Source organism: Flaviflexus sp. (genome assembly GCF_052087705.1).
GTDB lineage: Bacteria > Actinomycetota > Actinomycetes > Actinomycetales > Actinomycetaceae > Flaviflexus > Flaviflexus ciconiae.
Genome location: NZ_JBQCYC010000013.1, coordinates 1 through 57,671, shown reverse-complemented (window position 1 = coordinate 57,671; position 57,671 = coordinate 1). Strand labels below are relative to the sequence as shown.

The 57,671-nt window shown below is 60.5% G+C and carries 43 protein-coding genes, 1 pseudogene and 1 riboswitch (1 of these 45 running past the window's edge); of the genes and pseudogenes, 34 read left to right on the top strand and 10 right to left on the bottom strand.

Annotation, left to right across the window (positions count from 1 at the left end; all coding sequences use genetic code 11):
• The 3 genes in view from ACTHUY_RS08105 to ACTHUY_RS08095 are tightly spaced (at most 5 nt apart) and all read left to right on the top strand, a layout consistent with a single transcriptional unit that may run on beyond the window.
• On the top strand, nt 1-293 hold the end of the coding sequence (locus tag ACTHUY_RS08105) for a FecCD family ABC transporter permease (RefSeq protein WP_441675333.1). Its footprint begins 964 nt before the window's first position; only the last 293 of its 1,257 coding nucleotides appear in the window; its start codon lies off the left edge, out of view; it ends in the stop codon at nt 291-293.
• Complete coding sequence (locus ACTHUY_RS08100; RefSeq protein ID WP_441654109.1) at nt 290-1,096, top strand: ABC transporter ATP-binding protein; 807 nt, start codon at nt 290-292, stop codon at nt 1,094-1,096. The genes ACTHUY_RS08105 and ACTHUY_RS08100 overlap by 4 nt, the downstream gene beginning before the upstream one ends.
• A gap of 5 nt (nt 1,097-1,101) precedes the next feature.
• A complete protein-coding gene (locus ACTHUY_RS08095) occupies nt 1,102-2,019 on the top strand; it encodes a siderophore-interacting protein (protein WP_441654108.1) in 918 nt (305 codons plus the stop codon).
• Nucleotides 2,020-2,132: 113 nt separating this feature from the next.
• On the opposite strand, the gene proC is transcribed toward ACTHUY_RS08095, so the two are convergent.
• Nucleotides 2,133-2,954 (bottom strand): pyrroline-5-carboxylate reductase, encoded by an 822-nt coding sequence (gene proC / locus ACTHUY_RS08090; protein ID WP_441678404.1) that lies wholly within the window; start codon nt 2,952-2,954, stop codon nt 2,133-2,135.
• 40 nt (nt 2,955-2,994) lie between these two features.
• Between proC and ACTHUY_RS08085 the strand changes: the two genes are divergently transcribed.
• The 3 genes from ACTHUY_RS08085 to hpaB all read left to right on the top strand — a co-directional run bounded on the left by ACTHUY_RS08085 (nt 2,995) and on the right by hpaB (nt 5,995).
• On the top strand, nt 2,995-3,732 hold the full coding sequence (locus ACTHUY_RS08085; RefSeq protein ID WP_441678403.1) for an SDR family NAD(P)-dependent oxidoreductase: 738 nt from the start codon (nt 2,995-2,997) through the stop codon (nt 3,730-3,732).
• 269 nt (nt 3,733-4,001) lie between these two features.
• Entirely contained in the window at nt 4,002-4,541 is a 540-nt protein-coding gene (locus ACTHUY_RS08080) for a flavin reductase family protein (protein WP_441678402.1), read from the top strand.
• A gap of 8 nt (nt 4,542-4,549) precedes the next feature.
• Nucleotides 4,550-5,995: a 4-hydroxyphenylacetate 3-monooxygenase, oxygenase component gene (gene hpaB / locus ACTHUY_RS08075; protein ID WP_441678401.1), complete on the top strand. Its 1,446-nt coding sequence runs from the start codon at nt 4,550-4,552 to the stop codon at nt 5,993-5,995.
• Nucleotides 5,996-6,255: 260 nt separating this feature from the next.
• Here hpaB and ACTHUY_RS08070 read toward each other — a convergent pair whose 3' ends face one another.
• From ACTHUY_RS08070 to ACTHUY_RS08060, 3 genes are all read right to left on the bottom strand, one after another.
• Complete coding sequence (locus ACTHUY_RS08070; protein ID WP_441678400.1) at nt 6,256-7,440, bottom strand: glycosyltransferase; 1,185 nt, start codon at nt 7,438-7,440, stop codon at nt 6,256-6,258.
• A 236-nt stretch (nt 7,441-7,676) separates the two neighbouring features.
• Nucleotides 7,677-8,591: a cation diffusion facilitator family transporter gene (locus ACTHUY_RS08065; protein ID WP_441678399.1), complete on the bottom strand. Its 915-nt coding sequence runs from the start codon at nt 8,589-8,591 to the stop codon at nt 7,677-7,679.
• 159 nt (nt 8,592-8,750) lie between these two features.
• The gene (locus tag ACTHUY_RS08060) at nt 8,751-9,917 is read right to left on the bottom strand and encodes a hypothetical protein (RefSeq protein ID WP_441678398.1); all 1,167 of its coding nucleotides are present in this window, start codon (nt 9,915-9,917) and stop codon (nt 8,751-8,753) included.
• Nucleotides 9,918-9,987: 70 nt separating this feature from the next.
• A riboswitch (guanidine-III (ykkC-III) riboswitch) is annotated at nt 9,988-10,052 on the top strand.
• A gap of 12 nt (nt 10,053-10,064) precedes the next feature.
• Here ACTHUY_RS08060 and ACTHUY_RS08055 point away from each other — a divergent pair.
• From ACTHUY_RS08055 to ACTHUY_RS08000, 12 genes are all read left to right on the top strand, one after another.
• A complete protein-coding gene (locus ACTHUY_RS08055; protein ID WP_126703783.1) occupies nt 10,065-10,379 on the top strand; it encodes a DMT family transporter in 315 nt (104 codons plus the stop codon).
• 1 nt (nt 10,380) lies between these two features.
• Entirely contained in the window at nt 10,381-10,851 is a 471-nt protein-coding gene (locus tag ACTHUY_RS08050; protein WP_441678397.1) for a DMT family transporter, read from the top strand.
• A 352-nt stretch (nt 10,852-11,203) separates the two neighbouring features.
• Nucleotides 11,204-14,413 carry an isoleucine--tRNA ligase gene (gene ileS, locus ACTHUY_RS08045; RefSeq protein WP_441678396.1) on the top strand — a complete coding sequence of 1,070 codons (3,210 nt, stop codon included), beginning with the start codon at nt 11,204-11,206 and terminating at the stop codon, nt 14,411-14,413.
• The gene (locus ACTHUY_RS08040) at nt 14,410-15,957 is read left to right on the top strand and encodes a bifunctional folylpolyglutamate synthase/dihydrofolate synthase (RefSeq protein WP_441654100.1); all 1,548 of its coding nucleotides are present in this window, start codon (nt 14,410-14,412) and stop codon (nt 15,955-15,957) included. Before ileS ends, ACTHUY_RS08040 begins: the two co-directional genes overlap by 4 nt.
• A complete protein-coding gene (locus tag ACTHUY_RS08035) occupies nt 15,957-16,415 on the top strand; it encodes a DUF4233 domain-containing protein (RefSeq protein WP_441654099.1) in 459 nt (152 codons plus the stop codon). The genes ACTHUY_RS08040 and ACTHUY_RS08035 overlap by 1 nt, the downstream gene beginning before the upstream one ends.
• A gap of 55 nt (nt 16,416-16,470) precedes the next feature.
• On the top strand, nt 16,471-16,881 hold the full coding sequence (gene ndk / locus ACTHUY_RS08030) for a nucleoside-diphosphate kinase (protein ID WP_441678395.1): 411 nt from the start codon (nt 16,471-16,473) through the stop codon (nt 16,879-16,881).
• A gap of 450 nt (nt 16,882-17,331) precedes the next feature.
• A complete protein-coding gene (gene dhaK, locus ACTHUY_RS08025; protein WP_441654097.1) occupies nt 17,332-18,333 on the top strand; it encodes a dihydroxyacetone kinase subunit DhaK in 1,002 nt (333 codons plus the stop codon).
• A gap of 2 nt (nt 18,334-18,335) precedes the next feature.
• Complete coding sequence (dhaL, locus tag ACTHUY_RS08020; protein WP_126703777.1) at nt 18,336-18,965, top strand: dihydroxyacetone kinase subunit DhaL; 630 nt, start codon at nt 18,336-18,338, stop codon at nt 18,963-18,965.
• Nucleotides 18,962-19,654, top strand: a complete 693-nt coding sequence (gene dhaM / locus ACTHUY_RS08015) for a dihydroxyacetone kinase phosphoryl donor subunit DhaM (protein ID WP_228201604.1) — start codon at nt 18,962-18,964, stop codon at nt 19,652-19,654. The genes dhaL and dhaM overlap by 4 nt, the downstream gene beginning before the upstream one ends.
• Nucleotides 19,655-19,894: 240 nt before the next feature.
• Nucleotides 19,895-23,440, top strand: coding sequence for a chromosome segregation protein SMC (gene smc, locus ACTHUY_RS08010; RefSeq protein ID WP_441675328.1), 3,546 nt, complete (start codon nt 19,895-19,897; stop codon nt 23,438-23,440).
• Nucleotides 23,441-23,726: 286 nt separating this feature from the next.
• Nucleotides 23,727-23,966, top strand: a complete 240-nt coding sequence (locus ACTHUY_RS08005) for a hypothetical protein (protein WP_126703775.1) — start codon at nt 23,727-23,729, stop codon at nt 23,964-23,966.
• Nucleotides 23,963-24,577, top strand: a complete 615-nt coding sequence (locus ACTHUY_RS08000; RefSeq protein ID WP_126703774.1) for a nucleoside/nucleotide kinase family protein — start codon at nt 23,963-23,965, stop codon at nt 24,575-24,577. The genes ACTHUY_RS08005 and ACTHUY_RS08000 overlap by 4 nt, the downstream gene beginning before the upstream one ends.
• 20 nt (nt 24,578-24,597) lie before the next feature.
• On the opposite strand, the gene ACTHUY_RS07995 is transcribed toward ACTHUY_RS08000, so the two are convergent.
• The 3 genes from ACTHUY_RS07995 to tdh all read right to left on the bottom strand — a co-directional run bounded on the left by ACTHUY_RS07995 (nt 24,598) and on the right by tdh (nt 27,390).
• Nucleotides 24,598-24,855, bottom strand: a complete 258-nt coding sequence (locus ACTHUY_RS07995) for a FitA-like ribbon-helix-helix domain-containing protein (RefSeq protein WP_441654094.1) — start codon at nt 24,853-24,855, stop codon at nt 24,598-24,600.
• A gap of 265 nt (nt 24,856-25,120) precedes the next feature.
• A complete protein-coding gene (locus ACTHUY_RS07990; protein ID WP_441678393.1) occupies nt 25,121-26,320 on the bottom strand; it encodes a glycine C-acetyltransferase in 1,200 nt (399 codons plus the stop codon).
• Entirely contained in the window at nt 26,317-27,390 is a 1,074-nt protein-coding gene (gene tdh / locus ACTHUY_RS07985) for an L-threonine 3-dehydrogenase (protein ID WP_441654092.1), read from the bottom strand. Before tdh ends, ACTHUY_RS07990 begins: the two co-directional genes overlap by 4 nt.
• A 278-nt stretch (nt 27,391-27,668) precedes the next feature.
• On the opposite strand from tdh, the gene ftsY reads away from it, so the two are divergent.
• The 14 genes from ftsY to ACTHUY_RS07915 all read left to right on the top strand — a co-directional run bounded on the left by ftsY (nt 27,669) and on the right by ACTHUY_RS07915 (nt 40,746).
• Nucleotides 27,669-28,856 carry a signal recognition particle-docking protein FtsY gene (ftsY, locus tag ACTHUY_RS07980; RefSeq protein WP_441654091.1) on the top strand — a complete coding sequence of 396 codons (1,188 nt, stop codon included), beginning with the start codon at nt 27,669-27,671 and terminating at the stop codon, nt 28,854-28,856.
• 358 nt (nt 28,857-29,214) lie between these two features.
• Nucleotides 29,215-30,126 (top strand): ribokinase, encoded by a 912-nt coding sequence (gene rbsK / locus ACTHUY_RS07975; RefSeq protein ID WP_441675326.1) that lies wholly within the window; start codon nt 29,215-29,217, stop codon nt 30,124-30,126.
• Nucleotides 30,127-30,440: 314 nt separating this feature from the next.
• Complete coding sequence (gene ffh, locus ACTHUY_RS07970; RefSeq protein ID WP_441654089.1) at nt 30,441-31,991, top strand: signal recognition particle protein; 1,551 nt, start codon at nt 30,441-30,443, stop codon at nt 31,989-31,991.
• Nucleotides 31,992-32,217: 226 nt separating this feature from the next.
• Nucleotides 32,218-33,312, top strand: a complete 1,095-nt coding sequence (locus tag ACTHUY_RS07965) for an amidohydrolase family protein (RefSeq protein WP_441678392.1) — start codon at nt 32,218-32,220, stop codon at nt 33,310-33,312.
• Nucleotides 33,313-33,480: 168 nt separating this feature from the next.
• Entirely contained in the window at nt 33,481-33,912 is a 432-nt protein-coding gene (gene rpsP / locus ACTHUY_RS07960; protein ID WP_441654087.1) for a 30S ribosomal protein S16, read from the top strand.
• On the top strand, nt 33,912-34,151 hold the full coding sequence (locus ACTHUY_RS07955) for an RNA-binding protein (protein ID WP_054952084.1): 240 nt from the start codon (nt 33,912-33,914) through the stop codon (nt 34,149-34,151). The genes rpsP and ACTHUY_RS07955 overlap by 1 nt, the downstream gene beginning before the upstream one ends.
• 60 nt (nt 34,152-34,211) lie before the next feature.
• Nucleotides 34,212-34,802, top strand: a complete 591-nt coding sequence (gene rimM, locus ACTHUY_RS07950; protein ID WP_126703765.1) for a ribosome maturation factor RimM — start codon at nt 34,212-34,214, stop codon at nt 34,800-34,802.
• Between the two features lie 2 nt (nt 34,803-34,804).
• Nucleotides 34,805-36,202 (top strand): tRNA (guanosine(37)-N1)-methyltransferase TrmD, encoded by a 1,398-nt coding sequence (gene trmD / locus ACTHUY_RS07945; protein ID WP_441675323.1) that lies wholly within the window; start codon nt 34,805-34,807, stop codon nt 36,200-36,202.
• Nucleotides 36,203-36,346: 144 nt separating this feature from the next.
• Complete coding sequence (rplS, locus tag ACTHUY_RS07940) at nt 36,347-36,700, top strand: 50S ribosomal protein L19 (RefSeq protein WP_441675322.1); 354 nt, start codon at nt 36,347-36,349, stop codon at nt 36,698-36,700.
• An 88-nt stretch (nt 36,701-36,788) separates the two neighbouring features.
• The gene (gene lepB, locus ACTHUY_RS07935) at nt 36,789-37,553 is read left to right on the top strand and encodes a signal peptidase I (RefSeq protein ID WP_441654084.1); all 765 of its coding nucleotides are present in this window, start codon (nt 36,789-36,791) and stop codon (nt 37,551-37,553) included.
• A complete protein-coding gene (locus ACTHUY_RS07930; RefSeq protein ID WP_441675321.1) occupies nt 37,550-38,206 on the top strand; it encodes a ribonuclease HII in 657 nt (218 codons plus the stop codon). Before lepB ends, ACTHUY_RS07930 begins: the two co-directional genes overlap by 4 nt.
• A complete protein-coding gene (locus ACTHUY_RS07925) occupies nt 38,199-38,513 on the top strand; it encodes a DUF2469 domain-containing protein (protein ID WP_126703761.1) in 315 nt (104 codons plus the stop codon). Before ACTHUY_RS07930 ends, ACTHUY_RS07925 begins: the two co-directional genes overlap by 8 nt.
• A gap of 227 nt (nt 38,514-38,740) precedes the next feature.
• The gene (gene dprA / locus ACTHUY_RS07920) at nt 38,741-39,820 is read left to right on the top strand and encodes a DNA-processing protein DprA (RefSeq protein WP_441675319.1); all 1,080 of its coding nucleotides are present in this window, start codon (nt 38,741-38,743) and stop codon (nt 39,818-39,820) included.
• Nucleotides 39,817-40,746: a tyrosine recombinase XerC gene (locus ACTHUY_RS07915; protein WP_441654081.1), complete on the top strand. Its 930-nt coding sequence runs from the start codon at nt 39,817-39,819 to the stop codon at nt 40,744-40,746. The genes dprA and ACTHUY_RS07915 overlap by 4 nt, the downstream gene beginning before the upstream one ends.
• A gap of 23 nt (nt 40,747-40,769) precedes the next feature.
• Here the strand turns inward: ACTHUY_RS07915 and ACTHUY_RS07910 are convergent, their stop codons facing one another.
• Nucleotides 40,770-43,370 carry a LuxR C-terminal-related transcriptional regulator gene (locus tag ACTHUY_RS07910; RefSeq protein ID WP_441678390.1) on the bottom strand — a complete coding sequence of 867 codons (2,601 nt, stop codon included), beginning with the start codon at nt 43,368-43,370 and terminating at the stop codon, nt 40,770-40,772.
• Nucleotides 43,371-44,266: 896 nt separating this feature from the next.
• Here ACTHUY_RS07910 and ACTHUY_RS07905 point away from each other — a divergent pair.
• A complete protein-coding gene (locus tag ACTHUY_RS07905) occupies nt 44,267-53,554 on the top strand; it encodes a DUF5979 domain-containing protein (RefSeq protein ID WP_441678388.1) in 9,288 nt (3,095 codons plus the stop codon).
• A gap of 119 nt (nt 53,555-53,673) precedes the next feature.
• On the opposite strand, the gene ACTHUY_RS07900 is transcribed toward ACTHUY_RS07905, so the two are convergent.
• Nucleotides 53,674-53,985: a response regulator transcription factor gene (locus ACTHUY_RS07900; RefSeq protein ID WP_441675315.1), complete on the bottom strand. Its 312-nt coding sequence runs from the start codon at nt 53,983-53,985 to the stop codon at nt 53,674-53,676.
• A 153-nt stretch (nt 53,986-54,138) separates the two neighbouring features.
• On the bottom strand, nt 54,139-55,971 hold the full coding sequence (locus ACTHUY_RS07895; protein ID WP_441675314.1) for a hypothetical protein: 1,833 nt from the start codon (nt 55,969-55,971) through the stop codon (nt 54,139-54,141).
• A gap of 168 nt (nt 55,972-56,139) precedes the next feature.
• Here ACTHUY_RS07895 and ACTHUY_RS07890 point away from each other — a divergent pair.
• Nucleotides 56,140-57,544, top strand: a pseudogene (locus tag ACTHUY_RS07890) (IS30 family transposase).
• Nucleotides 57,545-57,671: the final 127 nt, after the last annotated feature.

Below are 57,671 nucleotides of genomic sequence, written 5' to 3'. Positions count from 1 at the left end.
TTGCACTCATCGTTTCCGCAGTGATTCTCATTGCCGTGGCCACGGCCGCGTGCGGTCCGATTGCGTTTGTCGCTTTCGTGTCCGGCCCGATCGCGGTTCGTCTTGTTGGGCAGGGCGGTTCGCTGTTCTTGCCGTCCGCGGTTGTCGGCGCGCTCGTCGTTCTGATCGCGGATCTTGCCGGACAGTTCCTCTTCGGCACCCGTTACCCCGTAGGTGTTATCACCGGGGCGCTGGGTGCACCGTTCCTTATCTATCTTCTGGCCCGCACCAATCGCGGAGGGAGTTCCCTGTGACAGATCAGCACACGCTTGTCGCACAAGACATTGCACTCGGATATGGGGACCGCCCCGTTATCGAGAACATGACACTGGAGGTCCCTCCCGGGAAAATCACCTCGATCGTCGGGCCCAACGGCTGCGGCAAGTCCACCCTGCTTCGTGCCCTATCCCGGCTACTCAAACCCGAGGGCGGTGATGTTCTGCTCGATGGGAAACCACTCCGGTCTCGGACCCCGAAGCAGCTTGCCAAGGTCCTCGGCTTGCTCCCGCAGTCGCCAATCGCCCCCGAAGGCATTGTTGTCACCGACCTGGTGGGCAGGGGCCGCCACCCGCACCAGGGGATCATGGGGCGCTGGTCGCCCCGCGACTACGAGGTGGTCGCCCAGTCCCTTGCCTCAACGCGAACGGACAATCTGGCTGAACGGGCCGTTGACGAACTGTCCGGTGGCCAGCGCCAACGGGTCTGGATCGCCATGTCTCTCGCCCAAGAAACAGACATCCTTCTCCTTGACGAACCAACAACCTTCCTGGACCTGGCCAACCAGCTTGAGATCCTCGACCTGCTCACCGATCTGAACGCATCCAAGGAAACAACGATTGTCATGGTCCTGCACGACATTAACCTGGCCGCCCGATATTCGGACTATCTGGTTGCCATGAAAGACGGGGCAATCATGCATCAGGGTACCCCCGATGAGGTTGTCACTCCTGAGACCATGCTCGAGGTGTTCGGGATCCGCTGCCAGGTGCACCCCGATCCCGTGTCCGACAGTCCGTTAGTCATGCCGATTGGCCGTCACCACACCAACGAAAGGTAGGGACCATGGCAACATTTGGCCCCGTCCGCGTCCGCGTCGACGAAATCGTCGACCTCTCCCCAAACTTCCGGAGGATTGTGTTTACCGGCCCGGACCTGGATCTGGATACCGACGACCATTTCTACGATCAGCGGATCAAGCTGATCTTCCCATCAGCATCGGGTCAGCTTCCTGAGCTCGTTGAAACCGACGAGTGGTACCGGGCTTGGCTCGACATCCCCGAAGACAGTCGGGGGATCATGCGCACCTACTCCGTTAGGTCCGCCACCCGAGTAGACGACCAAGTACGCCTGGCAATTGACTTCGTCATGCACGAAGAAAACGGAAAGAGCGGCCCCGCGGCCACCTGGGCAAAATACGCCACGATCGGTTCCGAAATCATTCTCATTGCACCCATGCAAGGTGCCGCCTCCGGCGGCATTGAATTCAATCGCGGTGAAGCGCAGAAAGTGGTTCTCCTCGGAGACGAGACAGCTGCGCCTGCGATAGCGCGAATCCTCGAAGACCTCGCAAAAGAAGGCGCAGAAGTTCCCTGCACCGCCTACATCGAGATCCCCACCGAATACGATCGACTAGAGATCACGTCTGCCCCGCACCACGAAGTCACGTGGCTCCCGCGCTCCGGGGCCGAGCAGGGATCGCGTCTAGCACCCGCTTTGGGATGGCATGTTGAAGATCCGGTCTCCGCAGTTTCTGCGGAAAGCCCAGACGCACCACTGCTGTGGGAAACCCCGAACTATTCATCCGCAGGCGAGGACCTTGCCACCGATGAAAAACCAACCGACGGCACCTACTACTGGATCGCAGGTGAAAGTGGAGTCGTCAAGGAACTTCGCCGCTACCTCGTTCGAGACAGGGGAGTGGACCGCAGCCAGGTTGCCTTCATGGGCTACTGGCGAATCGGCGTTGCCATGAAAGGCTAAAAGCAAGAACTGAGGCTCCAGAATCAAACGAAGGTCCAATGTCCGACATTCTGTGGGCCCCGCTGTGCGGGGCGTGCAGTCTAGGGTCGGACGATCCTGTTATTCGGGACGACCTATTCGCCGCGCTGGATGGCGATGTCCCGATCAATGGAGGCCTGGACGCCGCGTACCACGGAGGCCGAGAACCCAGCATCTTCCATGGCAATAACACCAGCGATCGTTGTGCCGCCCGGTGAGCTCACCGTGTCACGGAGATTAGCGGGTGTGAGCCCCTCGCCCACCTTCTCAAGAACCATTTGGGCTGAGCCCAAGACGGCCTGGGCCGCGATGCGGACAGCCTGATGCTTCGGGATTCCATTGGCGACAGCGCCACGCGCCAGGGCCTCGATATATCCGAAGGTGTAGGACGGTGAACAACCCGCGATAGCGGAGAATGCCGGGAATTCCTTCTCAGCAATACGAGCTACTTCGCCAATCGAATCGAACATGGCAAAAACCGAGTCAAGCTGCTCCTCGGTTGCCGCCTCGTTCCCGCAGATCCCGCTCATACCAGCACCGATCTGGGAGTTAACGTTCGGCATCACACGTACGACGGCCTGCCCATCGGGAAGATGAGACTCCAGGAACCCGAGTGACGTGCCGGCGGCAACCGACACCACAAGAATCGAAGTCTCCGCAAGATCGGCGTACAGCGGTTCAAGAACACCGGGAATCATGTTTGGCTTGACCGCGAGAACCAGCGTTCCGTCGTAGCCGATCATGGAAACCAGTTCCTCATTTGACTGCGCAAAGTCCACGCCCGTGGCGTGCGCCAGCTTCTCGGCGTTGCGTGGGTCCCGAGACGAAACGACAATGTCGCTCGGGTCGTAGTCGTTTGCGACGAGCCCCGCCACAATCGCGCGTGCCATGTTGCCAGATCCAAGGAAACCAATCATGGAACTAGCCTAACCGAGGAGGAAGGGGGAGACTGGTGGCATGAGCAAACGAGTTCTTGTCACTGGAGCATCTACTGGAATCGGCGCAGCAACAGTCCGCCGTGCGAGGAGCGCAGGATGGGAGGTGCTGGCAACGGCACGCCGCGAAGAACGCCTCAAGGCACTCGCGGAAGAAACCGGTTGCGAATGGATCACCGCCGACCTCACGGTCGACGAAGACGTCGCGAAGCTTGCCGAACGTGCCCGCGAGTTTGGGATTGACGCCCTCGTCAACAACGCGGGCGGCGCTCGTGGCGTCGACAAGGTTGAAGACGGAAAGATCGAAGACTGGCAGGCCATGTACGACATGAATGTGCTGGGCACCCTGCGGATTACGCAGGCGATCCTCCCGATCTTCCGTGAACGCGGCAAGGGATCCTTCGTGTTCCTCACCTCGACCGCAGCACACGACACCTACCCGGGTGGTGGCGGCTACACCGCTGCGAAGCACGCGGAGCGGATGCTTCCGAACACGATGCGGCTCGAGCTGGTTGGTGAACCGATCCGCCTCATCGAGATCGGCCCCGGCATGGTCAAGACCGAAGAGTTCTCCCTCAACCGTCTCGGCTCCGAAGAAAAGGCGGAAGAAGTCTACGAGGGCGTCGACGAGCCACTGCTTGGCGAGGATATTGCCGAGGCCATCATGTGGACCCTCGAACTGCCCGACCACGTCAATATTGACTCGATGCTGATCCGCCCTGTCGCGCAAGCATCAAACACTGTCGTCGCACGCAAGTAGTTCGCCCATAGCACGCAGGCCTTGCTCCGGGGGACCGGGGCAAGGCACTGTCATATATACACATATAGGACAAATTCCTCACAGCAGACACGTGCGCCAGCTACACGGCTGATTCGTGGAACTGGCACGTTTCGGACACGTGGCTGACGTGGCTATGCAGGTCTGGACTGTCCCGGTATTTGAACCGAGCGTGTTTGGACTGTGCGTATGAGGACGGTGTGCGTTTTGAATGTGCGTAATGACTGTGGGGGATGAGATGAAGGGGAGCGATGGATAGGTACATCGAGCAGCTTGAGAAGCGGAGTGAGCCGCGGCCGCTACCCGCGACTACCGACCTACAAAGGCTCCGGACTGCGTTCTCGCGGTTCCCGACCGGCGTGTGCGTGGTGACGTTCGAAGCGGAGGGTGTGCGGCGGGGAATTACCGTGAACTCCTACACCTCGGTCTCGTTTGATCCTGCTCTTCTACTGGTCTCCATCCAGCGGACAACTTCTTCACATGATCTTTTGTTGAACCGCCCCTTTGCGGTGAATGTCCTCGGATCATCCCAAGAGGCAGTGGCGATGAGCTTCGCTGGTCGGCCTAATGATGCTCCGCAATGGCTGGACGGGGAAATAGCGCCTCGTCTTGATGGATCGATTGCCTGGTTCGAGTGCACACCATGGGCGGATTATGACGGGGGCGACCACACGCTTGTCCTTGGGGAAATACAGTCCTTTGGTTCACGCCGGGGCGATCCGCTTGGCTTTAACGGCTCTCGCTTTACCGAAATCTCAGAGACGGTGCTCGGCCGCGAGCACCTCATGTAAGGAAACCTATGCCAGCCCGCAACGGCGCCTCCTATATTGACAGCCTCAAGCAGATGAACCCGTCCGTCTATCTGGACGGGAAGGTCGATTCCGTCATTGACCACCCAGCGTTTGCCGGAGTGATCCGCTCCTACACTGACCTGTATGACATGCAGGAAGGGGAGAAACAGGACATCCTCACGTTTGAGGAAAACGGCTCCCGCTACGCCACGTCCTTCCTTGTGCCCAAATCTGCCGATGATCTGGTCCGGCGTAGAAGCGCGGCGAGGGAGTGGGCCGAATACTCGGGCGGCATGCTTGGTCGGACCGGGGACTACCTGAACGCCGCTCTGACGGCGCTCGGCCAGGCACGGGACTGGTTTGCGGAAGCCGATGAACAGTTCGCCATCAACATCGAGAACTATGTGCGGTGGGCGAAGGAATCCGATGTTCTCCTCACCGCGACCGTTGGCTCACCCCAAACAAACCGGGCAGTCTCTGCCGCCGAGCAGGGTGGGGGAGAGACGACTCTGCGGGTTGTCGCCCAAGACGACAGCGGGATCACGGTCTCCGGTGCCCGCATGGTGGCGACCAACGCCCCGATTGCCAACGAGATTCTGGTGATGCCGCAGACGGTCCTGCGTACCGGGGTTGATGACAAGCCCTACTCCTTTGCCTTTGCCGTTCCCTCGGATATTGAAGGACTACGGCTGTTGGCCCGTCGCCCGCTCGCATACGGGAATAGCGAGTTTGATGAACCGCTTGCTTCGCGGTTCGAAGAGATCGACGCAATCTGCGTGTTCGACAATGTGCTCGTTCCCTGGGACAGGGTGTTCCTTCTGGGCCACCCCGCCAAGTCCAACGCTATGCTCACCGACACCGGGGCCACTGCCCTTATGGCTCACCAGTCGGTGACGAGAACAACCGTGAAAACCGAGTTCTTTGCCGGCCTGCTGGTGGAGATGGCGGAGGCAATCGGGATCGACCGGTACGGCCACATTCAGGACGACATTGCTCAGGCGATCATGGCGGCCACGATGGGCAGATCAGCACTCCGCGCTGCCGAGGTCGACGGCAAGATCAACGAGTACGGCTTCTTCCAACCAGACATGGCACCGCTTGCGGCCATCCGCACGTGGTTCCCCCGCTATTTCCAGACCCTGCCGGAAACGATTCGGAAGTTCGTTGCCTCCGGTCTTACCGCCCTACCGTACGAATCAGACATGTCGGGGGAGATTGCAGGCGATGCGAGCCGTTACCTCCAGTCGAAAACACTGCCGGGGCGCGACCGCGTCCACCTGTTCAACATGGGCTTCGATGCAGCGGTCTCATCGTTCGCAGGCCGCCAGGGACTTTACGAATACTATTTCCATGGAGACCCACTTCGTATGGCATCCGCTTACCTTGCCTCCACCGACACGAGCGACTACCGGGACCTCGTCGAAAGGATGCTGAAGCGAACACGAGAGTTCTGACTCTCAGCGGTACTGGAGATCTTAAGAGCTGAGTGCGTAGTCGCTATAGCAAAGGTGAATGTCAAGCAGGAACAACGTGGCGTCTTGAGCGCACGAAATTCTGGCCTTCTGGATTCTCCAGCAGTCGTGCGAATCCCATCGTGTGAATCCCGTCGTCTAAATCGGCGTTGAGTTGAGAATGGTTTGTGAGCTTTGAAGGCTCGGTACGTTTGTGGCCACCCGTTTTGGGTGGCCACAAAGCTCTAGATAGTTGTTTTGGGTTAGCTGACGCGGGTGGCTCCGACGGGTGCGTCGACGCCCGCGGGGAGGGTGCTGCCGCGGCGGATATGGGAGCGTAGGGCCGCCTTGGCATAGTTGTCGACCACGGTCATGGTTGCCGCGCGCCACGACTTGCCTCGGGCTGAGGAGAGGGCTCCTGCCGTGAGCTCCGCGCGAAGGTCGGGACGGGACAGAATCTGGGTGATCCGGTCCGCGAACATGGTCGTATCGGCCGGGTTGACGAGGAAACCGTTAATGCCGTCCTGAACAATGTCGGGAATGCCACCGGCGTTGGCACCAACAACGGGGGTGCCGGAGGCCATGGCCTCGAAGGCGACATTGCCGAGCGTGTCGGTCAGCGACGGGAAGGCAAACACATCGGAAGAAGCAAAAGCCGCGGCGAGATCCTCGCCGTGTAGGTAACCCGTGAAGACCGTCTTCGTTCCTGCGAAAGCCTTCTTCAGTTCTTCTTCGAAGGGACCGGAGCCAACAAAGGCGAGACGGGCGTTCGGGATCCTGTCGAGAACGGGGCGTAGCGACAGGAGGTTCTTTTCGGCAGAGAGCCTGCCGACATAAAGAATGAGGGGATCCGACGGATTGCCGGCGGTCAGTCTCTCTCGCATAGCATCGGACTGCTTGGAGGGACGGTACCGTTCCGTGTCGACAGCCTTGGGCCACAGGCTTACTCGTTCAATGCCGAGTGCGCGGGCCTCATCGACCATCGGGACGGAAGGGCACAGGTTAACGTCGGCACGATTGTGGAGCCTGCGGATCCAGAACTCCGACGGCTTACGCAGGACGGGAAGGCCAAAGTCTTCCGTGTACTGGGGGAGAGCCGTGTGATAAGAGGCGAGCAAGGGCAGGTTCATGGTGCGAGCCAGGCGAATGCCCCAGGCTGCGGACGCAATCGGGTTGACCGCGTGAATGATGTCGGGGTTGAACCTGGCGACATGGGAGGTCACAGCGAAACTGGGGATCCCCACGCGCACCTCGGGATACCAGGGCTTAAACGGAGCAGACGGGAGCCGATATACGGGAATCCCGTCGTGCTGCCTAGGGCCAGGGCCGGGGGCAATGACGGCGACATCATGGCCAAGTTCGGAGAGTTCTCTAACTGTATGGGTCAGGCGAGTAACGATGCCGTCGACCTTCGGGGCAAATACCTCGGTAAACATTGCTATACGCACAATTTCAACGTATGTAACGGAGGTTGCCGACAGCCCACAGTTATGGGGGTGTCCCATTGCCGGATGGTTAAGAAACGGTGACAAGGTCACCGAAAGCGGCGTAATACCGTCACTGTTCCCAACCGCTTAACGGCATGTTTACCAGCGGACCTGAGGTGCACCAGAAAAGCAGACGCGGACGATCAAAAAGCTGGACGTAAGTGGAGCGGGCTCAAACGGATGTCTGTGTGGCTGGCTCAGTCGTGGGTGTGGAATTCGTGGTCGGTGTGGCCGACTGGTTCGAGCTGGAAAGTGGTGTGCTCGATGCTAACCGGGAAGTGTTCTTTCACGCAGGCTTGCAGTGCGTCAAGGATCTGGGGCGCGTGATTGTCGTGGAAACAGGAATCGTCGAGAACAACGTGTGCCGACAGGGTGGGGAACCCGGATGAGATCTCGGAGGCGTGCAGATCGTGAACCGCGATAACGTGGGGGAGTTCCAGCATGTGCTGGCGTACTTCTTCAAGGTCCAGCCCTGCCGGGGTTGATTCCAGAAGGATCGCTCCCGATTCCTTCAGGATGATGATTGCCCGGGGCAGGATGAGAAGGGCGATGATCATGCCTGCGATGGCATCTGCCCGCACCCACCCGGTGGTGGCGATGATGATGGCGGAGATGATGACGGCGACCGAACCGAGAGCGTCATTGATGACCTCAAGGAAAGCGGCCCTCATGTTGATGTTTGATTTCCGACCGCCCGAGAGCACGGCAAGGGAAATGAGGTTACCGGCAAGGCCAACAATGCCGAAGATCAGCAGGCCGGTCCCGTGGACCTCGGATGGTTCGATAAGACGCCGGATGCCCTCGACGATGGCGAACATTCCGACAATGAACAGGACAGAAGCCTGGAAGCCTGCGGCAAGAACCTCTGCCCTTCGCATTCCCCAGGTTCTGCGATTGTCCGGAGGACGCAACGTGAGCTGCGTGGCGATCAGCGCCATGAACAGTCCGACCGTGTCAGTCAGCATGTGCCCAGCATCCGTGAGCAACGAGAGGCTCCCGGTCCACAAGGCACCAATAACCTCGGCGACAAGAATTGTGGCGGTTACACCAAAAGCAACAAGCAGGCGATTGCGGTTCGTTGTCGCAGTCGCATGGGAATGATCATGGGACAAAGGGGCCTCCTTACTGTCCGCATAGTACCAGCCTCTGACAGGTGAGCGCTGTGACCTGCTCGTCAGTGCGCGGGTGGCAGAAACCGTTGAACGGGCGGTCTTTCTCGGCCTGCTCCGGGCATCGGTTTGACGTCCCACGAGCTGATAAGAGCCTTGGACTTAGATTTTCCTCTGCCACAGGCCAACGGCCGTGTGCGGGCGGAACCCCATCTGCTCATTAATGCCCCATATCCATTCGTTCTCCCCGGCGTTCCAGGTCTGAATGAAGGTACGTTCGGGAGCCTGCTCGCGGAGGCGCTCCAGGTTGTCAATTTTGATGAGGTAGCCGAGGCGATTGCCGCGGTGCTCTTTGAGGACAAGGGTGTCTTCTTGGATAACGGAGTGCTTGCCGGGCTCAAAGTCCAGCTGGGTGTATCCGGCTAGGTGACCGGTGGGAATGTGCTGGGCCGCGGTGATGATGGAGGTGGTGCCGAGGGTCGCCATCATCTCCTCGCTCTTGATGAGCCGTTCCACGCTGTAGTTCGCTTCGGCCTCAACGATTCCCGCCATCGGCATATCCATCTCGAACGCCGTCATCATTTCCACCATGTCTTCCCGGTACTCTTGCGGAGTTCCACCAGTCCAGGAGAGCAGGCGGTAGTCACCAGATTTGGCAATTGCTGCCTCCCTCAAGGGCGCGAGGACCGTTTCGTCCGCAGGCAGGCTGAGTCTGCTGCAGATTTCCGTCTGGGTGAGTTCGAAACCGGCGGAGATGAGGAAGTCCGAGATAGTGGTGGATGCAAGTGACACATCGGAGCTTGGGGCCCTGTGGTCGGTGCCGAACTTGTGGTCCACGTAGGAGGAGATCTTTGACCGTTTCTCCGTACGAAAAATATTCTGTGCTGTCTCCCAGAGATGTGCGAGTGCGTCTTCGTGTCCCGGCAGGGCGTGGAGGAAGACGTACGCGGAGTCCAGGTTTTCTTTCAGGGGAATGCTAAGTTCGGCGGCTCCAATGACGGTGCCGGGCCAGGGTTGCTCGGGCGTGATCGAGACCGGCTGATCGGAATCCTTATCCCACCGGGCAACCCCATCGGCCGAGCCGGCAAGGAGGGGGAGCCCGTAGTTAGATTCCATTCGCTGCCCGAGGCCTGAGTCGATAGCGAGCAAACAAATGCTGCGCCTCGAGAACTGGTTCCGATATCGAAGGGTTCGGATTTCGGTGGTGGAGACCGATTCTGTGTCGCCCTCCACTAGCAAAGCTGACTGTTCCAGGACGCGGGTGAACTCCTTGATGGCCCGCGACGGCGCCGGCGAGGAAGAGAGTGCTATTTGGGCGATTGTGATCACTAGCAAATTGTGTCACCCGGTGACTGTGTCACCATAGATTGAAGGAAATTCGGTGGTCTTTTAGAGTGTTGACGGCGCCAAAACCGGGCGCGCGGACGAGGGAGCAGTACCCGCACACGACAAGACTGACTCAATGGAGTTGATGTCATGTCCTGGCTTGTCCTTATCCTTTCGGGAGCTTTCGAAGCAGTCTGGGCCGGTGCCCTCGATGCTTCAGATAACTTTAAGAAGCTCAAACCCTCCCTCCTTTTTCTCGTCACGGCCCCCATCAGCGTCATCGGCCTCGCGTGGGCAATGATTGACCTGCCCACGGGAACTGCCTATGCCGTGTGGGTTGGTATCGGTGCCTCGCTCACTGTTATCTATTCCATGTATCGCGGAATCGAGAAGGCGACGCTCGCACGGGTTGGTCTGCTTGTTCTGCTTATTGGCTGCGTTGCCGGACTGAAGGCGGTGAGCTGACATGGCGTGGACAATTCTTCTAATCTCCGCAGTTTTTGAAGCCATCTGGGCAACCGCGCTTGGAGAATCCAACGGTTTTACTGAACCGGTCCCAACAATCATTTTCGCGGTCGCGATGACGATCTCCATGCTTGGCCTTGCCCGGGCAATGAAAGTGATCCCGCTCGGCACCGCCTACGCGGTGTGGACCGGAACGGGTGCTGCCCTCACCGTGGCCTACGCACTCATCACCGGAACCGAGCAGGCAAGCTTCCTCAAGAGCCTGTTCCTCATTGGCATCATCGCCGCCATCGTCGGACTCAAGCTCCTGCCGGCAGATGGCTCGGGGGCCCCCAAGGCCTCAGCGGAAGACAGTGGTTCGTCAAGTACCAGTAGTTCAGCACGTACCGGTGTCACGTCTGCTACCAACGGCGATAATTTGTCCGATGGTGAAGGCAATACTCCCGAGCAGGGCATGCCGGAGAGCCGTTAATAGTTGCAGCGCCCTGCAGAGTTCAGGGCGCCCAACCGTTTCCCGCCGCCATTCCCCTCGTCCACCGATGTCACGTCTTCGTTTTGTGAGAGGTCGTGGAATAGGAATGTGGTGATTTGCGTTCCGATAGATGTAAGCTACTGATTGCTATGACCCGGCCCCGGGAGGGGATATCACCGGCGAGCATCCGGAAGAACGGCAAGAGTTTTTGCTCTGCTTAGTAGAACCGGACGGTTGGGCCCGTCATCGTCTCCTAATGAAGCGGCCGCATGCGGCAAGCGGGGTGGTACCGCGGGAGGATCAAAACCGATTCGCTCGTCCCGGCGCAGGTCAACGAGGAGATGCTGTCCAGATGGCTGACAAGTCCGTACGCTACCCGCTCCACCGCGATGGTGAGGTCGTGGTGTCCCCCAATTTCCCCAAGCTCGAAGAGAGCATTCTCGACTACTGGAAGCAGGACGGCACATTCCAGGCTTCCATTGATAACCGTGACCCGGGGGAGAACGGCTCCAACGAGTTCGTGTTCTATGACGGACCTCCTTTTGCGAACGGCCTGCCCCACTACGGTCACCTGCTGACCGGCTACATCAAGGACCTTGTAGGTAGGTTCCAAACCCAGATCGGTAGGCGCGTTGAACGTCGCTTCGGTTGGGACACTCACGGCCTTCCCGCCGAGCTCGAGGCACAGCGCCTCCTCGGAATCGAAACGAAAGACCAGATTGAGGACATGGGTATTGACAAGTTCAATGCCGAATGTCGTTCCTCTGTTCTGAAGTACACGACGGAATGGGAAGAGTACGTTTCTCGCCAGGCCCGCTGGGTCGACTTCGAAAACGACTACAAGACCCTCGAAACCCCGTACGTCGAGTCCGTGATCTGGGCTTTCAAGAAGCTGTATGACAAGGGACTCGCCTATGAGGGCTACCGCGTGCTGCCCTACTGCTGGAATGACGAGACGCCGCTGTCGAACCACGAACTGAAAATGGATGACGACGTCTACAAGGACCGTCAGGACCAGACCGTCACCGTCGGTGTTCGCCTCGAAACCGGCGAACTGGCACTGATCTGGACCACGACCCCGTGGACCCTGCCCTCAAACCTCGCGATCGCTGTCCACCCGGACGTCAACTACTCGGTTGTCGCACCCGTCACCGGCGATCTAGCCGGCGAGAAGGTTATTCTTGCTGCCGACCTCGTGTCTGCCTACGAGAAGGAACTTGGCGAGGACGCCGAGGTTGTTGACACGATCGTGGGTCGCGATCTCGCAGGCCGTAAGTACGCCCCGATCTTCACCTACTTCCAGGGACGCGACGACTCCGTTGCGCCCGGCCCGAATGCTTTCCAGATCATCACCGGTGACTACGTCACCACCGAGGATGGCACGGGCCTCGTGCACATCGCTCCCGCCTTCGGTGAGGACGACATGGCTGTAGCCGGCGCGGTTGGCATCCAGACCGTTGTCCCGGTCGACGCTGGTGGGGTGTTCACCTCCGAGGTGAGCGACTACGAGGGCATGCAGGTGTTCGAGGCGAACATGCCGATCATCCGCGACCTGCGCGACGGTACGGGTCCCATGGCCGGACGCGGTAACGACCGCCCGGTCCTGGTCCGCCAGGCCTCTTACGTGCACTCCTACCCGCACTGCTGGCGCTGCCGCGAACCCCTTATCTACAAGGCGGTTACCTCCTGGTTTGTTCGGGTTACGGACTTCCGTGACCGCATGGTCGAGTTGAACGAGGACATCACGTGGGTCCCCGAGCACATCAAGCACGGCCAGTTCGGTAACTGGCTGGCTGGCGCTCGCGACTGGTCGATTTCCCGCAACCGCTACTGGGGTAGCCCCATCCCCGTCTGGGTGTCGGACAACCCCGAGTACCCGCGCACCGACGTGTACGGGTCACTGGCTGAGCTGGAGGCGGACTTCGGTCGGTTGCCGATGAACGAGAAGGGTGAAGTGGATCTCCACCGCCCCTACATCGATGACCTGACGCGGCCGAACCCGGACGACCCGACCGGCAATTCAACCATGAAGCGTATCCCGGATGTTCTTGACGTCTGGTTCGACTCGGGTTCGATGCCGTTCGCTCAGGTCCACTACCCATTCGAGAACGAGGAATGGTTTGAGAACCACTACCCGGGTGACTTCATTGTCGAGTACATCGGTCAGACCCGCGGCTGGTTCTACACCCTTCACGTGCTCGCCACCGCACTGTTCGACAAGCCGTCCTTCCGCACCTCCGTTTCCCACGGCATCGTCCTCGGTAACGACGGTCAGAAGATGAGTAAGTCGCTCCGCAACTACCCGGACGTCTACGAAATGTTCGACGAGGTCGGCGCGGACGCGATGCGCTGGTACCTCATGGCCTCCCCAATCGTCCGTGGCGGCAACCTCATCGTCACCGAGCAGGGCCTGCGCGACACGGTCCGTCAGGTGCTCCTGCCCCTGTGGAACACGTATTACTTCTTCTCCCTCTACGCCGGCACCTGCAATCAGGGTGCGGGCTACGAAGCGAAGCTCGTCGAAGATCCCACGAACCTGGATGTCATGGACCGCTACCTGCTGGCCTCCACCAAGAAGCTTGCCGAAGGCGTCCGTGCCGACCTCGAATCCTACGAGATCGCGAACGCTACCGAGCGGGTCCGCCAGTTCCTTGACCTGCTGACCAACTGGTACGTCCGCACCTCCCGCGACCGCTTCTGGAACGAAGAGGAAGGTGCTTTCGACAGCCTCTACACGGCCCTCGAAACCCTTTCCAAGGTCATTGCGCCTCTCGCACCGCTCGTTGCGGAAGAAGTCTGGCGCGGACTCACCGGAGGCCGCTCCGTGCACCTGACCGACTGGCCGACCCCGCCCGCGGCCTGGGACAACGACGAACTCGTCGAGGTCATGAACGAAGTCCGGGCCGTGGTCTCCGCCGCCCACTCGCTCCGCAAGGCCGAGAAGCTTCGCGTGCGCCAGCCGCTGCGAGGCCTCGAATGCGTCACCAACCTGGACCTGTCGCCGTTCGCCAATTTGATCGCCCACGAGGTCAACGTCAAGAACGTGACCTTCACGAATGCGGCCGAATCCGGCCTTGAAGTGAACGAAACCCTTGCCGTGCAGCCGCGTGAGCTCCCCGGTGATCTCCGTAAGCTCACCTCGGCACTGTTCAAGGCAGCGAAGTCCGGTGCTTGGCACAAGGACGGCGAGAACGTCGTCATGGAACTGGACGAGCCCGTGACCTTGGAGCCCGGCCAGTTCACCCTGACGACGGTGGTCAACGCGAAGGATGGCGACGTGGCAACCGTGCTTGACTCCGGATCCTTCGTTGTTCTCGACACCGAACTCGATGAGGAACTGCTGGCCGAGGGCTATGCTCGCGACCTAATCCGTCAGATCCAGGACACCCGCAAGGCCAGCGACCTCCATGTCGCCGACCGCATCAAACTCACCCTCATTGTCCCGGCCGCGGACATCGCTGCCGTCGAGGCAAATCTCGAGCTGATCAAGGCCGAGACGCTTGCCCTCGAGGTCGATCTCACCGAGGGTGAGCTGTCAATTACTACGGAGAAGATTGCGTGACAACACCCAATCCTGAGGACCGCGAGGACCTGGGACTGACCGACAGCAAGGCGATCGAAGCCGAGAAGCAGGCCCAGAAGGAATACGAGGAGGCGGTCCAGCAGATCGCGGCCTCGGGCCTCCTCGGCGACTCCGACATTATTGCCGAAGTCATTGCAGAGCCCGACCCGACGCTCGAGCTTGCGCAGGAGAGTGGCATGGAGGAGCGGATGGCGGAAATTGCCGTCGAGCTTCTTGCCCGTGCCCCCGAACACGACGTGCAGCCCTCGACCCAGCGGGTTGTCGACTGCCTCGACATTCTCGGTAACCCCCAAAACTCCTACCGGTCGATCCACATCACCGGAACGAACGGCAAAACCTCGACATCCCGGATGATCGCAGCCCTGCTCGCGGAGAAGGGCCTGCGGGTGGGCCGCTACACGTCGCCCCACATGCACACCATGAGGGAGCGAGTGACGATCGATGGGGAGATCCTGTCCCGGCAGGACTGGGTCGATGCGTGGGACCAAATCCAGCCCGCCATCACCCTCGTTGACCGGGCCTCGGCCGCCGCAGGCGGCCCTCCCATGTCCACCTTCGAGGTGTACACGGTTCTTGCCTACGCCGCCTTCGCCGACGCACCGGTTGACGTGGCCGTTGTTGAGGTCGGCATGGGAGGCAGGTGGGATGCGACGAACGTGATCGATGCCGATGTCGCAGTACTGACGACAATTGATGTCGACCACTCGAAGTTCCTTGGCCCCACGCGCGAAGAGGCAGCTCAGGAAAAGGTTGGAATCATCAAGGACGGTGCCACCGTGATCTCCGCAATCCAGCACCCCGACGTGCTACCAATCCTCGCGGAAGCCGTCACCTCTCATCGCGCGCACCTGGAGATCGAAGCGAAGGACCTACTCCTGCTGGACCGCACCCCGGGTGTCGGTGGTCAGATGATCTCCATTCAAACCCCGGCGGCCACCTACCAGGAGATCCCCTTCAACCTGCTGGGCCGCCACCAGGCCCGCAACGGCCTTCTTGCAATCGCCGCGGTTGAGGCGTTCTTCGGGGGAGGGGCCCTCGACGGCACCGTCCTCGAGCACGCCCTCATGGCGGCCTCCTCGCCGGGCCGGCTCGAGGTGGTCCGCAACTCCCCGACGGTCGTCGTGGATGGTGGGCACAACCCATCAGGCGTGGAAGCCGCAGCCGGCGCCATGAAGGAAACGTTCCACGGCCCGATCGTTGGCGTGTTTGCTGCTATGGCGGACAAGGAGGTCGAGCAGATGCTCGGAGTCCTGGAACCCGTGCTTGACGCCATCGTTGTCACCAACCTGTCGAACCCGCGTGCACTTCCCATCGAGGATGCTCGCGAAATCGCCGAAGATGTCTTCGGGGAAGAACGGGTGCGCGAGGAATACGACCTGCTGGAAGCGGTCGACATGGCAGCCTCGCTTGCCGAATCGCTCAACAAGGAAGAGATGACAGCACCTGCGGTCCTCACCATCGGCTCCATTGAGCTGGCTTCCCGGGTCAGAGAGCTGTTTGGAAAGGCGGCCAGGAGCATTTAATGGCACGTAATCCGCTGACGGCACCGATCCCCAAAGGGTCGGCCCTCGCTCAGTTCACGCTCACGATGCTGATTCTTGAGATCTTCGTCGTACTGTTTGGCGGCGTCGCTGCCATTGGCCTGCGCCTCGCCAGCCCCGGTGTCATCTGGACCGTGACCGGCGTCGGCATGGCCTTCTGCCTGATCGCAGCCATCGCTATCAGGAAATCCCCGAACGTCGGCCTCGTGCTCGGCTCTATCGCCCAGGCCGTCGTTCTCGCGATGGGGATCTGGATGCCGGTCTCGCTCGTAGTGGGGATTACCTTCCTGGCATTGTGGGTTGCCTCGATCTACTGGGGTTCCAAGCTCGACCGCGAACGCGAGATCCGCCGTGTCGAACAAGCGCAGTGGGAAGCAGAGCAGGAAGCGAACGCCCACGAAGGAACACAAACCGAAGCGGAAGATGGCTCGAATTCCTAACGCCCCCTGGGGCTTAGGTCACGGGTTTTCTTCAGTCGAGAGATAGAATTCACGCATGGAACAGACTCTTCTTCTTATCAAGCCAGACGGTGTCAAACGTCATCTCACCGGCGAGGTGCTCGCCCGCGTTGAGCGTAAGGGCTACGTCATGACCGATCTGAAAATGGTCACGGCCACCGAGGAGCTCCTCAGCGAGCACTACGCCGAGCATCGGGAGAAGTCGTTCTTCCCCGACCTCACGACCTACATGACGTCCGGCCCGATCGTCGCGGTTATCGTCGAAGGCGCCCGCGTCATCGAAGGTATTCGCTCCTTGTCCGGCTCTACCGAACCGACGCTCGCCGCACCGGGCACCATCCGTGGCGACCTGGGCCGCGACTGGGGCACCGGTCAGATCGAAAACATCGTCCACTCCTCAGACTCGCCCGAGTCGGCCGCACGCGAGATCGGTCTCTGGTTCAACTAAGGAGAATGGGCCGGTTCAGCTAAGTACGGACCTGACCTCCCCGTGTAAACCCGCATCCTCCATTCCTCCGTCCCTGCTGTGGGGGCTTCCGAATATTCGGAAGCCCCCGTTCCTATGGCCAATCCTCTCCCTCGCTCTCCCTCGCGCTCCCTCACTACTTCAGTCCCTCTCTCACTCTCTCTATTTCGCCTCCTCTTTCTCGCACCGCCCTATGGGCTGCATGCAACGTGCCTGGACTAGCTACCCGGGCCGCTCGCCTTGACGTGTCGGGGAGCGAGAGGTGACTCGTGCCGGTTGAGGGCCCGGACATGCGGATTCACCCGAAACTCTCAAGAAGTTGTCACACGCTGGTTCGCGCTCGGTGAAGGCCGTCTCTGGTTCAGTCGCTCTGACCGCCTCCGGGGCGTATAGTGTGGGGTGGAACACCATGATCTGGCCAAAGGAGTCCCAGTGAAAAAGCTCATCAATGATCCACATAATGTCGTCATCGAATCAGTCCGCGGCTTCGCCCTTGCACACGCCGAGCAGGTCACGGTCCAAGAGGACCCGATGTTTGTTGCCCGCGCACAGGAGAAGGAGTCCGGCAAGGTCGCTCTTGTCTCCGGTGGCGGCTCGGGCCACGAGCCGCTCCACGCTGGCTTTGTCGGTCACGGCATGCTTGACGCTGCCGTTCCCGGCGCCGTCTTTACCTCGCCCACCCCGGATCCGATCCTGGCTGCAACGCAGGCCGTTGACCGCGGGGCTGGCGTCCTCCACATCGTCAAGAACTACACGGGCGACGTTCTCAACTTCGAGACCGCGGCAGAGCTTGCCGAGGCTGAAGACATCAAGGTGGCTTCCGTTGTCGTCAACGACGACGTAGCTGTCGAGGACTCCCTGTACACCGCCGGACGCCGTGGCGTTGCTGGCACCATGCTTGTTGAGAAGATCGCGGGCGCTGCGGCCGAGCGCGGTGACGACCTCGAGGGCGTCACGGCCGTTGCTCAGCGCGTCATCGACAACGTGCGTTCCATGGGCGTGGCACTCACGGCCTGCACGGTTCCGCACGCGGGCAAGCCTTCCTTTGACCTGGATGACGACGAAGTAGAGATCGGCATCGGCATCCACGGTGAGCCGGGACGGCACCGGATCCCCATGGCAACCGCCGATGAGATCACCGACCAGCTTCTCGACCCGGTCGTCAAGGATCTGTCCTTGGCCGGTGGCGAGAAGGTTATCGTCCTCGTCAACGGCATGGGCGGAACCCCGCTGTCCGAGCTCTACATCATGTATGCCCGCGTTGCGAAGCGCCTGGGTGAACTGAACGTTGAGGTGGCTGGTAGCCTCGTTGGCTCCTACATCACCAGCTTGGAGATGCAGGGAGCATCGGTCACGCTGCTCAAGGCAGACGATGAGATGATCGAACTGTTTGAAGCCCCCGTTAACACGGTGGCCTACCGAAAGGGAATGTAAGCATGACACTTGGTAAGGATTGGGCAATCGCCTGGATCGAGGGATGCGTCAAGACCGTGTCCGAGCACAGAGAAGAGCTGATCGAGCTTGACCGTGCCATCGGAGACGGCGACCACGGTGAAAACCTCGACCGCGGCTTCACGGCCGTTAAGTCGAAGCTGTCCAGTGCCGATGTGTCGAACTCCGGAGACGTTCTCAAGCTTGTTGCCACGACACTCATGTCGACCGTGGGCGGCGCCTCCGGTCCGCTTCTGGGAACGGCCTTCCTTCGAGCATCGAAGGAAGTAACCGCCGATAACCTTGGACCCCGCGACGTTGTTGCGATGCTGGAAGCTGGCCTTGCCGGCATCCAGGCTCGCGGCAAGGCGGACGAGGGGGAGAAGACCATGGTTGACGCCTGGGCCCCCGCCGTACGCGCAGCCGAGAAGGCCGCCAAGGACGGACTCGCCCCCGAGGCTGTTCTCCGTGCCGCAGCGGATGCTGCTCAGGCCGGTGCCGTCGCAACGGGACCCCTGAAGGCCACGAAGGGACGTGCCTCCTACCTGGGTGAGCGTTCCATCGGTCACCGCGACCCGGGAGCCACCTCGAGCGCCTACCTGCTGGAAGAGGCTGCTAAGGCGGCAGAGAAGTGAGCATCGGCGTCGGTCTCGTCCTCGTCTCCCATTCCGACTCCCTCGCCAAGGGGCTTGCTGAATTAGCGAGCCAAATGGCAGAGGATGTGGAAATTGTCCCGGCTGGAGGCTTGGATGATGGAAGCATCGGAACGTCGTACGAGAAGATCGAGGCCGCGATCACCGGTCTGAGGAAGAAGGGCCTCGCGGTCCTTGCCCTGACCGACCTGGGATCGGCGACGATGACGGTGGAAGCCGTCCTTGAGGCCCTCGAGGACCGCGAAATCGTCTTCGAGGACGCACCGTTCGTTGAAGGAACGATCGCCGCAGCGGTGGCAGCCCAGCAGGGCTCCGAGCTGTGGGATGTTGCGGGAGCCGCAACATCCGCAGCTATCCTCTACGCGGAAAAGCTCGACACGACCCCGATGTCGGACTCCGGTAGCGAGGACGCCGAAGGCGTCTTCAAGCGGGACGCCGTTGTTGCTGACGAGGCAGGGCTTCATGCTCGGCCCGCCGCACAGATCGCGGCTCTTGCCGGCGAGTACGACGGTGAGATCCTGATCAACGACGCGGAAGCAGATTCGATCATGTCGATCATGGCTCTCGGGATTAAGAAGGGCGAGACCGTCACCGTCTCCACCCAGGACCCCAAGTGCTGGGCCGGCGTTGACCGGATCGCTGAAGCAATCGCCGAAGGACTCGACAAGTAATCGAGAACTTCACGAAACCGGCAGGCTAATAGCCATAACCAAGAGACACGAAGAGGTGGAGGGTCGAGGAAGCTCGGCCCTCCACCTCTTTAGTGCGTTATTTCCGCATGGTCAGGAAGGATCCTCAAGGCCGATCTGGTCCGGCTTGGTCCAGCCTGACTCCCTCGTTGGGCTTCTTCCTGTCCGATGACACTGCTCTACCTGCACAATCATTGCTGTTTCGTGTCCTAAACTGATTCAGTGCATCTCAAACAGCTGACGCTCCGCGGTTTCAAGTCCTTTGCGACCGCGACAACGCTGACCTTCGAACCGGGAATCAACTGCGTGGTTGGCCCTAACGGCTCAGGTAAGTCAAACGTTGTTGATGCTCTGTCGTGGGTTATGGGAGAGCAGGGAGCGAAAACCTTGCGCGGTGGCTCCATGGCCGACGTGATCTTTGCGGGAACCGCTGACCGACCGGCGCTTGGTCGTGCCGAAGTGTCGCTCACGATCGACAACTCGGATGGTGCGTTGCCGATCTCCTATACGGAAGTCACAATCTCCCGCACCCTGTTCCGTTCGGGTGGCTCCGAGTATGCGATCAACGGATCCCCGGTTCGTCTTCTCGATATCCAGGAACTGCTCTCCGACACCGGCATGGGACGGGAGATGCACGTCATTGTGGGCCAGGGCAGGCTTGACTCGGTCCTGCAAGCAACACCCGAGGAACGGCGCTCCTTTATCGAAGAGGCTGCCGGTGTTCTCAAACACCGCAGGCGCAAAGAGAAAGCCATTAGGAAGATGGAGTCAATGGAGGCAAACCTCCACCGACTCTCCGACCTCACTGCCGAGCTCCGCAGGCAACTCGGCCCCCTCGCCAGGCAGGCGAAAGCCGCGCGTAGCGCACAGGTGATCCAAGCCGATCTGCGCGACGCTCAGGCACGCCTCCTCGCCGACGATATTGCTCAGGTGCAGGCGCGCCTCAGCGCCGCCGAGGAAGACGAGACACGGCTCAAAGCGCGTCGGGATGAGCTCGTTGGCAAGCGCAATGCGGTCCGTGAAGAAGTGGGACTCCTCGAAGAGGAGCGATCCCGCGCCAACCCCGTGATCGCCGATCTCACGGAATCCTGGCAGCGTCTCTCAACCCAGGCAGAGCGCTTCAGCTCGCTGGTGAACCTCGCCGGTGAGCGCGCACGCTCACTGTCCACCCACCAGGAAACCCAGCGCAGGGAATCACCCGAAGAGCTCCGTTCCCGGGCGGCCACCGTGCGTGCCGAAGAAACCGAACTCCAACACCGTCGCGACGAAGCAGAGCGCTTGCTCAATAGCTCGATCGAGGCACGTGAGAAGGCGGAAGCCAGCGAGAAGGAACTCGACCGCGAAATCTCGTCCCTAACGAGAGCTATTGCCGACCGAAGAGAAGATGCGGCACGACTATCGGGGCGCATTGTTACGGCGACGAGCCGGGTCCAGTCGCTTGAGGAAGAACGGGAACGCGTTGAAGCGTCCCGCACCTCCGCCCAGGATCGCCACGAGGATGCTCGGGCAAAGGTCGCCACGGCAGAAGAATCGATCGTTGCACACGACGGGGGCGGCGACGAGCTGTCGAAGCAACACGAAGCGCTCGCGGAGAAACTCGCTGAAGCAAAGGCCGCTCTCAACGAAGCGCGCAACAGGCAGTCGGATGCTCGGGGACGCAGGGACGTTTCCCAGACCCGCGCGGAAACCCTTGCCCTGTCCCTCGAACCGGAGGACGGCTCTGCCGATGTCCTGGAGAACGTCGTCGGTGTAACCGGCTGGTTGCGCGTTCTGCTAGAAGTTGAGGACGGCTGGGAAGCCGCCTCGGAAACCGCTCTCGGAGACGTTGCTGGTGCACTCACTGCCGAGAGCGTTGACTCCGCCGTTGCCGCGATCCGCTACGTTCGCGAAGGCGACGGCGGCCGCGTCGTTCTCGTTGTTGAAGGCGAACACTCGGAGGCTGACGTTGCCAAGCAGGAGCGTGCGCGCGTTGCACTGAAGAGCGTTGGTGAGTCGGCGGAGGATGCGATTTTGGCAACCGATGCCATGCGCGGGTGGGACGGCCTCGAAGCCGCCTTAGCAGGAACGATTCTTGCCGCCGATCTGACGTTGGCACGCAGGCTCGTGGAAGAAGGCGCCCCGCGCGTTGTCACCCGCGATGGTGATTCGGTAGGACCGGACTCCGCCCGCGGCGGCTCCGTTTCGGAAGCCTCGATCCTTGCGAGACAGGCTGCCGCACGTGCCGCTCAATCCGAGTCCGATCGGGCAGCAACGGACCTTGTTGCGGCTGGCGAGGACGTTGAGAAAGCTCAGGAACACCTCGATGAGATCGAAGGTAGATACGCGGAAGCGGCCTCCGAACTCCACACTCGTGACGCTCAGCTTGCCGCCGCCACGGCAGAGCTTGGTGTGCTCCGACAGTCCCTGACTGCCGCACGCGGCGAGGTTGAAAGGAACACGGCGCGACTGGAGAAGATCGCCACTGAGCTGGCCGAGCGCAAGGATGAACTGGCACGCCTCGAATCGGACCGGGAGGCCCGCGACGTGGCGCCCGAAGATCTCGAGGGCAGGCTTTCTGCGGCGCAGGCCAGCAAAGAATCTCTGCATGAGAAGACCGTGGCTACTCGTTCCGAGGAGACGGAGGCGAGGCTTGCCCTGCGAGTAGCGCAGGAGCGCGCCACGGTTATTGCTGGCAAGGCCGATGCTTTAGAGCGTCACGCTCGTGCGGAAGAAGCACGGCTTATCGAGGAGCAGCGCAGGCTTGCCCGCCGAGCGCACCATGCGAAGATTGCCCAGCAGGTTGCGGAACTCGCCGGATCAACCCTTGAGAAGGTTGAGATTGCGCGGGATACTGCGGCACGGCTACGTAAGGAAGCTGAGTCCGGTCGCGCCGATCGAGACATTGCTCTGGCTCAGGCCCGGAAACGACTCGATGCAGTCCAGGAGAGCCTGACTGAGGTTGACGATGCTGCCAACCGGCGGGATATTGCCCGCGCCGAGCAACGCATCATTCTGGAACAGCTCGAGGAGAAGGCACGCGCCGAACTGGCCATGGACGGGGGAGACCTCGTGGGCGAATTCGGTCCTCTCGTCGATGTTCCCGGTGAAGACGGTCCCACGCCTTACGTTCGCGAGGAACAGCAGAAACGTTACGAGCAGGCCCAGCGGAAGCTGGCCCGCCTTGGCAAAATTAACCCGCTTGCCCTCGAAGAGCACGCAGCCCTCGAGGAGCGCCACACCTACCTGTCGAATCAGCTCGATGATCTGCGCAAATCAAAGGCCGATCTCGTTCAGATCGTCAATGACATCGACGAGAAGGTCCAGGCCGTTCTGAGCGACGCGTACCGGGATGTGCAAGACGCGTTCGTTCACGTCTTCTCGACACTCTTTCCGGGTGGCGACGGCAAGCTCGTTCTCACGGGAGATGATCCGCTAACGGCAGGTATCGAGATTGAGGCCCGGCCACCCGGCAAGCGAGTCAAGCGGCTCTCGTTGCTGTCCGGTGGCGAACGGTCCCTGACGGCGCTCGCGTTCCTTGTCGCGATCTTCAAGGCGCGTCCCTCGCCCTTCTACGTCCTCGACGAAGTCGAGGCCGCACTGGATGACGTGAACCTCGGACGAATGCTGACGATGTTCAAGGAACTACAGAACTCCTCCCAGCTCATCGTCATCACCCACCAGAAGAGGACGATGGAGATCGCGGATACGATCTACGGCGTCGCCATGCGAGATCAGGGCGTCTCCACCGTCATCTCCCAGCGCCTCAAGGACATCCGGCCGACCGAATAGCGGGAGTGCATGGGCTGATTGACTAGCGGGTGGGAACGATTCATAGCCAACGAAAAACTGTGCGGGTTGACCGGGCGAGTGGGACCGGACCGTAGAGTTGCAACCGCATCCGCAACCGCGCCGGTATGCCAGGCCAAGGAACGTAGCCCGTTCCTGTCCTATTTGGAACGGGTATCGATAGTGTTGACCTAGGACGGCGTTGTCCAGTGAATCCGGACGTTACAGTTTGATCACGTGGCCGTGTCTCAACGTGCAAAGCCATGACCAGCGAGGACATAATAGAGGCGTGTCGTTCGGAATGATTCTTGCCATCCTTGGCCTTGTTGCTGTCCTCGTCGCTGTCGCCATGCTCGTGCGACGAGATCCCGATGCTGCTCAGACGTGGGACGAGACCCGCGGCCTCGTGCAGGGTTCCTACAGCGCGCTCAGAAACCGCGAGCTTGGGAATTACGCGGATGATATTGATGATGTTTCCCTCGGAGAGTTCTTCTCTTCCGGCACTGAAAAGAACCCCGGCCGCTCATGACGCGCTTCCGGCTTCCACCGGAGCTACTTGATCGCGCCCGTGGGTTCCGAACCCGAACAATTCTTGGCATTGCGGGAGCACCCGGTGCCGGGAAATCAACTCTCGCAGCAGCGGTGAAAGAAGCGCTCGGTGACAGGTGCGCAGTTGTCGGCATGGATGGTTTCCACTATACGAACGAAGAGCTGGAGCGACTCGGGCGGCGCGACCGTAAAGGTGCCCCCGACACGTTCGATGCATACGGCTACATTGCACTTCTTAACCGACTCCGCACCGAGCAACGGGATATCTACGCGCCCGCCTATCAGAGAGGCATTGGTTACTCGATATCCGGAGCAGTCCGGATACCAGCCTCCGTTAACCTCGTCATCACCGAAGGCAACTATCTGCTCCTTGATGAGGAGCCCTGGTCCGGAGTCAAAAACCTTCTCGACGAGTCCTGGTACGTGGACCTCGATGGCCCGACCCGCATCGCGCGCCTAATCGAACGGCACGTGGAATCCGGGAAGACACGAGAGAAAGCTGAAGCGTGGACCCTCGGCCCCGACCAGGCCAACGCCGAACTTATCGCTTCATCACAAGCACATGCGGACAAAATCATTACGCTGACCTGAGCAACCCGATCGATAGCTCTCTACGACGTTGGTTGTGCGGGGGCTGGCTGGTCAAAGTGGGCACAGCATGCAAGACTATCGCGCACCGGAATCGGCAGGCCGTCAATTCCAGCGGCACCTGTGGTAGCCAGAAGTAGTGCCATCCCGAAGTTTCGTTGCACGGCTGTCGTGAGAATGTCGCGAACCTCCGCTTCCACGGAGTGCCCGTGCTTCCTTGCCTGGACTTCGAGCTGACGCAGAACGCACCCACCGAGCCCGCGCACGATAACCGGCTCCATGGCGGAGCACCTCCTCCATGGCGGAGCACCTCCTCAACTTCTCAAGAGTCGAACCCCTCAATAACCGCAAGCGGAAGGCAACGGGCTATGCCAGGGCACGATCGACTTTCCGATCAAGAGCGAGCGGGGCACCGCAAGAAGACTCTTGCCATGCCCCGCAGACACGACCGACCCTGCTCGAACCCTAAGTCCTGGGAAACCGCGTTGTGGACATTTTGCAGGAACGGTGAATTGTTGACTCGGTTAGGTGGTTGTCGTTGATGGGTTACTTGCTGTCTTCTGCCTGGATTCGGTCCCGGGATGCGACGAAGGCGTCGACGCACGCATCGATGTCTGCCTCGGTGTGGGCCGCGGATAGTTGAACGCGGATCCTTGCTTCCCCTCGGGGAACAACCGGGAATGAGAAGGCGGTGACGTAGACCCCGAGCTTCAGCATGTCGTCGGCGATCTTCGAGGCAAGCAGCGCCCCGTCTTCTCCGGGGAACATGACGGCAATGATCGGGTGCGAGCCAGGCAGGAGGTCGAAGCCGTCGTGGGCCATGCGGGATCGGAAATGATCCGAGTTCTTTGTGAGCTGCTCCCGCAGATCATCACCTTCCTTCGCGAGGCGTAGAGCGACGCGGGCTCCGGCCACGAGGGACGGAGCAACGGCGTTGGAGAACAGGTAGGGGCGGCCGCGTTGCTTGAGCAGGTCGATGACTTCCTGAGGGCCCGCGACGTAACCGCCGGAAGCACCACCCAGGGCCTTGCCGAGGGTACCGGTGAGGATATCGACACGGTCCGCAACACCGGCTCGCGCGTGAGTTCCTGCGCCCTTTGGTCCGATAAAGCCGGTGGCATGCGAGTCGTCGACCGCCACGGCTGCTCCGTACTTTTCGGCGAGATCGCAGATCTCTTCGAGCGGAGCGAAGTAGCCGTCCATGGAGAACACGCCATCGGTGATGATGAGGATGCGCCGGGAACCCTGAGCATCCTTGAGTGCCTCTTCGAGCTGAGCCATGTCCCGGTTGGCGTAACGGAACCGCTTCGCCTTGGAGAGCCGAACACCATCGATGATCGAGGCATGATTGAGAGAGTCGGAGATGACTGCGTCATCGGCGGTCAGGAGGACCTCGAAGAGGGCCCCATTGGCGTCGAAGCAGGAGGGGAAGAGAATTGCGTCCTCGGTTCCCACATATTCCGCAATTTCCTTCTCGAGGTTGCGGTGCTCTTCGTGGGTGCCGCAGATAAAGCGCACAGAGGCTGCACCGAAGCCAGCATGATCAAGGCCATCGTGAGCGGCCTGAAGGATCTCTGGGTGGTTGGCAAGTCCCAGGTAGTTGTTTGCGCAGAAGTTCAGGGCAGGTCCCTGAGAGGTTGTGATGTGGGGGCCCTGCGCGGAGGTGAGGAGCCGCTCCCGTTTGGTGAGGCCTGCGGATTCGATGTCTGCCAGCTCGGTGGCGAGCTGGTCGGTGAACGTCATCATGAGTTTCTCCAATCGATGAGGACCTTGCCGGCGGTACCGGAAGAAGCAGCCTCGAAGGCCTTCTCCCAGTCATCGGCATGGAAGCGGTGGGTAATAAGAGTGCGGAGGGCCTCCCGTAGCGGCTTCGAGGACAGGAGGATGGTGGTGGCCGTGTACCAGGTGTCATACATTTCCCGGCCGTATACGCCCTTGATGGTGATCATGCGGGAAATGACGCGATTCCAATCGATCGCATAGGGAGCGGAAGGTAGGCCGAGCATGGCGATCTGACCGCCGTGCGTCACGTTGTCGATGATCGAAGCCATGGCACGCGGATTCCCCGACATCTCGAACGCGACGTCGAAGCCCTCCTTCATGCCAAGTCGCTCCTGGACCACTTCGAGGGACTGCCTCGCTGTGTTGACGAGGCAAACCTCGCCGTAACCATCGAAGGCCTTCTTGGCAAGATCGAGGCGTTCGTCGGAAATATCCGTCAGAACAACGTGGCGGGCACCGGAGTGCCGCGCGATCAGGGCCGACATGATCCCGATAGGACCGGCGCCGGTGATGACAACGTCCTCGCCGGTGAGCGGATACTGGAATGCCGTGTGTACGGCATTGCCGAAGGGATCGAAGATCGCTCCGAGCTCCGGATCGATCTCGGCGGGCTGGACCCACACGTTGTCGGCAGGGACCGTCACGTACGTGGCAAAGACACCGTTGCGATCCACCCCGATTGAGGAGGTGCGGATGCACATGTGGTGGCGGCCTGCCCGGCAGTTGCGGCACCTACCGCACACGACGTGCCCCTCAACGGAGACGCGGTTGCCGACCTGCAGTTCGTCCTTGCGGTCGCCCTGCGCCACGCCGTCGCCAATCTCAACGATCTCTCCAAAGAACTCGTGGCCGATGGTTTGTCCGTGGGAGACATGCTTCTGCGCAAAGTCATCCCACGAAAGAATGTGCAGATCTGTTCCGCAGAGCCCTGCGTACATGACCTTGATTTTGACCTCGCCCGGGCCTGCGTATGGCTCTGCGACATCGTGGAGTTCCAACCCTGGTCCCCGGTGTGGTTTCACCAGTGCTTTCACACCGTCCTCCTTCTATTGCGGTAGCAATACACTAGCGTGATATGGCGCCGGGGACCGGCCGAACGTCGAAGGAACGAATCGCAGAACTACCTCGGCTGGAGCTTCTCCAGCGTTCAATGAGAGCCAATGCCCACGGCCTCGACGGCATGTGGGGAAGACGGGTTCGTGCTTCCGCGATGTTCTTTTTGTGCCGTTGACGAGGGAAAAGAGCGGGGCTGGACTGTGAAGATTGCCCTTGCAAGGTGTACTCGCGCTAGAAGATAGGGGAAACTGGGAGCATGCCAGAAACGCTCTATATTGTTATCGCTGTTGTGGTCGTCCTTGCCGCGATCATCGGCCTCTATGCTGGGTCGAAGAAGCGCAAGTCTGACCGGTTCCGTCTGGACGAATCCACCACCCCCGTTATTACCGATGAGGAGGCGAGGGCCCAGGACGAGGCCGACGCCGCGGTCGGAACGCTCGATCCCGATGTCATCGAGGATGACGTATCGGTTGATGAGGCTCCGTCCGTTCCCACACTCGAACGCCCCGAATCCGTTCCTTCCCGCCTCCAGCGGCTCCGTGCCCGTCTTGCTCGCTCGGGCAGCATGGGCAAGGCCCTTCTTTCCATTCTTTCCCGTGGTGACCTTTCCGAGGACGACTGGGACGAGATCGAGGAAACCCTCCTGGCTGCCGACGTTGGCCTCGAGGCCAGCGACGAGCTCATGGAGAACCTCCGGACCGAGACCAAGGTGCGCGGCACCACCGATCCCGAGGTTGTCCGCGAGATCCTCCGTGAACAGCTCCTCGCCCTCGTGAATCCGGACATGGACCGCACGCTCGACACCGTCCCCGGTGTGGGTGACGACGGTGCGCACCACCCCGCCACCGTTCTCGTTGTCGGAGTTAACGGCACCGGCAAGACCACCACTATTGGCAAGCTTGCCCGCGTTCTCGTTGCAGAAGACAAGACCGTTGTCCTCGGTGCGGCAGACACGTTCCGCGCCGCCGCGGCCGATCAGCTAGCCACCTGGGGCGAGCGCGTGGGTGTCGACGTTGTTCGCTCCGACGTGGAGGGAGCCGATCCGGCTTCCGTCGCTTTTGAAGCCGTTGCCGAGGGCCGCCGCCAGGAAGTTGACGTCGCTGTTATTGACACGGCGGGCCGCCTCCAAAACAAGGCCGGCCTCATGGACGAGCTTGGCAAGATCAAGCGCGTCATGGAGAAGCAGGCGCCGGTCCGCGAGGTCCTCCTCATTATCGACGCTACGACCGGTCAGAACGCCATGTCCCAGGCCAAGGTGTTCTCCGAAGTCGTTGGCATCACCGGTATCGTCCTCACCAAGCTGGACGGCACCGCCAAGGGCGGAATCGTCATCAACGTGCAGCGCACCCTCGGTGTCCCCGTGAAGTTCGTGGGACTCGGCGAGGGAGCAGACGACCTTGCACCGTTCGATCCCGAAGGCTTCGTCGAGGCGCTCCTCTCGTAAGCATTCCGCTCGATTCACTCTTTGGTTGATGCCCTCCCCGGAGGGCATCAACTCTCTTACGGAACAGTTATCGCCCAGCGGGAGTTCGCCTCCCGCGTTGAGGGAATGCTGCCGACTGGTGCCCGAATCGAAGCTTGTTGCGAGGCAAAGCTGGTGACCGTTACCTCCTGTAGGAAGTTCTCCCTCCTGCCATCGAGCAAACAGCGGTGTTCGCGGCGTACACTCCGAGTATCGGGACAGCGGGATATCGACCCGACCGGGCACGGATGGTTACCCGCCTTCCTCATCGCTTCCCGCAGCTGGCTTTTATATTTCCCTTCAACCTCGCGTCGCTGTCGACGCGGCAGAAAGGTCCGTCATGGATATCGCAGTTGTCGGTTCGAACAACGTTGACCTCATTACCTACATTGACCGCATGCCGAAGGAGGGGGAGACAATCGAAGCCCCCGACTTCGAGATGGGATGCGGAGGCAAGGGCGCGAACCAGGCCGTCGCCGCCTCTCGCCTTGGGGCCACCGTCCGCATGGTCACCCGGGTAGGCAACGACATCTTCGCGGCAAACACCGTGAAGAACTTCGACGACAACGGGATCGACACCGAATGGGTTCTCGAAACCACGGGCAGCTCGGGGGTTGCCCCGATCTTTGTCGATAGGGAATCAAACAACTCGATCATCATCGTTAAGGGCGCGAACGGTCTTTTGTCGCCCAAGGATGTGGCGGATGCTGGAGATGCGATTGCGGAGTGCAAGCTCCTCGTCCTTCAGCTGGAGATCCCGCTCGAGACCGTTTATGCCGCTATCGACCTTGCTGTCGAGCGAGGTGTCCCCGTCCTTCTCAACCCGGCGCCTGCCGATACTCGTCTGGATCCCAAGTACGTCGCCAAGTGCACATACTTCGTTCCGAATGAAACGGAGCTCTCGCTTCTTGCCGGTAAGGATCTTGAGACCATCGAGGAGATCACCGAGGCCGGTAAGAAGATCCTCGCCGAATCCAAGCTCGAGAACATCATCGTGACGCTCGGCTCCCGCGGTAGCCTCTGGCTGACCGAGACCGACGAGGTCCTCATCGACTCAACGGTGGTCGAAGCAGTTGACTCCACGGGTGCTGGAGATGCGTTTATCGGTTGCTTCGCCACCCGAATCGTCAAGGGCGACAGCGTTCCGGATGCGCTGACGACAGCATCCCGCTACGCCGCTAACTCCGTCACGAAGAGGGGAACCCAGTACTCGTACGCAACCGCCGAAGAGTTTGAAAACTGGGCTCCGTAAGTCCAGGAAGTTGCGCCTTCTCGTAGGGTGAAAACCACACTAATTATTGGCGTTCAGCGGTACCGGCGGGGCGGTGCTCGGTTATTTCCGGCATTGCCCCGCCGGTTCACTTGTTCGGCGCAAGTCGAGACTGGTTCGCCTCGCCCGGGTGTGCGCCATGCTTGTTGGGGCAGGATCTCGTGGATGCTTCCTCAAGTCGCTAAGATGGTTGGGAACATTCGGGCGGCCCTGAGGCACTGTTCACGGGCTTGCCGGGTAGTAGTAGCGGACGAGAAACGGCTACCCTTAAACGAAGTCAAAGGAATAGGACGACTGTGTTTGCATCACTTTCTGATCGGATAACCGGCTCTTTTAAGCAGCTGCGCGGCAAGGGCCGTCTCTCCGAGGCGGACGTCGACGGGACGATCCGCGAGATTCGCCGTGCCCTTCTTGAAGCCGACGTGGCCCTGCCGGTCGTCCGCCAATTCACCGCGTCCGTCCGAGAGAAGTCTGTTTCTGCGCTGTCCTCGCAGGCCCTTAACCCGGCCCAGCAGGTCATTAAGATCGTCAACGACGAACTCGTTGAGGTCCTTGGCGGCGACACTCGTGAACTGAACTTTGCTTCGCACCCGCCAACAGTCATCATGCTGGCCGGCCTTCAGGGTGCCGGTAAGACCACGCTCGCTGGAAAGCTTGGCCTGTGGCTACGCGAGCAGGACAACAAGGTCCTCCTTGTAGCCTCCGACCTGCAGCGCCCCAACGCCGTCAACCAGCTCCAGATCGTGGGCGAGCGAGCAGGCGTGGACGTGTGGGCTCCCGAGCCGGGCAACGGTGTCGGTGACCCCGTTCAAGTGGCACGCTCAGGTGTTGAGCACGGTCGCCAAAACCACTACAACGTTGTCATCGTCGACACGGCCGGTCGCCTCGGTGTCGACGAGGAGATGATGGAGCAGGCGCGGAACATCCGGGATGCTGTCAACCCGAACGAGACCCTGTTTGTTCTGGACGCGATGATTGGTCAGGACGCAGTCCAGACCTCGATTGCCTTCCGCGACGGTGTTGGCTTCACCGGCGTTGTCCTGTCCAAGCTTGATGGCGATGCTCGCGGCGGCGCGGCACTCTCGGTCCGTGGCGTGACCGGTGTTCCGGTTCTCTTTGCCTCCACCGGTGAAAAGCTTGAAGATTTTGAGCGGTTCCATGCTGACCGCATGGCTTCCCGAATCCTCGACATGGGTGACGTTCTCACGCTGATCGAGCAGGCCCAGAAGGCCTACGACGAGAAGGAAGCCGAAGATCTTGCGGAGAAGATGGCGGAGGGAACGTTCACGCTGAACGACTTCCTGGCCCAGCTTCAGCAGGTCCGGAAGATGGGCTCCATGAAGAAAATGCTGGGCATGATGCCCGGCATGGGGCAGTTCCGTGACCAGCTCGAGAACTTCGACGAGCGCGAGATTGACCGCGTTGAGGCCATCATTCGTTCGATGACCCCGCAGGAGCGTCGCGACCCCAAGATCCTGAACGGCTCCCGCCGTCTCCGCATCGCCAAGGGCTCCGGAAGCACCGTCCAAGAGGTGAACTCCCTCATGGACCGGTTCGAGAAGGCCAAGACGATGATGCAGCACATGTCGAAAACGGGCGGCGGAGCCCCCGGCATGGGGTCGCTGCCCGGCATGGGCAAGCGTGCGAAGGCCCGTCAGCCAGCCGCCTCCAAGAAGAGGAAGTCGGCCAACAAGAAGGGCCGCTCCGGTAACCCCGCAAAGCGCGCACAGCAGGAGCGGGAGGCAGCTCAGAAGCGTGCCAACCAGCCCAAGGGATCCGCGTTCGGCGTCTCCAACCAGGGGGACGATACGCCGGACCTGAACGAGCTCGCCAAGTTCCTCCGATAGGGACGTGCCTGCGGTCGTTCCAGCGTAGGCACCTAGGACAGTCTGCTCCGGAGGCAGAAGGTGTACAACGTGTCGATCCGAGGCAGGTTGGACGTCCTAACGCCCGGGCCGCGGGTAGGGATTCCCAGCCGACAGGCCACTTAGCCTCAGAGCTGAGATAGTGACACTGCGTCGACAGAGCATTGGAAAACTGACCACACATCGCGACAGCGTAAAGGAGTAGGCCATGATCCACCTGACTGGAACGATCGTCCACGGGGGTGGAATAGCGCCCGAAGCCTGGATCGTCGATGGTGCGATCACTTACGTGAAGCCCGAGGGAGCGAAGACAGCAACCACAGTTCGTGGGTTCGCCATGCCGGGGTTGCTTGACGTGCACTGCCATATCGGCCTCGGCGCGGATATTCTCGTCGACCGTGAAACTGCTCTGCAACAGGCCGCTGATGTGGTGGCCAGCGGCGTCACTCATGTTCGCGACCTCGGCACCCCCGGCGACATGTCGTGGATCGATTTGGAACCCGGCGTTCCCAGGATCATCCACTGCGGGCGCCACATAGCTCGCCCGATGAGGTACCTGCGGGGGATTGCCCGCGAGATCGAACCCGCTGAGCTCCCGGGCGTTGTCGTTGACGAAGCCGCCAAGGCCGACGGCTGGGTAAAGCTCGTTGGTGACTGGATTGACCGATCCAAGGGCGCAGACTCGGACCTGGAGCCGCTCTGGCCGCGAGAGATCCTCATGGACGCGGTGCAGGCCGCCCACGAGGCCGGTGCCAAGGTTGCGGTCCACACCTTTGCGACGGAGACGATCGATGATCTGCTCGAGGCAGGAGTCGACGACATCGAGCACGGCACGGGCATGTCACCCGATCAGATGATCGAGGTCGCAAAGCGCGGCATTCTCGTAACCCCAACGGCCAATCAGGTTGAGACCTTCATCGATATTGCCAATCAGGCTGGCGCGAAGTATCCCGTGTACGGCAAGCGCATGAGACACATGTACGAGAACCGCAAGGAGCACATGGCTGCCATGGCGGACGCTGGTATTTCGTTGCTCATGGGCTCCGATGCTGGAAGCACGCTCTCCTACGGCACGCTACCAAGCGAGATCATCGCGTGTATTGATGCCGGCATTTCCGCGGACATCGCCATTGCCGCTGCCTCCTGGGAGGGGCGAGCACGACTTGGCCTTGCTGCCCTGGAAGAAGGAAGCCTGGCCGACGTGGTTGTTTATGCCGATGATCCACGGTCGAACCCCGAGCTTCTGAACTCCCCGCATGCCGTCGTGCTTGGCGGCCGGCTCGTGAGTGATGCCACGGAGTGAATGTCTCGTTACCGCTTGGGTTGATCGGCTGATTCTGGCAGAATTAGACGGCGTACCCGGCTTGACTTGGACCCTCTCACCAGGAATAGCCGTGTTCCGGAGACCGGGAGTCCGGGTCCCCACCTGACATCCGCGATCCATAACTCAGAACCAGGAGTGACCACACAAGTGGCAGTTAAGATTCGTTTGAAGCGCATGGGTAAGATCCATGCGCCGTTTTACCGTGTAGTTGTCGTCGACAGTCGCAAGAAGCGCGACGGTCGAGTCATCGAGGAGATCGGCAAGTACGATCCTCTTCAGGAGCCCTCGCTTATCGAGATCGACTCCGAGCGTGCACAGTACTGGCTTTCGGTCGGCGCTCAGCCGTCCGACGCGGTCCGCCGTCAGCTCCATATCACCGGTGACTGGGCGAAGTTCCGTGGCAAGGGCAACGCCGAAGGCGTTCTCGAGGTCAAGACCGTGACCGAGGAAAAGAAGGCTGAAGAGCGCAAGGCCGCTATCGCCGCCGTTCAGAACGACGCCGAGAAGCAGCGTGCCGCCAAGGCCGAGGCCAAGGTTGCCGCTGACGCCGAGGCAGAAGCACCGGCCGAGGACGCCTAATGCTGGCGGATGTTCTCGAGCACCTCGTGCGCGGCATTGTCGATAATCCCGATGATGTTCGCGTCGACTCGAAGCGCGGCAGGCGCGGGGAGACCCTCGAGGTCCGAGTCAATCCTGACGATCTCGGACGCGTCATTGGACGCTCCGGTCGGACAGCACGGGCACTGCGTTCCGTCATGTCGGCGCTCGTTGCTCGCGGCTCTGTCCGCGTAGACGTCGTCGAGACTGACCAGGCCTAATACATCTCAGGGTGCCGGCACGATTCTTATCGTGTCGGCACCTTCTTGTACTCTGGGAAAGTGCAGTTACGCGTAGCAGTTATCGGTCAGCCCCACGGCCTTAAGGGTGAAGTGCGGCTTGACGTCCGGACCGACCGTCCGGAAATTCGCCTGGCAGTCGGTTCGATTCTGGAAACGGACCCGCCCGAGGCGGGTCCCCTCACGGTGGCGAAGAACCGCACCTACAAGGACTCGTACTTCGTTCTCTTTGACGAGATCAAAGACCGCACCGCCGCCGAATCTATCCGCGGTGTCGAGCTCGTTGTGGAGACCGACGAAGAGGAAGAAACCGGTGAGGACGAATGGTACCGTCACGAACTCGTCGGCCTTGAAGCCCTCGACCCGGACGGGTACACGCTTGGCGTGGTGAAGGAACTTGAGATCATGCCGGGCCAGGACCTCCTCGTCGTGGAAGAGCCCGACGGTCTCATAACCCGCGTCCCGTTTGTTAAAGAAATCGTTACCGAGATCGACATTGAGGACAACTGCGTTATTATCGACGCGCCTCCCGGCCTGTTCTCCGAAGAGGAAATGGTGATCTCCGAGGAGACGGTCTCGGGTTCTTCGAAAAGCGATGATTCTCAGGATCATGCTTCTGAGGAAACGAAGTAACCATGCGCTTCGACATCTTCTCCGTCTTCCCCTCCTATCTCAACTCCCTGCGGCTTTCACTTGTCGGTAAGGCAACCGAAGGGGGCTCTATCGACATTCAGGTTCACGACCTGAGGGACTGGACCGAGGACCGACATCGTACCGTTGATGACACCCCCGTTGGCGGGGGTGCTGGCATGGTCATGCGTGCCGATATCTGGGGCAAGGCCCTCGACACTGCTTTCGACGCGGACCTGGGAACCGACTCCCCGCGCAGAGTGCTCGCTATCCCAACGCCTGCCGGATATCCGCTGACGCAGGAAATCTGCGTGGACCTCGCGGAGCGCTGCGATCAGATCGTTATTGCCTGTGGGCGCTACGAAGGCATCGACGCGCGGGTGGCTTCCCACTACGAGAAACTGGAGGGAGTCGAGGTCTTCGAATTCAGCCTCGGAGACTACGTCCTTAACGGGGGAGAGGTAGCCGCCCTCGCCCTTGTCGAGGCCGTTGCTCGTCTCGTTCCGGGAGTTATTGGGAATCCCGAATCTCTCGTCGAAGAATCGCACGGCAGCGCAGGGCTTCTCGAATACCCGAGCTACACGAGGCCGCTCGACTGGCGGGGCGAATCGGTTCCCGCGATCCTCACCTCCGGCGACCACGGACGGGTCGCCAGGTGGCAGAGGGACGAAGCACTCCGCAAGACCGCACTGCGGCGCCCCGACATGATTGCCGCTCTCGAAGCTGCCGACCTTGACAGGCGGGACCGCGCCGCACTGGGCCAGCACGGCTGGTACTGGCCGAAAAAGGCCGAAATTGGCATGCATCCGTTCAAGCCGGTTGCGGAGATCCCAACCAACACGGACGCGGCTGGTGACTACAGCGAACTCGCGGCACGAACATTCCCGGACGCTTGCCCAAAGGGCATGTCGGATGCCGATATTCAGGCCTTTATCGCCAAGAATCTCTCGGTTGAGGCGTTCCAGAACTACATTTCATCCGAAGGGTGGGTCCTCGTTGGTGTACGGGACCACGATGGTTGCCTCATCGCCTATTCGCTGTGCCTCGTACCGGAGGGGGATGGTGCGGCGGGAGCCGATGAAGGTGCTCCGGTCGATGCTGAGCTGGCGGACGGTCCTCGTATCGGTCCTCTTGTGGAAATGTCGAAGTTCTATCTCGATCGGCCCTGGCGGGGGTCGGGTCTTGCCGGGTTGCTGATGACGGCGACACTGCAGGAATTAGCATCGGCAACCCGGTCGTGGGAGAGGCCCTACGTGTGGCTGGGAACAAACAGGGGAAACAGCCGGGCGCAGGCGCTTTACACGAAGCTCGGATTTGAGCCGGTGGGAAGCCGCTCTTTCCTTGTGGGTGAGCAGAATAACGAGGATATTGTTATGGCCCGAACTCTCGATGTGACATACTAGAACGCGCTGATCACTCGCTGACACAGTGCGCAAATCCTGCCGCAGGGGGAAGCGCATCGGCGAGAAACCACTAATCTTCGGCAGTTCCGCTGCCCTGAACATCGACTGTGACCTGCGCGCACGGACGGGAATAGAAGAAACACCATGCATAACCTCGACATTGTCGACAACAAGTCGCTTAAGTCCGACCTTCCGGAGTTCCGCGCCGGCGATACCGTCCGCGTGAACGTCAACATCATCGAAGGTAACCGCTCCCGTATTCAGGCCTTCCAGGGTGTTGTCCTGGCACGCCAGGGCACCGGCCTGCGCCAGACCTTCACGGTCCGCAAGATGTCGTTCGGTGTGGGTGTTGAGAGGACCTTCCCCCTCCACGCGCCGACCGTTGACTCAGTTGAAGTCATCACCCGCGGCCGCGTTCGCCGCGCCAAGCTCTACTACCTGCGTGATCGCCACGGCAAGGCTGCCAAGATCCGTGAGAAGCGTAACCACGCTAACTAGAAGACGTTATGCGGCCCGCCGGGACTATCCGGCGGGCCGCCTTCATATGTGCCCTATGATGACAGAGTGAAGATAGGCAGGAGGACGAATGGCTGAGGATCATGGTCGCGATGACGAAATGCCACCCAGCTACGTCCCCAAACCAGCAGGTGAGGGCTCTGCGCAGGAAGCGCAGTCAAAGAAATCCGGCTGGAAGTCATACTTGGCGGAGATGGTGGCGGTTATCGCTTTCGCCCTTGTCATCTCGATTCTCATCAAGACGTTCTTCTTCCAGGCGTTCTACATCCCGTCCTCCTCAATGACGAACACCCTCGAAATCGGGGATCGAATCATTGTCAATAAGCTGGCGAACTCCGCCGACGAAATCCACCGGGGCGACGTCATCGTCTTTGTCGATCCGGGCGGCTGGCTCGACAGCGAAGACGACCCCGATCGTTCCGAATTCATGGACACGCTCTACACCATCGGTGAAACGATCGGCCTCCTGCCGAAGGATTCGGGCCAGCACCTCGTCAAACGAGTGATCGGCGTGGGCGGCGATGAAGTTGCCTGCTGTAGCAGCGGCGGGTTGCTTACCGTCAACGGTGAACCGATCGAAGAACCCTATATTAAGACCGGAACGATTCCGTCCGGTATGGAGTTCCGCGTCATCGTCCCGTACGGACACGTCTGGGTCATGGGAGACAACCGTTCGAACTCGGAAGACTCCCGCGCACACATGGGAGCGCCCGGCGGCGGCTTCGTCCCTGTCGACAACATCGAGGGGCGCGTCGCCCTCATCATGTATCCGCTCAGCAGATTCGGCGGTCTCGGCGACTACTCCAGCGTGTTCCAGGACGTTCCCGAGCCATGAAACTAGCAACACCGGACCTGGAACAGCAGGTCCTGGCGGAGCTGACTGAACAACTCGGTAGGCCCGCCATTATCGTCGGCATGGACGAAGTTGGCAGGGGAGCCCTCGCGGGCCCCGTCGCTGTCGGTGCCGTCGCCATCACCACCTCGACACCCGAAGCGCCAGTAGGCCTCGCAGATTCAAAAGTACTGCGCCCCGCCGTGCGGGAAGCCTACGTCGAGACAATCACGAACTGGGCCCCCGGAGCAGTGGGCTACGGAAGCGTCGACACGATCAACCGGGCAGGGATCATGGCAGGCCTGCGCGAAGCTGGCATGTCGGCCCTTGCCCAGCTACCTGTCGTGCCCGACCTGGTCCTTCTCGACGGCGTTGCCGACTGGCTGACAGGCAATGACCTGTTTACCGGCTTCGACACCCCGAAAGTCCGTACCGTCGTCAAAGGCGATCTCAACTGCACCGTCATTGCCGCAGCATCGATCCTTGCCAAAGTGGCCCGCGACGAGCTCATGGTCGGGCTCGACGGCGCCGACGGCTATAGTTGGAAGTCGAACAAGGGCTATGCCTCGCCAGCCCACATCGACGCGCTTTCTCGGCTCGGGCCACACGTCCACCACCGTACGGCTTGGCAGCTTCCAGGAGTAACACATGAGTGAATTGGAGAACTTCGAAGGCGACATGGAGCTCGCGCTGTACCGCGAGTACCGCGACGTCCTCAGTCTGTTCCGCTTCGTCGTTGAGACCGAGCGGAGATTCTATCTTGCCAACGACGTTGACGTGAAGATCCGCTCGGCGAACAACGGCGAGGTGTTCTTTGACGTCGCTCTCACCGACGCGTGGGTGTGGGACATTTACCGCACCACCCGCTTCATCCGCTCCGTCCGCATCGTCACCTTCAAGGACGTCAACGTCGAAGAGCTCAACAAGTCAGACATCACAAAGGACCTCGGGCTCGACAAGTAGCCCTGGCGAAGCGGTATCCGAGGTTGGTGTCGTGAACCCCGGGGCCTAACTGCAAGCCCATTTCCGCCCGCGTCAGCTAACTCCCTCGTAGCCACTCTTGCTATCAGCCCCGGCCCGTCCACAAGGACGGGCCGGTCGCATTGTTCCGCCAAGGAGTTTCTGCACGAGAACGCCCATTCGCCCGCTCGCGAAGATAAGGACGGATAGAAAGGGCGACAATGCAGACAATGACAGGAGAGCGGACCGCACGGGCGGTCTGGAGCCACCTGGTAGAACCCGGCGACCCCGTGGGTCATCTCGACGGCGGTGCCCAAGAAGCACTCGAGCTACTCCGCAGTGGCGGTCTGGACGGTGACCTTGCTACGCACGCTGCGCGGTGGAAACTGCGCCTGGAGGGCCTGGATGAAGATGTTCTCGCCGGCCGATTCGATAGGGATCTACGGTTCCTCATTCCGGACGATGAAGACTGGCCGAAGAGCCTGGCGGATCTGGGTACTCTGCAGCCGATCGGGCTGTGGATGAGAGGGGGAGCCTCGATCCTCTCGTGGCCGTCGGTCTCAATCGTCGGGGCGCGAGCTGCAACGTCCTATGGTCAGTCCGCGGCGAGTGAGATGGCGGGGGATTTGGCAGCAACTCACGTCCTGGTTTCCGGAGGCGCCTTCGGCATCGATGCGGCCGTTCACCGGGCCACCCTGGCCCGGCACGGTCGGACAGTTGTTGTGCTCGCAGGAGGCATCGATCGGGTCTATCCTGCCGCCCACAGGGAGCTCGTCGAAGCGATCGTCGTCTCCGGTGGAGCGGTCGTGTCTGAGATGCCCCCGGGGGCTACTCCTGCTCGGCACCGGTTCTTGTCCCGCAACCGGCTCATTGCCGCGCTCGGTCAGGCCACGGTCGTGGTGGAAGCGGGCGTACGTTCGGGTGCCCTATCAACCGCTCGCCACGCGGCCGAGATCGGCCGTGATGTCGCCGCGGTACCGGGACCCATTACCTCAGCGGCAAGCGCTGGCACGAATCAGTTGCTGCGGGACTTCGGGATCTGCGTCACCGGCGCACAGGATGTCAGGGAGCTCCTCGGTACCATCGGGCCCGATACCCTTCCTCGCGTGGTGGAGACAGCGTACGACAGGCTGGGGGAACGGGACCGGCGGGTCTGGAATGCTCTGACGCCCCGCGTGGTTGGGTCACTCACCGGTATTGCCAGAGAAGCGGGACTGTCAGCTCACGAGACTGCGACATCCCTGTCTTTCCTCCAATCGATTGGTCTGGCACGATCCATTGCCGACCGGTGGATTAGGGTTGCGGTATGAGTTCGCTCGCCGTTTCTTCCCTCATTGACGCCTACGGGCGTGAGCTTTCCGTGCGCCGGGGACTGTCTGATCACACCGTCTCCGGGTACCTGTCGGACGCCCGGAATCTGCTCGGATACCTGTCGGCTCTTGTCGGCGCCAGGAGTGATGACCTGACCGTCGCTGATCTTGGGCTGGAGAACCTTGAGCTGGAAGACCTGCGGTCGTGGCTCGGAACCCAGCAGCGTGCGGGATCGTCCAGGTCGAGTCTTGCGCGGCGTGCCGCTGCCATTAAGTCCTTCACCGCATGGCTTGCCGAGCAGGGTGTGACGGAGAAGGATGCCGGTGCCCGGCTTTCTTCCCCGTCACCGGATTCACGCCTCCCGCACGTGCTGTCGGTCGGTGATGCGGGGAAACTCCTCGACTACGCCAAGGATGTGGCCGAGGGCGGCAACAAGTCGAAAATCCGCAACTGGGCGGCCTGCGAACTGCTCTACTCATCCGCCTTGCGAGTGAGTGAACTGACGGGGCTCAACACGACCGATATCGAAGGCGATACCGTCCGAGTATTCGGTAAGGGCGGCGTTGAACGAATCGTGCCCCTCGGCGCGCCAGCGCAGGAGGCACTCGATGCCTACCGCGAGGTTCGTCCATCCTTTCTCGTGAAGCCAACGGACGCACTCTTCCTCGGGGACCGGGGAGGCAGGCTCGACCCGCGGACGCTACGCGGAATCCTCCACAGGCTTAGCGGCCTGGCGGGTATTGCCGATACTGCACCGCACGACCTGCGCCACTCGGCGGCCACCCACATGCTGGATGGTGGGTCGGACCTGCGGACAGTTCAAGAGTTCCTCGGGCACTCGTCCTTGGGAACGACCCAACGCTACACTCACGTATCGCCAGAAAGGCTTCGGAGCGCTTTCGGTCAGGCACACCCGCGCGCATAGCACCACGACCCGAATCGGTTGCTCTACTGGAGCCCCACGCGGACGGCATCGCGCCGTCTCTTCACCCCGAGCTTGCGGTAGATCGACCTCTGGTGAGATCGGACGGTGGCGGGGGAGATGAAGAGGGACTCCGCGATCTCCTCGGCGCTCATCGGCGTTGCCAGGTACTGGAGAATCTCCGTTTCGCGGCGGGAGAGGTCGCGATTCGGTTCGAGGGTTGAGACCACATGAGAAGGACTCGTTGCCAGCCGTTCGGTTAGGAAATGCTCGTGGGGTGTACCCCGGTCGATGTGGGCGAGGATGAGCGCCCGCGATGATTCATCGAGGCCGACGAATGGCGAAGCAATTGATTCTGGTACAGCTAGGGTGAGGCAGCTGTCTAGCAGATTGTGGGCGAGGGTCTGGTCTCCCTTGTCCCATGCGATGACAGCATGGGTGAACTGGATGCTTGACGCGGTGTAATTGGTGAGCTGGTTCTTGTCGATCTTCGAAATCAATTTGAGGGCCCTATTGGGGTAGCCAAGCCTGCGCCACATTTCTGCCGCCATCGATAACACGGTTGTGATCCCGTCGTGCGAACCGATCCGCTCAAGAGCCTGAACGGCAGCGGGCCTCTTGCCGCGGGCCCACAGTATGCCGGCGTGGGCAATTGCCTTGTAGGCGGGCCAGGGGAGTCCGTGCTCAACGGTGTCGGGTATCTTATCAAGCATGACGAGTGCTTCGTCGAGGAGGTCGTGTCGGGCGATCGTTGCCGTGGCCGCGAAATAGAGGCGCCCCATCCCACTTCGCCACGTTGCCTTCTGCCGGCTCGAATCGAGAACCCTGGCGTCCCTGATTAACCGGTCGATATCCCCCTGCCAATAGGAGACAAACATGGACGACCAATAGACGACGCTTCCGTCGATTGGATCGAAAATTGTGGGACTATCTGCCGATTCGCGATCAAGGATCTGGCGTGCGGCATGGAATTTACCGGCAAATGCGAGAGCGAGGGCATTCATTGCGGCCGCCCTGTGCGCGAGTCTCGGAAGACCCACTTCTCGAGCACCCGTTGTCGCCGCGGTTAGAAGCTCGATGGCGCGACGGGGGTTGGTGCGCAAGCGGATCATCGTGGAGCCGACCATGTACATGTAGTGCAGGTGTTGGCTCGTCGAGAGGGCCGCCTTCGCGAGGATCTTTTCGGCCTCGGCCACAGTCTCCGTGAGTTTGGCGTGTCCTGAAAGGATTTGGAGATTCGTAAAAATCATTGTCGTGGAGGACTGCTCGAGTTCGTCACCGGACAGTCGTTCCAAGGCAGCATCGGCATGGGTTCTGAGCAACTCGGATGTGATCGTGTCCCCAGCAATGTCGCGGCACACGGAGCGGATATACATAATTGAGGCATCGTGTTGCCTACTGCTCGGCAGTTGCAGGCAACGCTCCTCCAGTCGGTCCGTGTGCCCGTGCATGACGAGCGGCATCCACACTTCGTTGATCATTGCCACCGCGAAGTCGTCGTCGCCGGTTTGGAGCGCATGGAAAATAGCTTCCGCCGGATATGGGTCGGCCATCCATCCCGCCGCTCGACGGTGAACGGCTTGTACCCGAGCTGGGTCGGTGCGCTCGGCGATCTCACGGCAGCTAAGCGCGAAGGTGGAATGCCAGCGGTACACGGTTCCGCCACCGTTGTATTGGAAGCTGTCGAGGAACAGGCCGCCCCTGCGGCACTCTTCGAGGTAGGAGGCAGCGAGGTGGCTGCCTGTCATCTCGCTGGCAAGGCTCTCATTGACTCGGTCGGCGATAACCGCATCGAGGATAAATTCGCGAAGCTCCGGACGGATCTTCTCCAGAATCTCCGCTTCAATGTAGTCGGTGAGGACGCTTGGGGGAGTGTGCTCTTTCAGATTGACCGGCGGATGTTCAACGGCTCCTATTTGAAGCAGTAGCCGGACCGCCACCGGCCATCCACCCGTCTCCTCCCACAGGCGCAGAGCGGCATCGGCACCTGCGTCGCTACTCAGGGCGACAAGCTCTTTCACTTCGTTTTGCGTGAATGGGAACGCGACGTTTGCGAGCCGGATAGCCTCCCCTTTGGCAAGGGGGTTTGCCATCCACTTCGACAGGCGACCTGTGCCGCTGAGAATGAAGCGGATACGACCGCCACTGTAACGAGCCAGCGGAACCACAATATTGTTGAGGGCGTCCTGACTGGAAGCCTGTGCTTCGTCGATGATGACAGCGGTTGTGCCGGCGGTAGGGATCGCGTCCAAGAGTGACTCGAGAACCGGCTGTAGTGACTCCGCGCCGTCCTGAACATCGAGCACCAGTCTGCTGAGATCGTCAGACTCCGGAAACGTGCGCTGCAGTGCCGCTAAAAGGTAGGCGAAAAGTTGCGTTGTTGTCTTGCCATCTTGGCCGAGGGTTACCCAAACGGTGGGCTCCTCGCGCTCCTTTGCCCACAGGCTGAGGGCGGTGGTCTTTCCGAAACCGGACGGTGCTTCAATGACGCTGATCGGATACTCACGTACCGACGAGGTAATGATCTCAAATAGTTCGTGGCGGAGAATCTCTCGTCCGCTGACCTCCGGTGCTGTGACAAAGAATCGCGCAACGGCCGGTAGTGGATGCAGAGAATCGCCTGGCATATCCACATTGTAACAAGATGGAAAAACTCGTTTCTTAATTTCTCATGAAAAGAAGCGGTTTGATACCCATCTGGGTCGAGGGAATCTCGGTGCGATGATGTGCGATAGACGTGCACATGTATTGATGTAATGAAGCCATTATCGAAGCTGATGGCACTCGGCTAAGGCCGTCTTACCCGGCTACCGAAGCGCCGACGACAATGATTACTCGCCCTCTCATCATTTTTTGAACGACTCATCAAATGGGGAGATATTGCTGAAAAAGTAATCATAACTTTATGAATGGAGCGCGGGTTCTCCGACTTTCATTGAAGCGCACAAGCTTTCGGTGGACGATCAGATCGGTATATCGCCCGAGCCCGTGACGGTCTTGGGCGATCCGTTATGAGAACTGCGAGTAATTCATGAGTGTTGACACGCGGCCGCCGGCGCATTCAGCGACGGTGCCTCAGCAATCGACCCTATCTTTACACCAATCCCGGTATCCGTCGATCAATGGCGATCGACGGATACTACCTCAAGGTCTGGAGTCGTTTGACCTGACCTGTTGCGCTCAGATTTCACGCGGAATCGCGCTTTGAGGCAATGGAAAATGGACCCAGTAGCAGCTTTGTGGAACCCGTTACTGGGTGAGCTATGCCCTGCCATAGCCACTCTTACGCGCGACTTTGACAGTGGAGCTTCAACGTTCTTACCAGCACTTCAAAAAAGGAGACACCCGATGAAACCACAACTGGAAAAGGGGGAATGACGTGAAACGTCCCCATCCGTTGAATGACGACAACACCCGCTCTCGTCAGCCAAACTGGCTGACGAGAGCCTGTCATTCTGTACTGGCCACGCTGAGCTCGGCAGGTAGCAGGGGTTTGGCTAAGAGTCGTGCGAGTGTGACTCGTATGCGCAAGCGCGCGTACAGCGCCCTGGCCATGATCGTTGCTGCCGTCATGCTGTTCCCCGCGGCTGCCACGGGCGAACCCGCCTCGCCGATGCAGGAGCAGTTCCCGGAATATTTGACCGTTCGAAAGTCGGTCAATAAGGAAGAGCTCCAGCCGGGTGATTCGTTTACCTACAGCATCTACCTGGAATGCCAGGAAACGACGTGTCTCAATGCTGAGCTAGTTGATGATTTCCCGGCGGAGCTGGCGGGATGGCCGATCGATAACGTCAGTATCAGCCCGGCCGCCGCAGAAGTGCCGCGCGAGGTGACGTGGTTCGAGGGCGATACGGCTCTCACCGACCAGCCGGCAGAGCTCGGCGCCGATACCTCCCTGTTCCTTGACGTCCGCAATCAGACGCCGGACGGTGAAGGAATGGAGCCGGGGCAGACCCTCCACCTCCAGGTGACACTGCAGGTGCCGCAGGATCTACCCGGTGGCACCGACATCACCGCCGTCAACCATGTCTCTTCCTCCGCTGATAACTCGGCGCCGGATGCTGACGAGGCCACCGTTACTGTGAATGTTCCCGGCACGATCAATGCAGGGATCACAAAGAACTGGGACCCTTCCTCGCAGTACTTCGAGGAGGGAGCTGAGTCCGCGGTTACCCTTGCCGCGACAAACTCATCGAATATTCCGGTGAGCAGTCTTGTTGTTCAGGACCCGGCAACGGCGGTCGACGGCGCGGACACCCTGGATGCAAACAACCCGTTCAGCATCGTTGACCTCGCTTCGCTCGACGGTGTTTCACTTCCGGCAGGTGCCGACACCGTTCAGGTGGACACCTACGTTCTTCAGGCGGACGGAACCTATGCATGGGTGCCGGGCACAGCTGACGAGACTGCGGCCCTGCCCGCAGGTGTTGACGCAGCCGATGTTGCTGGTCTCCGCTTCACGTTTGCCAGCGAGATCGAGGCTGGCGCCTCGACCGCGATTGATATGACGGTAGGCCAGCGGGCCACGGACCGCAATGATGGTAGCGACCTGTCGGTTGCTCGCCAGGATGTCACGAACATTGCCTCGGCCACGGCTATTGAGCCCGAGTATGAGCCGGTGACCGTGACGGACAATGCCCCGTTCGCGATCACCCCGGCTCCCATCGAGGCCCTTGCGGCGAAGGACATCCAGCAGGATCGGATCGGTGCCGGCCAGTCCGCATCGGCGACCCTCACCGGTGTGAACCAGTCAGGTGTTCCGGTGGCCGAGCTTGTTATATCGGACCGGGACTTCTTCACCGACACGATCACTTTTGATGGTTTCACCGCGGCGCCGACATGGCCTGCCGGTGCGACCGACGCCGCTGTCGTCTACCACCCGCTTGATGGTGGAGATCCGATCACCACCGCCTTTACTAATGGGGCGACCCCGGCTGATCCCGGGGTTGCCATTTCCGGGTTCGATATCGTCTTCACCGGAACAATTGCGGTGGGTGCGAGTGCGGATGCTGCCTTCGATATCGCAACGACCGAGGACGCGGCAGGCGCTGCCCCGAACTCGGTCACGCTCAATAATGATGTGTCCGTCGAGGTTACTGCCCCGAACGGTCTGTCTGATTCGGATACTGACCGCGATTCGGTTGTTGTTATTGCACCGGGTATTGATGTCACCCTGACAAAGGACGTGCGCCCAAACCGTGACGTCTACCCGGGTGAGACCGTCGTTGCCAGCCTCGTGGCGCAGTCGGTGACGTCGTCTGACTGGGTCACCAACAAGCATCTCATTATTGAGGATGTCTGGAATGACTCGGCGTCGAACTTCTGGAACGGCTTTGAGCTTTCGTCGATGCCGTCAACCGAGGTTCCGGCCAACGTTGAGCTGAGCTTCTCCGTTCAGGTAGGGGATACGTGGCATGAGGTCAGTGTCTTCCCCGCGGAGACCTCGGCCCGCTTCGTCAGCCTCAACGCATCCGAGCTTGATGCTGCCCTCGCTTCGCTCACGCCGGCCGTTCCCGCTGAGGACGTGACCGGTGTGCGCTTTGAGTACTCGAGCGATGACGGCCTTCCCGCCACGTTCAATGCTCGTCCCTACGTGGGTTTCACCGCCCTTGAACAGACCCGCCTCGGTGAAGACCTCCCGGACGTAGCTACGGAGTACGAGAACGCAGCGGTTGCCTCAGGAAACGGTGAGACTGGCAATGGAACGCCGGTCATTGACGAGGACTTCGATGTCGATACTGGTGCGGTTGTCCCGTCTCCCAGCGGTCCTGGACCGATTGATATTGTGAAGAGCTGGACTGAGGCGAATGTCATTGCGCAGTCAGGTCAGGAACGGTCGACCACTCTGACGTGGAGTATCACGGCCGGGTACGAGAATGCGACGATCACGGATCCGTCGGATCCAACGATCAACATCGAGGAGAGCGTCTACGATTCCTTTGACCTGAAGCGCATTGACCCGATCAACGCTTCGAATACTCCGTACTCGAATGGCTGGTTCCTCAAGTACGACACGATCGAGTCGGTGCGACTCTATGATGGCTCCACCTGGGTTGATGTCGCTGCTCCGAGCGGTGGCTGGATCCAGAATGGCCGATTCGTTGGCTACGAGCTAACGGCTGCTGAACGCGAGTCGACCGTCGGCTTCCAGATTGTTCTCGGCGAGAACACGGACGCACGCACGAATGCCACCGACCCGTACGCGCCCGAGCCGGGGACCGGTGTCTCCGAAGGCTCAGGACGTGCCTTTACCCTCGACTGGGAAATCAGGAACAAGACCCGTAGCGCGGGCATTTGGGTTGAGCAGGGTGGAACCTACAACACTGCGAACACCGGCGAAGTTCTCAACACTGTTGAACTCGAGGCCGATCCGATCGGTGATACGCCTCCGGTACGGGACACCGATGCTGATGAAATTCAGATCATCAACGGCTCCCCGAACGTCCGCGTGGACAAGTCGGTGTCGATCGTTAACGGTGAGGATCAGATTTACGTCCCCGCACCCGGTGCCGATCCGAGCCTGTTCCAGGAGATCAACTGGACGGTGAAGGCATCGAGCATGTCTGCATCGAAGGCCTCCTACCTGTCGATTGTTGATCCGCCGCAATGCGATGACATGGGTAGCAACACCGACTGCCAGGTTGAAGCCACGGCTGCGGGCGCGACCACGTCACCGTTTGACCTGGGGGAGATGGGTGATGCGACCGAGTGGCTGGATGAGAGCCCCTTCAACAGGGTTGATCTGACCGGTCTTCAGGTTTCTTCGTCAAGGCCGGGCGAGGTCGACCTTGCGGCTTCACCCGCATGGCTGCTCCGCTACGACGAGGCGACAAACACGCTCAGCGTTGAAGACACGACCGTGGATGCTCTACCTAGCATGACCGCGGAGGAACTTCAGGACGTTATCGGCGTTGCCGTGACCTTCCAGGGCTCCGACCCGGCGGAAACCGGTGGCACCATCTCGTCGGCAAACGAGTTCACGATTACCTACGAGACGAAGCTTCGCGAGACGCTCCGTCACGACGGTAGTGATCAGACCTTCCTGGCTGGAGAAACCGCGAACCTCACGAACCGCGTATTCGCCCAGTCCTTCGATCCCGTCCTCGCAGACGGCGAGGGAACGGGTGCTCTTGACCCGGCCAGCGTTGTTCTCACCGGCGGTGAGATTACCGTTGCCCCCGGCAAGTCGGTGTCCCCGTCGCTGCTAATCGAGCCGGAGCGGGATACCCCCGTGACGGTCACGCTGTCCGCCAATAGCGGGACGACGCCCAGGAATACGCTCTCGCCTGTCGAGGTGTGGATCCGCGACGACAACGTCAGCTCGCCCGACTTCTGGAACTCGTTCACCTTCACGGGACTTGGAACTATCAGTGCGCCGTCCGGATCGGACCAGGCCGTTGTGTCTGTCTACGGCCCGTTCGGTGATAGCGGGGCGATGGAGTGGATTGACTCTGCTCCGACCGCGCTGGATTCCGTTGAGGTTCCGGTTGGTGCCGAGCAGTACGCGGATATTCAGGGCATCGAGGTGACATTCACCCGTGCTGACGGTGGCCTGTTCTCGCAGACGCTCCCCGCAGCATCGTGGAACGCATCGATTCCGTTCACCGTGGAACTCCGCGACACCTTCCGCGACAGCGGCGAGGAGATCGCCATGGAGGGAACCGTTGAGAACACGGTGACCGTCCAGGCGATCGGTGAACGGGACCGCAGCCCTGAAGTCACGGCTGACGCCGTAGTCGAGCTGAGCCCGGGAACCCAGGAGATCAAGGTCAACAAGCTCGCGAACGAAGGACGCCGCACGGTCAACGTCGGTGTTCCGATTCCGTGGGATCTGACCGTTCAGAACTCTGGCACCGGATACCTGACACTGACGGAACTGCGCGATGAACTGCCAGATTCCCTGCTGTTCAGTGCGGAGCACGCCCCCGTTTACGAGGCGGAGGATGGCGGAACGCTGTCCGAAGACGTCACGCTCGAGGAAAGGGACGGGGAACTGGTCTTCACCTGGCCAGAGGATGGAAACATCATGCAGCCGGGCGAGACGTTCAAGATCCGTATCCACCTTGAGCTCCAGCCGGGACTCCAGGCCGGCCAGGAAGCGACAAACGTTATTGTTGCGAACACGGTCGAGACTCTGGATCAGTGTGGCAACACGAGTCCCTATCAGGGCAACACCGGTCACTGGACGAAGGACCCCACGTCGTGTGGCACCTCGGATTTCGTTCAGCCGACCGCAGGAATGAACCTCTACGCGGTCAAGGGAGTCATGGGCTCGCTTGACGGCGCGGTCAATTCCTTGAACGCGGACCTGGCGTGCACACCGAACCTCACGGCCTCGGATGGTGCCGACTACTACCGCTACCCCTGCATCGCGAACTCCGCCATCGGTGGAACCGATTCGTGGGTACTGCGCACCGTCAACGCCGGCACGACAAACATGGACGAGCTCGTCATCTTTGACCAGCTTCCCGTTGCTGGCGACAAGATGTATGTCTCCGGTGGCAACCGCGGCTCGGACTACCGTCCGCAGATCACGGAAGCCCCAACCGTTTACGCACCCGAGGGCGCTACCTACACGGTTGAGGTCACGTCCTCCAGCGACGTGTGCACCGGCACCTGGTCGAATCTTGAAAACCAGGAGCCCTGTGAGCAGAACGGTGAAACGTGGCTGGAAGCAGCGAACGACACCGACTGGTCGACCGTCAGCGGCATCCGCATTCATGTTGACTTCGCGGGTACGGATGCGGGAACTATGCTTCCCGGCAACACTGTTGATGTAACGTTCGAGACCGAGAACGCACCGGCCACCGCGGCAGATCCGTCGGGTGCCTCGGTGACCGTCCCGGTTGAGAACGAGCGTGCTATCAACCAGTTTGGTGTGCGTTATCTGCCCGCGAACACAAACTCGTGGGAGAAGCTCACCCCGGCCCAGGTTGGCGTGCAGCTCCCCATCGGTTCCATCGCGGTCACGAAGGACATCACCGGACCCGCCGCGGCCTACGCGCCGAGCGAGTTCCGAGCCGATGTTCAGTGCACCATCGAGGGTGCCCCGGTCGACCTGGGTGACTACTCCACCGTTGTTCTCACAGAAGCAAATGAATGGACAGTCCAGATCGACGGCATCCCCTACGGCGCCGAATGTACGGTGACGGAACAGGGCGATCTCGGTGAGTTCGGCGAGACCTCGCGGTCTATCGAGAACGACACGCTCCAGGTTCTGGAGAGTGTCGCCGCCGAGGGCAATGTCCCGCAGGCGCAGATCACGACGCTCAGCAACGACTACCAGTTCGGTGACCTTTCGGTCTCGAAGACGGTCAAAACAGACGCCGATCTTGGCGAATTCGGCCCGTTCGACTTTGCGCTCACCTGCCAGACGTTGCTCGGCAACGCCGTGACGTTCGACGATGCCGGTACCGCGGTCTACGAGTTCACCCTCGAAGATGGGGAGACCGTCAACATCCCGGCGAACACGATTCCTGTTGGTTCGCTGTGTGAGCTGACCGAGGTTGGCTCCAATGCGGACAGCATCGTCTACTCCGGTCTCAATGTCACCGCCGATGGCGATACGGCAACGATCGGTGTTCTCTCCGCAGTCACCCCGACCGACGTATCCGTCACCAACGGTTACGACGCGGGTCAGATCACCCTTGAAAAGATGGTCGATGGTGAAGGCGCCGAGATCTTCGGAACCGGCGAGTTCGGTTTCGACCTCGTCTGCATCTACAACGGTGACGAGATCTTCACGGATTCCTTCTCCCTTGTTGGCGGCGGCACCTACACGACTCCGTCGATGCCGGCAGGTACGTCCTGCTCGGTTGTTGAAACCACGACCGGCGGCGCCACGTCGACCAGCATCAGCCCTGCCGAAATTGTCGTTCCGACGCAGGACAGCGAGGAACTCTCCTCGCTCCTCGTGACGGCAACGAACACGTTCGACGTGGGTGAGCTCGTCATTGACAAGCAGGTTGTTGGTGAGGGTGCTGATCTCTACGGAGCCGGACCCTTCGAGGCCCAAGCCCAGTGCATCTACGACGTCGATGGTGTTCCGACCCCCGTGGTCCTCGCAAACGAAGGCCGCGTGACCCTCAACGAGGCCAATGGCTACACGGCCACCATTGGGAACCTCCCGATTGGTGCTGACTGCACCGTTACCGAGACCCTCACCGGTGGAGCCACCTCGACCGAAGTATCGGGCGATGCTGTTATCGCAAATGACCCGGCAGTAGTGACGGTTACGAACACGTTCGACGTGGGTGAGCTCGTCATCGACAAGCAGGTTGTTGGCGAAGGTGCTGATCTCTACGGAGCTGGCCCCTTTGAGGCCCAGGTCCAGTGCGTTTACGACGTCAACGGAGCCAATACCTCGATTGCTCTAGCTAACGGTGGACTTGTCGCGCTAACAGCGGACAACGGCTACACGGCCACCATCGGTAACCTGCCGATCGGTGCTGACTGCACGGTCACCGAGACAAAGACGGGGGGTGCAACCTCAACCGAGGTCTCCGGTTCCGGCAATATTTCGGCAACACCCGCGGTCGTGACGGTTACGAACACGTTCGATGTGGGCGAGCTCGTCATCAACAAGGAACTCGTAGGTGACGGAGCCGAGCTCTACGGAGTTGGTCCCTTCGAGGCCCAGGCCCAGTGCGTCTACAACGTCAACGGAGTGGACACACCGATCACGCTCGCTGACGACGGAATCGTCCCGCTAACCGCAGACAACGACTACACGGCCACCATCGGCAACCTGCCGATCGGTGCCGAGTGCACGGTCGTTGAGACTGTCACCGGTGGTGCAACGGCTACCGAGGTTTCCGGCGCTGCCGTTATCGCACACGACCCCGTCGTCGTGATGATCACGAACACGTTCGACGTGGGCTCGATCAGCATCGTCAAGGAAATCGAGGGCGGGGCAGCGGACCATCCGACTGCAGACCGCACCTTCGAGATCACCGCGTCAATCGACACGACCGCGATCAGTGAAGAATTCCCGGATCCGGCCGATCGTACAATCGAGCTGACCGAAGGCGTCCCGTTCATCATTGATGACCTGCCTGTCGGATCCACGATTACCTTCGAGGAAGCCGTACTCGTAGACGATGACATTCTCACCTGGGGCGAGCCCGTCTTCACCCCCGAGTCTGTCCTCGTTGATCACGCAGCGATCAACGCCCCCGTTGAGGTCACCTTGACGAACAGCGTGGAACGCACCCTCGGTACGTTCTCGATTTCGAAGATCGTGACCGGCGACCAAGTCGACAACGCTACTGTTCCGGCCACCGTGACGATCAACGCCACGTGGGATGAGGAAGGTACCCCCGGTTCGAAGACCCTCGAGGTCCCGACCGATGGCACCCCGGTCCCGCTCGGTGAAGATCTGCTGATCGGTACCGAGGTCACCCTGACCGAGGTTCCGCTTGTCGACGGCTCCAGCATCGCCTGGGCTGACCCGGCATGGTCGGGCGACAACGTCGAGATCGACGGCAGCTCCGTCGTTGTGACCGTCAGTCGTAACGCTGAGGCCGCCGTCGTGGTCGAGAATCATGCAGCAACTTCTGTTGCTGGCCTCTCGATCATCAAGGGCGTTGCAGGTGAAGCAGCCGAAGAGGTGGCACCCGAGACCGAATTCCCGGTCACGGTTACCTGGACCGACGCCGACGGTGTCGACCAGGTTCGCGAGCTCACCATCAACGCGGTGGAGCCCACCCCGCTTGGCGAGGACCTCCCTGCCGGTACGGTTGTGACGATCACCGAGGGCGAGCGCCCCGGCTTCGGCACGGTTATCTGGGATGAGATCGTGATCTCCGGCGATAATGTCACCGATAACGGTGATGGCAGCGCAGAGATTGTTGTCTCCGACCAGCAGGGCGACGTCACGCTCGTTACGGTTACGAACGAAGCAACCTGGGCACCGGGAACCTTCACTCTCGTCAAGCACGTTGAGGGAGTTCTCCTTGACAACCCAGATGCTCCGGAGTTGGTCACGATCAACGCCACCTGGATTGAGCCCGACGAGGAAACCGGTGACCTGGTCACCGCCTCCCGTTCAATCGAGGTCCCGACCGACGGTACTGCCGTCGACCTTGGTGAGTACCTGCCGCACGGCACCGAGGTCACCCTCGTTGAGGATGCTCTCGGAGACAACGCGGCATTCACATGGGCGGCACCAATCTGGAGTGAAACCGATGGTCTCGTCATCAACGAGGACGGATCTGCCACGCTGACAATCGCAGCGGCACAGAACCCGACCGTTGAGCTCACCAACGTTGCTAACGCAACGGTCGGTAACTTCTCGATCGTCAAGGAGCTCTCCGGCTCCGGAGCTGACCTGGTCCCCGCGGACACGGTCTTCCCGGTCACAGCCACCTGGACGGACATCCTCGGCAACGAGCAGAGCGCGCAACTCAAGCTTGTCGCCGGTGAGCCCGCCACCATCGAGAACCTGCCCTTCGGCACCGAAGTCACCCTCACCGAGGGCGAGTTCGAGGTACCCGCCACCGTGACGTGGGAGGAGGCCGAATGGTCGGCTGATTCCAACGTGATGATCAGCGGCGAAGGAACCGAGGTTGTCATCGTCGTTGAAGACGAAGCCGGCGTCGCTGTCTCCGTCACCCTCGACAACGAGTTCAACGAGATCCCCGAAGACCCGCAGGATCCCGAGGGTCCAGAGGAACCAAAGGACCCGGCGGACCCCAAGGACCCGGACCTTCCGGTGACGGGTGCGGACGTTCGCAACGCGATCGTTCTCGGACTCCTCCTTCTGGCAGCAGGCTTCGTCGCGCTTTACACGGCGCGCAGGAAGAATACCTAGCAACCAAGCAGGCAGGTAACACCGGCTAGCTAAACGGAAAGCGGCGTCAGTCTTCGGACTGGCGCCGCTTCCATTAACAGGGAGAGTGGAAAACGGGGAGTTAAGACCCCGCACGCGGGCTAGGTGCGGATACCCTTCTTGACGGCATCCCGCCGGTTTGTCACCTGCAGTTTCCGGTAGATCGAAGCCGGGTGGGAACGAACCGTGGCAGCAGAAACGAACAGCTCGGCAGCAATTTCTTCTGCCGTCATGGGCGTGTTGAGGTAGCTATAGATATCGATTTCCCGGTCGGAAAGACGCTGGCCAAAGTGTGTGTTCCTGCGGATGTTCGAGGCATCAGCGGCAAGCCGAGCTGCCAGGAACATCGCGTGTTCGGTAGAGGTCCCCGTATGTGCCGTGAAGAGAGCGCGCCTTACCTCGTCAAGCTTCATGAAAGGAACCTAAACCTCTTCGGTCACAGCCGTTTCCAGGCCGGCCTCGAGAAGCTCGTGCGCGCGCTCGAGGTCGCACCTTTCCCAGTGGATAGCGGCAAGAGTGACTTGAACGCAGACATAGCTGTAGCTGATCAACGTGTCGGACTTGATCTACTTGATGGTAGACAGGGCCCGATCCGGATAACCAATCCGTTGCCAGAGGGAGGCTGCGATAGCCTGAGTGCTGGGAGCCCAGAACCGGTCATCAGTCGAATCGAGAAGCTTGGCAGCACCTGCATGATCGTCGCGCGCCCACGCGATCTCGGCGAGGGTGATCTGCTTGTAGGCTGGCCACGGTATCCCGCCCTCCATCTCACCACCGATGCTGTCGAGAATGGTTTCCGCCTCATTGAGAAGATCGGGGTCTTCCGACAGGGCGGCGGAATGACCAAAGTAGATCCGTGCCAGATTCGATGCTGTCGTGTGGGGTGCTCCCACCACATCCATGTCCCGGTACAACCGGATCGCCCGGGTCGTATCGCCCCGCCAAAACGACAGGAAAGCGTCCGGCCACAGGTCGAGGTAGTTACCGAAGGGATCGCGAGGACTCGACGGGTCAGAGACGTCCATGGAGACGGTTGCTAAATGCTTCCTTTCCTCGCTCATGTGCCCCGCAACGGCAAGTGCTGACGTAATGGTTGCGGTGACGCGCTTGGCTATCGTGTCGTAGCCGGTGGCCTGCGCGGTCTCGGCAACGGACCTGAAGAGATCGACAGCGCGGGGAGAGCTCTCGTTGAGTTTCAGGTGGCTCCAGGCGGCGAGGAACATGCCGTGGATCTCGAGGCTCCGGCCAAGCACGGAGGTCTTGAGGATCTGTTCGACAGTCTCCAGTGCGGCCGCCAGTTCATCGGGACGGTCGAGGAGAATGACGTCGACAAAGGCGCGGGTGACGGCAGACCGCTCCGCGGGTTCACAGCTCATAGCGCCTGCGGCGTGGTCGGCGCGGGCCTTGAGGATTTGTGTACCATTGGGGTCGCCTTCGACGGCGCGGCACGCTGCCCGAATGTAGAGGAGGGTCGGTACGTCATTGTCGGATGCTGAGGCTTTCAGGCATGCAGACTCGAGGGGAGACGCATGACTACTCGTGATCATTTGGAGCCAAATATCTTCGATCATATGAACGACAAAGGAAGGATCGTCGACCCCGTTGGCGTGGTTGAGGGCCTCCGTGGGATCGGAAGGGGCAAGCCACGTGGCTGTCGCACGCTGAATTTGGTTGAAACGATCCGGGTCACGATGCTTCGCAATTGCCCGACAGCTTTGTGAGAACACGGAATGCCAGCTAAGCCTTGTTTCACCGCTGCCACTTTCCAGAAGATCCAGGAAGAGACCGCGCTCGCGGCATTCATCCAACAGGCTGGAGCTTTGTGAATTACCGGTGAGATGATTGGCGAGCGCCGGGCTGATCTCATCTGTGACGGTCACCGTCAGAAGGAAGTCCTTCAGCTCGGGAGACAGGGAACTGAGCACCTCGTTCTCGATGTAGTCGGTGAGAATCACCGGGGCAGTGGAGTTCTTGAGGGAGAAAAGGGAGCCGTTGTCGGAACGGAGGAGGAGCTGTACGGCGATCGGCCATCCCAGCGTCGCATTGTGTAGGGCCTGTGCGACTTCATCCCGATTGCCCTCGTGCAGGTCTGCGGCTTCGAGGAGCTTTGTAATCTCGTCCGGCGTGAATGCGAATGCGGAACTGGGGAGAGAGCCCGCGATTCCCGATCCCAGTTCTTTCACGAGCCACCTGCTCACGTGACGCTTCCCGCTCATAACAAACCGGAGCTTCCCTCCGCTGTACTCGGCAAGGGCAACAACGATCTCGGAGGGGGCTTCGCGGCTACCGTTGTGTGCGTTGTCAATAACGATCGTCGTGGACTCCGACTCCGGGAGGGAGCTAATGATCGCCTCGAGAGCGGGGTGAAAGGGTGGTTGGCGGTGATGTAGCCTCGCCATCTCCGCCTTAAGTATTTGGCTGTCTGGAAAGAGGCGGAGAAGGGACGAGACAACGGCTCCCAATAACTGGATCGGGGTACTGGGTGGATTCAATTGATTGTCGCAACACCTTGGTGGGAAAGGTGTGAGTCGATGGCTACGGATGACTGGGGTAGGAAGCCTGGTGATATGCCGGTGGAGGTGCGTCGTCAGTGGCGTGCGGATCGGGCGTTGCGTCCGCCGATGCGTTCACCTGGCCGGCCGGTTCCCTCGCGGGCAGTTCAACGTGACTTTTGGGCGTTGATCGCTACGGGGATCACGACTGCGGAGGCTGCCGTGAGGGTGGGGGTGTCCGTACCGGTAGGGACACGGTGGTTCCGTCATGCTGGTGGGATGAGACCCTTAACTTTGGACGAGCCCTCGGGGCGGTATCTATCGTTTGCTGAATGGGAGGAAATCGCGATCTTAAGCTCCCAAGAGTTGGGGGTACGTGAGATCGCCCGCCGGATCGGACGCAATCCGGCGGGCGATCTCTCGTGAGCTACGGCGTAACGCTGCCACCCGTGGTGGCACGAGCGTCTATCGGGCCGGGGTGGCGTAGTGGAAAGCTTAGGAAGCCGCCAAGCGTCCCAAACAAGCAAAACTCGTGGGTAATCCGCGCCTGCGAGACTACGTTCAGGAGCGTCTTGCCGGGACGGTCCGAGATGAAAACGGGGTCGTCATGGCGGGGCCTGGTACTGCTGGGTGGAAGGGCCAGAACAAACCTCACAGGGCAGACCGTCAGTGGTTTACTGCACGGAGCCCGGAGCAGATATCGCAGCGGTTAAGGATTGACTTCCCTGATGATGAGAGTATGAGAATCAGCCATGAAGCGATCTACCAGTCCTTGTATATCGAGGGGCGCGGGGCACTTAAGCGTGACCTCGTCGCCGCACTACGCACTGGGCGGGCACTGCGTAAACCCCGGGCCAGGAGCAAGTCGAAACCGCATGGACACGTGACTGACGATGTTGTCATCTCTAACCGGCCCCCTGAAGCCTCGGATCGGGCAGTACCTGGCCATTGGGAAGGCGACTTGATCATCGGCACCGGACGTTCAGCGATCGGGACCGTGATCGAACGCCACAGCCGGTCGACCCTGCTGGTGCACCTGCCTGGCCTGGACGGCTGGGATGAACAACCAAGGACGAAAAACGGACCTGCCTTGAGCGGATTCGGAGCTCAAGCGATGAACTCCGCCCTACAAACCGCGATAACCGATCTGCCATTACAATTACGTCAAACGTTGACCTGGGACCGAGGAACCGAGCTCGCTGACCATGCCGCTTTCACTCTAGAGACGGGCACGAAAGTGTTCTTCGCTGACCCTCACTCGCCATGGCAACGGCCCACGAATGAAAACAGCAACGGGCTCTTACGCCAGTATTTCCCCAAAGGCACCGACCTGTCTCGATGGACAGCCCAAGACCTCGCCGCAGTCGCCTACACGCTCAATAACAGACCAAGAAAAGTCCTCGGATTTCGAACCCCAGCCGAAGTATTTAAAGAACAGTTACAATCAATTCAAAACAGCAGTGTTGCAACCACCGATTGAATCCAAGCAGTACGTCAGTGTTGTCTACAATGGGCGACTTACCCAGCACGGTATTACAGCTTCCACCGGAAGTGTCGGTGATTCCTATGATTGTCAGACTGTTTTCACCTGGTTCCGCAAGAATCGG

Bases quoted from the DNA above. Each gene is read 5' to 3' on its own strand.
- ACTHUY_RS08000 (WP_126703774.1), top strand. From the start codon at position 23,963: ATGACGCGCTTCCGGCTTCCACCGGAGCTACTTGATCGCGCCCGTGGG.
- lepB (WP_441654084.1), top strand. From the start codon at position 36,789: ATGGCTGAGGATCATGGTCGCGATGACGAAATGCCACCCAGCTACGTC.
- ACTHUY_RS08035 (WP_441654099.1), top strand. From the start codon at position 15,957: ATGGCACGTAATCCGCTGACGGCACCGATCCCCAAAGGGTCGGCCCTC.
- ACTHUY_RS08055 (WP_126703783.1), top strand. From the start codon at position 10,065: ATGTCCTGGCTTGTCCTTATCCTTTCGGGAGCTTTCGAAGCAGTCTGG.
- trmD (WP_441675323.1), top strand. From the start codon at position 34,805: ATGCGCTTCGACATCTTCTCCGTCTTCCCCTCCTATCTCAACTCCCTG.
- ileS (WP_441678396.1), top strand. From the start codon at position 11,204: ATGGCTGACAAGTCCGTACGCTACCCGCTCCACCGCGATGGTGAGGTC.
- ACTHUY_RS07910 (WP_441678390.1), bottom strand. From the start codon at position 43,370: ATGCCAGGCGATTCTCTGCATCCACTACCGGCCGTTGCGCGATTCTTT.
- ACTHUY_RS07955 (WP_054952084.1), top strand. From the start codon at position 33,912: ATGCTGGCGGATGTTCTCGAGCACCTCGTGCGCGGCATTGTCGATAAT.
- proC (WP_441678404.1), bottom strand. From the start codon at position 2,954: ATGATTGGTTTCCTTGGATCTGGCAACATGGCACGCGCGATTGTGGCG.
- dhaL (WP_126703777.1), top strand. From the start codon at position 18,336: ATGACACTTGGTAAGGATTGGGCAATCGCCTGGATCGAGGGATGCGTC.
- rbsK (WP_441675326.1), top strand. From the start codon at position 29,215: ATGGATATCGCAGTTGTCGGTTCGAACAACGTTGACCTCATTACCTAC.
- ACTHUY_RS07930 (WP_441675321.1), top strand. From the start codon at position 37,550: ATGAAACTAGCAACACCGGACCTGGAACAGCAGGTCCTGGCGGAGCTG.
- ACTHUY_RS08095 (WP_441654108.1), top strand. From the start codon at position 1,102: ATGGCAACATTTGGCCCCGTCCGCGTCCGCGTCGACGAAATCGTCGAC.
- ACTHUY_RS08050 (WP_441678397.1), top strand. From the start codon at position 10,381: ATGGCGTGGACAATTCTTCTAATCTCCGCAGTTTTTGAAGCCATCTGG.
- ACTHUY_RS07925 (WP_126703761.1), top strand. From the start codon at position 38,199: ATGAGTGAATTGGAGAACTTCGAAGGCGACATGGAGCTCGCGCTGTAC.
- ACTHUY_RS08085 (WP_441678403.1), top strand. From the start codon at position 2,995: ATGAGCAAACGAGTTCTTGTCACTGGAGCATCTACTGGAATCGGCGCA.
- ACTHUY_RS07915 (WP_441654081.1), top strand. From the start codon at position 39,817: ATGAGTTCGCTCGCCGTTTCTTCCCTCATTGACGCCTACGGGCGTGAG.
- ACTHUY_RS07900 (WP_441675315.1), bottom strand. From the start codon at position 53,985: ATGAAGCTTGACGAGGTAAGGCGCGCTCTCTTCACGGCACATACGGGG.
- ACTHUY_RS08080 (WP_441678402.1), top strand. From the start codon at position 4,002: ATGGATAGGTACATCGAGCAGCTTGAGAAGCGGAGTGAGCCGCGGCCG.
- ACTHUY_RS07990 (WP_441678393.1), bottom strand. From the start codon at position 26,320: ATGATGACGTTCACCGACCAGCTCGCCACCGAGCTGGCAGACATCGAA.
- ACTHUY_RS07905 (WP_441678388.1), top strand. From the start codon at position 44,267: ATGCGCAAGCGCGCGTACAGCGCCCTGGCCATGATCGTTGCTGCCGTC.
- dprA (WP_441675319.1), top strand. From the start codon at position 38,741: ATGACAGGAGAGCGGACCGCACGGGCGGTCTGGAGCCACCTGGTAGAA.
- ndk (WP_441678395.1), top strand. From the start codon at position 16,471: ATGGAACAGACTCTTCTTCTTATCAAGCCAGACGGTGTCAAACGTCAT.
- hpaB (WP_441678401.1), top strand. From the start codon at position 4,550: ATGCCAGCCCGCAACGGCGCCTCCTATATTGACAGCCTCAAGCAGATG.
- ACTHUY_RS07965 (WP_441678392.1), top strand. From the start codon at position 32,218: ATGATCCACCTGACTGGAACGATCGTCCACGGGGGTGGAATAGCGCCC.
- ACTHUY_RS07995 (WP_441654094.1), bottom strand. From the start codon at position 24,855: ATGGAGCCGGTTATCGTGCGCGGGCTCGGTGGGTGCGTTCTGCGTCAG.
- ftsY (WP_441654091.1), top strand. From the start codon at position 27,669: ATGCCAGAAACGCTCTATATTGTTATCGCTGTTGTGGTCGTCCTTGCC.
- rplS (WP_441675322.1), top strand. From the start codon at position 36,347: ATGCATAACCTCGACATTGTCGACAACAAGTCGCTTAAGTCCGACCTT.
- ACTHUY_RS07895 (WP_441675314.1), bottom strand. From the start codon at position 55,971: ATGGCGAGGCTACATCACCGCCAACCACCCTTTCACCCCGCTCTCGAG.